Origin of the sequence: Mannheimia kashgarensis (genome assembly GCF_041807705.1) — a bacterium.
GTDB lineage: Bacteria > Pseudomonadota > Gammaproteobacteria > Enterobacterales > Pasteurellaceae > Mannheimia.
Window position 1 is genome coordinate 1 of the sequence record NZ_JBGTYY010000002.1, and the last position, 53820, is coordinate 53820.

The 53820-nt window shown below is 41.8% G+C and carries 70 protein-coding genes, 1 tRNA gene and 3 pseudogenes (1 of these 74 only partly in view); 46 read left to right on the forward strand and 28 right to left on the reverse strand.

Annotated elements, in window-relative coordinates; genetic code table 11:
- From ACERCF_RS01135 to ACERCF_RS01150, 4 genes and pseudogenes are all read right to left on the reverse strand, one after another.
- Positions 1-82, reverse strand: a pseudogene (locus ACERCF_RS01135) (IS1595 family transposase); the annotation flags it as partial.
- Between the two features lie 104 nt (positions 83-186).
- On the reverse strand, positions 187-729 hold the full coding sequence (locus tag ACERCF_RS01140; protein ID WP_373624320.1) for an integrase arm-type DNA-binding domain-containing protein: 543 nt from the start codon (positions 727-729) through the stop codon (positions 187-189).
- 628 nt (positions 730-1357) lie between these two features.
- Positions 1358-2398, reverse strand: coding sequence for a phage portal protein (locus ACERCF_RS01145; protein ID WP_373624321.1), 1041 nt, complete (start codon positions 2396-2398; stop codon positions 1358-1360).
- Between the two features lie 8 nt (positions 2399-2406).
- Entirely contained in the window at positions 2407-4209 is a 1803-nt protein-coding gene (locus ACERCF_RS01150) for a terminase ATPase subunit family protein (RefSeq protein WP_373624457.1), read from the reverse strand.
- A gap of 149 nt (positions 4210-4358) precedes the next feature.
- On the opposite strand from ACERCF_RS01150, the gene ACERCF_RS01155 reads away from it, so the two are divergent.
- From ACERCF_RS01155 to ACERCF_RS01210, 12 genes are all read left to right on the forward strand, one after another.
- Positions 4359-5192, forward strand: a complete 834-nt coding sequence (locus tag ACERCF_RS01155) for a GPO family capsid scaffolding protein (protein ID WP_373624322.1) — start codon at positions 4359-4361, stop codon at positions 5190-5192.
- Between the two features lie 14 nt (positions 5193-5206).
- Positions 5207-6235, forward strand: coding sequence for a phage major capsid protein, P2 family (locus ACERCF_RS01160; protein WP_159630074.1), 1029 nt, complete (start codon positions 5207-5209; stop codon positions 6233-6235).
- A 9-nt stretch (positions 6236-6244) separates the two neighbouring features.
- Positions 6245-6916: a phage terminase small subunit gene (locus ACERCF_RS01165; protein WP_373624323.1), complete on the forward strand. Its 672-nt coding sequence runs from the start codon at positions 6245-6247 to the stop codon at positions 6914-6916.
- Positions 6917-7027: 111 nt separating this feature from the next.
- Positions 7028-7543 (forward strand): head completion/stabilization protein, encoded by a 516-nt coding sequence (locus tag ACERCF_RS01170; protein ID WP_006248195.1) that lies wholly within the window; start codon positions 7028-7030, stop codon positions 7541-7543.
- A complete protein-coding gene (locus tag ACERCF_RS01175; RefSeq protein ID WP_006250771.1) occupies positions 7540-7752 on the forward strand; it encodes a tail protein X in 213 nt (70 codons plus the stop codon). Before ACERCF_RS01170 ends, ACERCF_RS01175 begins: the two co-directional genes overlap by 4 nt.
- 24 nt (positions 7753-7776) lie before the next feature.
- A complete protein-coding gene (locus tag ACERCF_RS01180; RefSeq protein ID WP_373624324.1) occupies positions 7777-7986 on the forward strand; it encodes an HP1 family phage holin in 210 nt (69 codons plus the stop codon).
- The gene (locus ACERCF_RS01185; protein WP_373624325.1) at positions 7979-8515 is read left to right on the forward strand and encodes a lysozyme; all 537 of its coding nucleotides are present in this window, start codon (positions 7979-7981) and stop codon (positions 8513-8515) included. Before ACERCF_RS01180 ends, ACERCF_RS01185 begins: the two co-directional genes overlap by 8 nt.
- Positions 8512-8967: a hypothetical protein gene (locus ACERCF_RS01190; protein ID WP_373624326.1), complete on the forward strand. Its 456-nt coding sequence runs from the start codon at positions 8512-8514 to the stop codon at positions 8965-8967. Before ACERCF_RS01185 ends, ACERCF_RS01190 begins: the two co-directional genes overlap by 4 nt.
- Positions 8861-9091, forward strand: a complete 231-nt coding sequence (gene lysC / locus ACERCF_RS01195) for an Rz1-like lysis system protein LysC (RefSeq protein ID WP_373624327.1) — start codon at positions 8861-8863, stop codon at positions 9089-9091. Before ACERCF_RS01190 ends, lysC begins: the two co-directional genes overlap by 107 nt.
- A 24-nt stretch (positions 9092-9115) precedes the next feature.
- Positions 9116-9337, forward strand: a complete 222-nt coding sequence (locus ACERCF_RS01200) for a TraR/DksA family transcriptional regulator (protein WP_006248194.1) — start codon at positions 9116-9118, stop codon at positions 9335-9337.
- Positions 9334-9819 carry a phage tail protein gene (locus ACERCF_RS01205; RefSeq protein ID WP_373624328.1) on the forward strand — a complete coding sequence of 162 codons (486 nt, stop codon included), beginning with the start codon at positions 9334-9336 and terminating at the stop codon, positions 9817-9819. Before ACERCF_RS01200 ends, ACERCF_RS01205 begins: the two co-directional genes overlap by 4 nt.
- Positions 9812-10276 (forward strand): phage virion morphogenesis protein, encoded by a 465-nt coding sequence (locus ACERCF_RS01210; protein ID WP_373624329.1) that lies wholly within the window; start codon positions 9812-9814, stop codon positions 10274-10276. The genes ACERCF_RS01205 and ACERCF_RS01210 overlap by 8 nt, the downstream gene beginning before the upstream one ends.
- 27 nt (positions 10277-10303) lie before the next feature.
- Here the strand turns inward: ACERCF_RS01210 and ACERCF_RS01215 are convergent, their stop codons facing one another.
- A complete protein-coding gene (locus tag ACERCF_RS01215; protein ID WP_373624330.1) occupies positions 10304-10651 on the reverse strand; it encodes a hypothetical protein in 348 nt (115 codons plus the stop codon).
- A 41-nt stretch (positions 10652-10692) separates the two neighbouring features.
- Here ACERCF_RS01215 and ACERCF_RS01220 point away from each other — a divergent pair, with 41 nt between their 5' ends.
- From ACERCF_RS01220 to ACERCF_RS01300, 17 genes and pseudogenes are all read left to right on the forward strand, one after another.
- On the forward strand, positions 10693-14244 hold the full coding sequence (locus ACERCF_RS01220) for a phage tail tape measure protein (RefSeq protein WP_373624331.1): 3552 nt from the start codon (positions 10693-10695) through the stop codon (positions 14242-14244).
- A gap of 64 nt (positions 14245-14308) precedes the next feature.
- The gene (locus ACERCF_RS01225; RefSeq protein ID WP_373624332.1) at positions 14309-14488 is read left to right on the forward strand and encodes a hypothetical protein; all 180 of its coding nucleotides are present in this window, start codon (positions 14309-14311) and stop codon (positions 14486-14488) included.
- Entirely contained in the window at positions 14481-14762 is a 282-nt protein-coding gene (locus ACERCF_RS01230) for a type II toxin-antitoxin system RelE/ParE family toxin (protein ID WP_373624333.1), read from the forward strand. The genes ACERCF_RS01225 and ACERCF_RS01230 overlap by 8 nt, the downstream gene beginning before the upstream one ends.
- 128 nt (positions 14763-14890) lie before the next feature.
- Positions 14891-15460, forward strand: coding sequence for a phage baseplate assembly protein V (locus tag ACERCF_RS01235; RefSeq protein WP_373624334.1), 570 nt, complete (start codon positions 14891-14893; stop codon positions 15458-15460).
- Complete coding sequence (locus ACERCF_RS01240; RefSeq protein WP_373624335.1) at positions 15460-15795, forward strand: GPW/gp25 family protein; 336 nt, start codon at positions 15460-15462, stop codon at positions 15793-15795. Before ACERCF_RS01235 ends, ACERCF_RS01240 begins: the two co-directional genes overlap by 1 nt.
- Positions 15792-16705: pseudogene (locus tag ACERCF_RS01245) on the forward strand (baseplate assembly protein). The gene ACERCF_RS01240 and the pseudogene ACERCF_RS01245 overlap by 4 nt, the downstream one beginning before the upstream one ends.
- The gene (locus ACERCF_RS01250) at positions 16695-17231 is read left to right on the forward strand and encodes a phage tail protein I (RefSeq protein ID WP_373624336.1); all 537 of its coding nucleotides are present in this window, start codon (positions 16695-16697) and stop codon (positions 17229-17231) included. The pseudogene ACERCF_RS01245 and the gene ACERCF_RS01250 overlap by 11 nt, the downstream one beginning before the upstream one ends.
- An 8-nt stretch (positions 17232-17239) precedes the next feature.
- On the forward strand, positions 17240-19225 hold the full coding sequence (locus tag ACERCF_RS01255; RefSeq protein ID WP_373624337.1) for a phage tail-collar fiber domain-containing protein: 1986 nt from the start codon (positions 17240-17242) through the stop codon (positions 19223-19225).
- Complete coding sequence (locus ACERCF_RS01260) at positions 19216-19857, forward strand: DUF4376 domain-containing protein (RefSeq protein WP_373624338.1); 642 nt, start codon at positions 19216-19218, stop codon at positions 19855-19857. Before ACERCF_RS01255 ends, ACERCF_RS01260 begins: the two co-directional genes overlap by 10 nt.
- A complete protein-coding gene (locus tag ACERCF_RS01265) occupies positions 19841-20113 on the forward strand; it encodes a hypothetical protein (RefSeq protein WP_159630102.1) in 273 nt (90 codons plus the stop codon). The genes ACERCF_RS01260 and ACERCF_RS01265 overlap by 17 nt, the downstream gene beginning before the upstream one ends.
- Positions 20114-20214: 101 nt before the next feature.
- Entirely contained in the window at positions 20215-21396 is a 1182-nt protein-coding gene (locus ACERCF_RS01270; RefSeq protein ID WP_373624339.1) for a phage tail sheath protein, read from the forward strand.
- A gap of 9 nt (positions 21397-21405) precedes the next feature.
- Positions 21406-21912, forward strand: coding sequence for a phage major tail tube protein (locus ACERCF_RS01275; RefSeq protein WP_373624340.1), 507 nt, complete (start codon positions 21406-21408; stop codon positions 21910-21912).
- A gap of 91 nt (positions 21913-22003) precedes the next feature.
- The gene (locus ACERCF_RS01280; protein WP_373624341.1) at positions 22004-22318 is read left to right on the forward strand and encodes a phage tail assembly protein; all 315 of its coding nucleotides are present in this window, start codon (positions 22004-22006) and stop codon (positions 22316-22318) included.
- 32 nt (positions 22319-22350) lie between these two features.
- On the forward strand, positions 22351-22458 hold the full coding sequence (locus ACERCF_RS01285; RefSeq protein ID WP_373624458.1) for a GpE family phage tail protein: 108 nt from the start codon (positions 22351-22353) through the stop codon (positions 22456-22458).
- 62 nt (positions 22459-22520) lie between these two features.
- Positions 22521-22685 carry a hypothetical protein gene (locus ACERCF_RS01290; RefSeq protein ID WP_209026007.1) on the forward strand — a complete coding sequence of 55 codons (165 nt, stop codon included), beginning with the start codon at positions 22521-22523 and terminating at the stop codon, positions 22683-22685.
- Positions 22685-23122: a phage tail protein gene (locus ACERCF_RS01295; protein WP_373624342.1), complete on the forward strand. Its 438-nt coding sequence runs from the start codon at positions 22685-22687 to the stop codon at positions 23120-23122. The genes ACERCF_RS01290 and ACERCF_RS01295 overlap by 1 nt, the downstream gene beginning before the upstream one ends.
- Positions 23122-24363, forward strand: coding sequence for a phage late control D family protein (locus ACERCF_RS01300; RefSeq protein ID WP_373624343.1), 1242 nt, complete (start codon positions 23122-23124; stop codon positions 24361-24363). The genes ACERCF_RS01295 and ACERCF_RS01300 overlap by 1 nt, the downstream gene beginning before the upstream one ends.
- Positions 24364-24585: 222 nt before the next feature.
- Here the strand turns inward: ACERCF_RS01300 and ACERCF_RS01305 are convergent, their stop codons facing one another.
- From ACERCF_RS01305 to ACERCF_RS01340, 8 genes are all read right to left on the reverse strand, one after another.
- Positions 24586-24921, reverse strand: a complete 336-nt coding sequence (locus ACERCF_RS01305; protein ID WP_373624344.1) for a hypothetical protein — start codon at positions 24919-24921, stop codon at positions 24586-24588.
- A gap of 172 nt (positions 24922-25093) precedes the next feature.
- Positions 25094-25771 carry a hypothetical protein gene (locus ACERCF_RS01310; RefSeq protein ID WP_373624345.1) on the reverse strand — a complete coding sequence of 226 codons (678 nt, stop codon included), beginning with the start codon at positions 25769-25771 and terminating at the stop codon, positions 25094-25096.
- Positions 25761-26213: a hypothetical protein gene (locus tag ACERCF_RS01315; protein ID WP_373624346.1), complete on the reverse strand. Its 453-nt coding sequence runs from the start codon at positions 26211-26213 to the stop codon at positions 25761-25763. Before ACERCF_RS01315 ends, ACERCF_RS01310 begins: the two co-directional genes overlap by 11 nt.
- A gap of 55 nt (positions 26214-26268) precedes the next feature.
- Entirely contained in the window at positions 26269-26553 is a 285-nt protein-coding gene (locus ACERCF_RS01320; RefSeq protein ID WP_373624347.1) for an excalibur calcium-binding domain-containing protein, read from the reverse strand.
- Between the two features lie 10 nt (positions 26554-26563).
- Complete coding sequence (locus ACERCF_RS01325) at positions 26564-26950, reverse strand: hypothetical protein (protein ID WP_373624348.1); 387 nt, start codon at positions 26948-26950, stop codon at positions 26564-26566.
- Between the two features lie 9 nt (positions 26951-26959).
- The gene (locus ACERCF_RS01330) at positions 26960-27331 is read right to left on the reverse strand and encodes a hypothetical protein (RefSeq protein ID WP_373624349.1); all 372 of its coding nucleotides are present in this window, start codon (positions 27329-27331) and stop codon (positions 26960-26962) included.
- Positions 27328-27702: a hypothetical protein gene (locus ACERCF_RS01335; protein WP_373624350.1), complete on the reverse strand. Its 375-nt coding sequence runs from the start codon at positions 27700-27702 to the stop codon at positions 27328-27330. The genes ACERCF_RS01330 and ACERCF_RS01335 overlap by 4 nt, the downstream gene beginning before the upstream one ends.
- The gene (locus ACERCF_RS01340; RefSeq protein WP_373624351.1) at positions 27699-28118 is read right to left on the reverse strand and encodes a helix-turn-helix domain-containing protein; all 420 of its coding nucleotides are present in this window, start codon (positions 28116-28118) and stop codon (positions 27699-27701) included. Before ACERCF_RS01340 ends, ACERCF_RS01335 begins: the two co-directional genes overlap by 4 nt.
- A 148-nt stretch (positions 28119-28266) precedes the next feature.
- Between ACERCF_RS01340 and ACERCF_RS01345 the strand changes: the two genes are divergently transcribed.
- Positions 28267-28434 (forward strand): hypothetical protein, encoded by a 168-nt coding sequence (locus tag ACERCF_RS01345; RefSeq protein ID WP_161969099.1) that lies wholly within the window; start codon positions 28267-28269, stop codon positions 28432-28434.
- 12 nt (positions 28435-28446) lie between these two features.
- Positions 28447-28992: a hypothetical protein gene (locus ACERCF_RS01350; RefSeq protein WP_373624352.1), complete on the forward strand. Its 546-nt coding sequence runs from the start codon at positions 28447-28449 to the stop codon at positions 28990-28992.
- A gap of 155 nt (positions 28993-29147) precedes the next feature.
- On the opposite strand, the gene ACERCF_RS01355 is transcribed toward ACERCF_RS01350, so the two are convergent.
- Positions 29148-29387, reverse strand: a complete 240-nt coding sequence (locus ACERCF_RS01355; RefSeq protein WP_081107930.1) for a hypothetical protein — start codon at positions 29385-29387, stop codon at positions 29148-29150.
- A gap of 291 nt (positions 29388-29678) precedes the next feature.
- Positions 29679-30065, reverse strand: a complete 387-nt coding sequence (locus ACERCF_RS01360; RefSeq protein ID WP_373624353.1) for a hypothetical protein — start codon at positions 30063-30065, stop codon at positions 29679-29681.
- A gap of 54 nt (positions 30066-30119) precedes the next feature.
- On the opposite strand from ACERCF_RS01360, the gene ACERCF_RS01365 reads away from it, so the two are divergent.
- The 11 genes and pseudogenes from ACERCF_RS01365 to ACERCF_RS01415 all read left to right on the forward strand — a co-directional run bounded on the left by ACERCF_RS01365 (position 30120) and on the right by ACERCF_RS01415 (position 36285).
- Positions 30120-30404, forward strand: a complete 285-nt coding sequence (locus ACERCF_RS01365) for a hypothetical protein (RefSeq protein WP_373624354.1) — start codon at positions 30120-30122, stop codon at positions 30402-30404.
- Positions 30405-30619: 215 nt separating this feature from the next.
- Positions 30620-30892, forward strand: a complete 273-nt coding sequence (locus ACERCF_RS01370) for a hypothetical protein (protein WP_006248166.1) — start codon at positions 30620-30622, stop codon at positions 30890-30892.
- Positions 30893-30974: 82 nt separating this feature from the next.
- On the forward strand, positions 30975-31316 hold the full coding sequence (locus ACERCF_RS01375; protein WP_373624355.1) for a hypothetical protein: 342 nt from the start codon (positions 30975-30977) through the stop codon (positions 31314-31316).
- An 8-nt stretch (positions 31317-31324) separates the two neighbouring features.
- Positions 31325-31618 carry a hypothetical protein gene (locus tag ACERCF_RS01380; RefSeq protein WP_006250963.1) on the forward strand — a complete coding sequence of 98 codons (294 nt, stop codon included), beginning with the start codon at positions 31325-31327 and terminating at the stop codon, positions 31616-31618.
- A 9-nt stretch (positions 31619-31627) separates the two neighbouring features.
- Positions 31628-31753, forward strand: a complete 126-nt coding sequence (locus ACERCF_RS01385; protein ID WP_334256046.1) for a hypothetical protein — start codon at positions 31628-31630, stop codon at positions 31751-31753.
- Between the two features lie 34 nt (positions 31754-31787).
- Positions 31788-31934, forward strand: coding sequence for a hypothetical protein (locus tag ACERCF_RS01390; RefSeq protein ID WP_373624356.1), 147 nt, complete (start codon positions 31788-31790; stop codon positions 31932-31934).
- Between the two features lie 4 nt (positions 31935-31938).
- Complete coding sequence (locus ACERCF_RS01395) at positions 31939-34191, forward strand: replication endonuclease (protein WP_373624357.1); 2253 nt, start codon at positions 31939-31941, stop codon at positions 34189-34191.
- A gap of 13 nt (positions 34192-34204) precedes the next feature.
- On the forward strand, positions 34205-34555 hold the full coding sequence (locus ACERCF_RS01400; RefSeq protein WP_373624358.1) for a hypothetical protein: 351 nt from the start codon (positions 34205-34207) through the stop codon (positions 34553-34555).
- The gene (locus tag ACERCF_RS01405; protein WP_373624359.1) at positions 34548-34808 is read left to right on the forward strand and encodes a DUF6378 domain-containing protein; all 261 of its coding nucleotides are present in this window, start codon (positions 34548-34550) and stop codon (positions 34806-34808) included. Before ACERCF_RS01400 ends, ACERCF_RS01405 begins: the two co-directional genes overlap by 8 nt.
- The gene (locus ACERCF_RS01410) at positions 34808-35107 is read left to right on the forward strand and encodes a hypothetical protein (protein ID WP_373624360.1); all 300 of its coding nucleotides are present in this window, start codon (positions 34808-34810) and stop codon (positions 35105-35107) included. Before ACERCF_RS01405 ends, ACERCF_RS01410 begins: the two co-directional genes overlap by 1 nt.
- A 73-nt stretch (positions 35108-35180) precedes the next feature.
- Positions 35181-36285: pseudogene (locus ACERCF_RS01415) on the forward strand (DNA cytosine methyltransferase).
- 47 nt (positions 36286-36332) lie between these two features.
- On the opposite strand, the gene ACERCF_RS01420 reads toward ACERCF_RS01415, so the two are convergent.
- From ACERCF_RS01420 to seqA, 9 genes are all read right to left on the reverse strand, one after another.
- Positions 36333-37331, reverse strand: coding sequence for a tyrosine-type recombinase/integrase (locus tag ACERCF_RS01420; protein ID WP_373624361.1), 999 nt, complete (start codon positions 37329-37331; stop codon positions 36333-36335).
- Positions 37332-37568: 237 nt separating this feature from the next.
- Positions 37569-37654, reverse strand: a tRNA-Leu gene (locus tag ACERCF_RS01425).
- Between the two features lie 19 nt (positions 37655-37673).
- The gene (gene secG / locus ACERCF_RS01430) at positions 37674-38000 is read right to left on the reverse strand and encodes a preprotein translocase subunit SecG (protein ID WP_373624362.1); all 327 of its coding nucleotides are present in this window, start codon (positions 37998-38000) and stop codon (positions 37674-37676) included.
- 107 nt (positions 38001-38107) lie between these two features.
- A complete protein-coding gene (locus ACERCF_RS01435) occupies positions 38108-40027 on the reverse strand; it encodes a DNA topoisomerase III (RefSeq protein ID WP_373624363.1) in 1920 nt (639 codons plus the stop codon).
- A gap of 63 nt (positions 40028-40090) precedes the next feature.
- The gene (mepA, locus tag ACERCF_RS01440; protein WP_373624364.1) at positions 40091-40918 is read right to left on the reverse strand and encodes a penicillin-insensitive murein endopeptidase; all 828 of its coding nucleotides are present in this window, start codon (positions 40916-40918) and stop codon (positions 40091-40093) included.
- Positions 40919-41003: 85 nt separating this feature from the next.
- The gene (gene aroC, locus ACERCF_RS01445; protein ID WP_373624365.1) at positions 41004-42086 is read right to left on the reverse strand and encodes a chorismate synthase; all 1083 of its coding nucleotides are present in this window, start codon (positions 42084-42086) and stop codon (positions 41004-41006) included.
- Positions 42087-42088: 2 nt separating this feature from the next.
- Positions 42089-45472 carry a mechanosensitive channel MscK gene (gene mscK / locus ACERCF_RS01450; RefSeq protein WP_373624366.1) on the reverse strand — a complete coding sequence of 1128 codons (3384 nt, stop codon included), beginning with the start codon at positions 45470-45472 and terminating at the stop codon, positions 42089-42091.
- Complete coding sequence (menE, locus tag ACERCF_RS01455) at positions 45465-46895, reverse strand: o-succinylbenzoate--CoA ligase (protein WP_373624459.1); 1431 nt, start codon at positions 46893-46895, stop codon at positions 45465-45467. Before menE ends, mscK begins: the two co-directional genes overlap by 8 nt.
- A 29-nt stretch (positions 46896-46924) precedes the next feature.
- Positions 46925-47494, reverse strand: coding sequence for a replication initiation negative regulator SeqA (gene seqA / locus ACERCF_RS01460; RefSeq protein WP_373611406.1), 570 nt, complete (start codon positions 47492-47494; stop codon positions 46925-46927).
- Positions 47495-47612: 118 nt separating this feature from the next.
- Here seqA and ACERCF_RS01465 point away from each other — a divergent pair, with 118 nt between their 5' ends.
- The 4 genes from ACERCF_RS01465 (at position 47613) to ACERCF_RS01480 (ending at position 50878) form a co-directional block, all read left to right on the forward strand.
- Positions 47613-48395, forward strand: a complete 783-nt coding sequence (locus tag ACERCF_RS01465; RefSeq protein WP_373624367.1) for an alpha/beta fold hydrolase — start codon at positions 47613-47615, stop codon at positions 48393-48395.
- 3 nt (positions 48396-48398) lie between these two features.
- Positions 48399-49127 carry a carboxy-S-adenosyl-L-methionine synthase CmoA gene (cmoA, locus tag ACERCF_RS01470; RefSeq protein WP_373624368.1) on the forward strand — a complete coding sequence of 243 codons (729 nt, stop codon included), beginning with the start codon at positions 48399-48401 and terminating at the stop codon, positions 49125-49127.
- A gap of 127 nt (positions 49128-49254) precedes the next feature.
- Positions 49255-50271 (forward strand): HTH-type transcriptional repressor PurR, encoded by a 1017-nt coding sequence (purR, locus tag ACERCF_RS01475; protein WP_373611409.1) that lies wholly within the window; start codon positions 49255-49257, stop codon positions 50269-50271.
- Between the two features lies 1 nt (position 50272).
- Positions 50273-50878 (forward strand): DedA family protein, encoded by a 606-nt coding sequence (locus ACERCF_RS01480; RefSeq protein WP_373624369.1) that lies wholly within the window; start codon positions 50273-50275, stop codon positions 50876-50878.
- 408 nt (positions 50879-51286) lie between these two features.
- On the opposite strand, the gene ACERCF_RS01485 is transcribed toward ACERCF_RS01480, so the two are convergent.
- The 4 genes in view from ACERCF_RS01485 to ACERCF_RS01500 are tightly spaced (at most 30 nt apart) and all read right to left on the reverse strand, a layout consistent with a single transcriptional unit that may run on beyond the window.
- On the reverse strand, positions 51287-53083 hold the full coding sequence (locus ACERCF_RS01485; protein WP_373624370.1) for a DNA primase family protein: 1797 nt from the start codon (positions 53081-53083) through the stop codon (positions 51287-51289).
- Positions 53070-53489: a hypothetical protein gene (locus tag ACERCF_RS01490; protein WP_373624371.1), complete on the reverse strand. Its 420-nt coding sequence runs from the start codon at positions 53487-53489 to the stop codon at positions 53070-53072. Before ACERCF_RS01490 ends, ACERCF_RS01485 begins: the two co-directional genes overlap by 14 nt.
- Positions 53482-53637 (reverse strand): hypothetical protein, encoded by a 156-nt coding sequence (locus tag ACERCF_RS01495; RefSeq protein WP_373624372.1) that lies wholly within the window; start codon positions 53635-53637, stop codon positions 53482-53484. The genes ACERCF_RS01490 and ACERCF_RS01495 overlap by 8 nt, the downstream gene beginning before the upstream one ends.
- A 30-nt stretch (positions 53638-53667) precedes the next feature.
- Positions 53668-53820: the 3' portion of a host cell division inhibitor Icd-like protein gene (locus tag ACERCF_RS01500; protein WP_373624373.1), read on the reverse strand. It continues 444 nt past the right edge of the window; 153 of the gene's 597 nt are visible here — the last part of the coding sequence; the start codon falls outside the window, past its right edge — the gene reads right to left on this strand; it ends in the stop codon at positions 53668-53670.

Sequence of the window (53820 nt, forward strand, 5' to 3'; positions counted from 1 at the left end):
TTCTAGCGGTCACTTCAGCAACAAAAAATTCAAGAAGCTTTTTCTGCAAAGATTTCTTTAATTTACAATGGGTTATCTTCATTTTTGTAGTATAGCAGTGATGCTAATCTACTACAGCCCCAAAGTTTTTAATGGCTAATCGGCAGTTATGGCTTTCTATAATGCCTTGCGTAATGGCGTGATCCATTACAGCAGGTACAAGCTGATGAAGTTTTTTAATGTGTTGCTTCTATCTGCTACTTTGGCATAAATATCAACAAGGGCTTTTACTTTGATTTCTTCAACGTGTTTATCGCCAATATAGGGGAATATATGATTTTCTAGCCTTATCCAATTCTTTTCACGGGTAAGCGGATTTTTCGCTTTCTCTTTGTAAATGCCATTGAAATAGCTTTCGGCAACATTGCGGAAGGTGTCGTTTACTCGATTTTCGGCTTCTTGTTGAATTCTCTCTTGCTCTTTCTGTGGATCTATCCCTTTTGCTAATAAAGCACGGTATTCATCACGAATAGCACGAGCTTCCGCAAGTGAAATATCAGGGAATAAACCAAGTGAAATTTTAGTCCTTTTCTTTGTAATGGGGCGTACATAATTAAACCGCCAACTTTTAGAGCCGCTAGGCAAAATCAATAAAAATAGGTTATCGCCATCTGATAAGGAATATTCTTTATCTTTCGGCTTTGCGTTTTTTATTTGGGTAGGGGTTAGTGGTTTGATAACTTTAGCCATAATTTTGTAACCATAAAAAGAGACTCGATGTAACCATTATAAATCGTGGTTACAATTTTGGTTGCAATAATTTTCGATTAGAAGCGTTTAGTTGCGTTTAGCTAAGATAACAAAAAAGCCTGTAAATGTTGATTTTACAGGCTTTCTAAGGTTTTTTAGTTTAGCTTCGTTGAGCTAAATTTAGTTGAATGGTGCTCTGGGCGTGTGGCATAAGTTTAATAAAAACAAATAATTAAGTTGGCTGTTGTGCAGTATGGGTGCAATTTCCGAAAGTTATAAAAATCTAACTTGTCGTATAAAAAAATGAGTAATCTTGCATTAATTTGCGTAAAAAGATCGAGTTTTTAAGATCGCTTTGCGGTTATATGGGGCTTGTAAGGATCGCCTTTTTGCATTTGCGTATAAATCGACAAATTAAGTGTGCGGGCGAGGCGAGGGATAGACCGCACGGGCTGGGAGGTGGAGAAAGCATTGAAAAATAAAGGAAAAATTATTTTTTAAGTGTCTTTTATTTGCTCTTTTGATATAATAAATTGCCGAGATATATAACCTAATCAGGCAATTTTTGCTTTATAAATTAAAAAAAGCCCCAATCTAGGGGCTATATTTGAGCTTGTAAGGATCTGTTTTATTGTGTCCGCTGTAATAACTTTGACGGCTTAAATTTGATGACTTCTTGACCTAACCAGTGATTAAACTCTTTCAATCGCTCTTGCAACGGCTCGATCTCGGTGATAAAAAACACCTCTGCCGCATCAGCCACGTTGCCAAAACCGCCGGTGTTATTTGGGATAATCCCCATCAGTTGAGGTGGGACACGGTGAGCAGCTAACACATCATCTCGGCTCACGTTCTTGATATTAAAAAACTCATCTTTGGCTGATACATCAGCAATCGGAATAATCTGTATCCCATCTTTCTTGCCGTTTGGTGCGTGGACGAACAAGTTTTTAAAATTCCCCACCCCTTTTGACTGCTTGAGCTGCTGGCGAATATTATCAATATCTTCTTGTTTTTGAGCAGCATCAGTCATATAAAACACAAAGCCGGCGTGAGCTCCATTTAAAAAATACTTACGGCGAAACAGAGTAGCACTCTCATTTAACCAAGCGGATTGCAACGCCGAAAGATATTGTGGCAAGCCGTAAATATCTTGATTAATATCAGGCTCAAGCAAGTGATAGATTGAGCCTTTGGCAAATTCGTGTTCTTGGTGATCGAATCGTTGTGGCACATAGTAAAATTGACCAGCCTCTACACCCTTTCGCACATATTTTGCCAAAGGTGATTCGATTCGCTGTACCTGCCCAAGGCGATTTCGCACCACCTCAAAATAGGCGTTGCCAAATACTAAATAATCTTTAACAAACGATGACAAATCACGGCGTGATAAATAACGGCTATCAACCTCGCAAGTGGAAAGCAAAATATTTGCTTTGGTGATGATCGCACTTTCGTGGTGTGTTGATGACCTTAACGATTTCGCCAAGCCATCAAAGCTCATCGGTGGGTTATACCATTTCTCATACATCGCCGAACACTCCAAATAATTGAGAATATCCGCACGGTCTAACATAGGGATTGGGTCACCAAAACTGAAAATTTCGGTTTGTGCTTGCGGTTGTAAGCGGTCATTTTGGGTTAAATTTTTGCGCAATTGTTTTTTCATTTTTTGTCCTAATCATCTAAAAAATCTACTGTGCCTGTCGTTTCTTCCAGTTTCCCATCAAACGGCTCATTAATAAATACTTGCAGACACGCCCAAGCAAGGTCGGCGTGGCTTGCCTCTTCCGAACGGTCTGCGACGTAAGTTACTTGTCGTCCACTATTGGTAAGTTGTTTTTTGATAGCCATAAAACTTGAGGCGACTTCAACACCGTGTAAATCATCGTATTCAAAACGTCCTTTACTGATAATATCCAAGCCTTTCAGCACCATTTTTGACTTCAACTCTACGTTATAAGTTAGAGCAATAGCATCTGGGCGTTCTTTTTTCACAATTTCATAAACGCCAACGCCAAGCCCAGTAGTATCAATCGCCAGTCTGGTCACGTTATATTTTGCACAAATAGCAATAATTTCTGCCGCTTGTTCGGCAAAATCAGCCCCTTTAAAAGTGCGATATTCCAACAAACGAAACTTGCCACCATCGACTTTAGGCGGAGCAATCACTACCAATGCCGAGCGGTCGCCGGTATAAGATGGATCGTATCCCACCCATACCTCTTTATTGCCAAAAGGTCGCATATAACCTTCTGTGAAAATATAATCTTTCCAAATTTCCATTGTATCTACTTGGCAACGTTGCATCATAGAAATCTTGAAAACAGATTGGTTATCATCAATAAACTCACACATAAAGAGCTGCTCAAACTCATCGGGTGAGTTCTCAAGTTTTAATTGCTCAATATCAAACAGGTTACAGCCACCTGCCTCGGCATCGTAGATATTTACAATTTGTCGCCATTGCCCGTCTCCGCATTTTTTGCCGTTTTTCAAATTAGCGTGAGAAATATCAATTTCCACCTGTTCCGCTTTCGGACGTTTGCGGTTAAACAGCTTGCCCGACCAAAGCAGATAGGCGGAATGAGTAATTGATGAAGGGGTAGAAAAATAAGTAATCCGATACTTCTTTTGGCTCGCCATACCCGCAGCCACTTTGCGGATTTCCTCAAAGCGGTTTACCCAAAAGATTTCATCAAAATAGAGATTGCCGTGGTAAGACTGAGCCGTTTTCGAGTTCGTCCCCAAGAAAATTAGTTGAGCCCCGTTCGGCAGGGTAATGGTTTCGCCTTTTAAATCCACATCGGCGACACGTTTTGCATAATCAACAATATAGGCACGGAACTGCAATGCCTGTTTTTTCGAGGCGGAAATAAAGATTTGATTTCGCCCTGTTACCAACGCATCCACTAAGGCTTCGTGTGCAAAATAATAAGTCGCTCCAATCTGGCGACTTTTCAGAATATTACGAACACGATGTTCCTTGCCGGCTTTGTGCCACACTTTTTGATAGTTGAACATTCCACCTAAAAAGCCATTAATCAGTAATTCCGCTTGCTCTTCAGAAATAGCGTTTTGTTCAGGCTTTTTGCGGTCGCCTTTATTACGGTTTTTAATATTTGGGTTGAGGTCGGATTCATTACCTCCGCCGTTAGAATATTTTTTGATTCGTGCTGTACTTTCCAACAACCGACGTAAAGCATCCATTTCTTTGTAGTCGTTATTGTTTTTGCTCTCTTTCATAATCAGCAAATTCAGCCGTGATTCCAGTGTGGCTTCCACACGTCCAACCGGGCTGATTTCGTCCCACTTCTCCCGACTTTTCCAGCTGGCAATCGTAGAGATGGGAATATTTAGCTGACGAGAAATTTCGGTCACGGTGTAGCCAGCCCAATACTTTGATTGAGCCTGTCTTTTATCGTGAATTGGGTTAGAGGCTAAAACCTCATATTCGGTGATGCTATCTTCATTTTTCATAGGTGCGATTATCAAAAATCCACCTTGTTTAAGCATTTGCTTAAGGCTGTGAAACCCGATTTAACACGCACCACACATTGAAACCTCCGGCACAAAACAAGATCATAAATCCGATTTTTATCCCTCCCCTTTAGAGCAAGGAAAAACAGATGACAACAAAATCAAAATGGTTTGTGGTAGCGACTGAAGGAGCAACTACAGACGGTCGCAAAATTAATCGTGAATGGCTCACGCAAATTGCCAAAAACTACGACCCAAAAAATAACTATGGCGCTCGTATTAACCTTGAGCATTTCCGCTGGCGTTGGTTTGAGAAAGATGACCCGCATTCTTACAGCTATGGCGATGTGTTAGCGGTTAAAACAGAAGAACGTGAAGACGGCAAATTACAGTTACTGGCAGAAATCGCCCCAACCGAAGCCTTAGTGAAGTTAGTCAAAGACAAGCAAAAGGTTTACACCTCGGTTGAAATCGATCTTGATTTTTCTGACACCGGCGAGGCGTATTTAGTCGGATTAGCGGTGACTGATACACCGGCAAGCCTTGGCACGGAATACCTTACCTTTTGTGCTGGTGCAACCCACAACCCACTGGCAGACCGCAAGCAGAAGCCAGAAAACCTAGTGAGTGAAGCGGTAGAGGCAAATTTAAAGTTTACTACCGAGCCTGAAAAATTCCCATCGTGGTTAGAGTCATTTAAGGCAATGTTTACCAAAGCCAAAACCGACAATGACGGTAAATTTACCGAGCACGAAAGGGCGATGGAGCTGTTAGCCGAGCAGTTTAGCAATTTGCAGACCGAAAATAACCGCTTGCAAACGGAGTTTGAAACGGTGAAAGGTGACTTTTCTAAAATGAAAAAACAAGCGGTGGAATTTGCTCAAAAATTTGCAGAATTGGAAAAGCAAGACAACCAACATTACACGCCACGCCCGAAAGCTACAGGTAGCAAGGTAGGCAGCGAACAACAAACCGATTTCTAATTTGAGGAGAGAAAATGAAAGCATTGACCCTTGAAAAATACAATGATTACCTTGCACGCCAAGCGGAATTGAACAATTTGCCATTCAACGTGTTAAAAGATGGCGATAAATTTGCGGTTACGCCGAGCGTACAGCAGAAACTCTTTGAAAAAGTGCGTGAAAGTTCTGATTTCCTGAAATCAATCACTTTCTATTTCCCAGAGGAACAGCAAGGCGAAACTATCGGCTTAGATTCTTCTCATACCATTGCCAGCACCACCGATACCAGCGGTGAGGGCGAACGCAAAACTACTGCGATTGCGAAATTGACTAAGCAGACCTACCACTGCCAGCAAGTCAATTTTGACACCCATATCACTTACTCGCAGTTGGATATGTGGGCAAAATTCCCAGATTTTCAAAAACGTGTTGCAGCCGTTGGGGTAAAACAGCGTAAGCGTGATTTGATTATGATCGGCTTTAACGGCACAAGCCGTGCAGCAACCAGTGATCGCAACAGCAATCCGTTATTGCAAGATGTTGCAAAAGGCTGGTTACAAAAAATCCGTGAAGATGCGGCAGAACGTGTGATGAACGGTGAAAGCACCGGAAATCAGGTGTTGGTCGGCAAAGGTCAAGAATATGCCAACCTTGATGCGGCAGTAATGGACGCTACCGAAGAGCTGATTGACGAATGGCATCGTGACGACACCGATTTAGTCGTGATTGTCGGTCGCAAATTGCTTGCGGATAAATACTTCCCGATTGTGAACAAAGACAACGCCCCAACCGAACAGCTTGCCGCAGATATTGTGATTTCGCAAAAACGTATCGGTGGCTTAAAAGCGGTGCGTGTGCCGTTCTTCCCAGCGAATGCGATTTTAATCACTAAGCTGGAAAATTTAGCCATCTATGTGCAAGAGGGGACAACCCGCAAGCACATTGAAAACGTGCCGAAAAAAGACCGTATTGAAACCTACGAATCAGAAAATATCGACTACATCGTAGAAGATTACGGCTGTGCGGCATTAATCGAAAACATCACCCTCAAAGATAAAGAGTAAGGTGGCTCTATGCGAATGAGTCCAGCTCGGGCTCATTTTTTGCGGAAAACCGCAGAAAGTGAGTCTGCAACCCTAAACCGAGAAAACCTTGAAGGCTTACAAGGCTATGACTTAGTCCTAGCCCAACTTAAAGCCCATCAACGCCAATTAAAGCAAATCCAGTCGATTGAGCGAAAGATTGAGTTTAAGCGTAATAACTTTGAGCAATACCGCCCTTGGATTGAAGGCACTCTCGCCAAAGGCTCAGGCGTGCAAGATACTGTGATTAGCACAATGTTGATTTGGGCGATTGATATTGGCGATTACCCAACCGCCCTTGCCATTGCTCAATATGTGTTAATGCACGATTTGGCAATGCCCGAGCAGTTTGAACGTACACCGGCAACCGCCTTGGTTGAAGAGCTTGCAGAGGCGGCAAAGAAAGCCCGAGACCAAAAACAGCCGTTTGAGGCAGCCGTGCTGAAACAGGCAAACGACCTCACCGCCGAATTTGATATGCCCGACCCAGTGCGAGCCAAATTATTGCGTGAGCTAGGCGAGCTAATCCAAGAGGCAGAACCACAAACTGCCCTTGAACACTATCAACGAGCAATCGCTCTCGACCCTCAATGCGGAGCAAAAGGCTTGCGGGACAAGTTAGAAAAGCAACTTGCCAAACAAGCAGAAGAAACGAATGAGTAGGCGAAAGCCGAAATAGAGCGTATCCACGCCAGCCAAGGGGCGGATTTTAAAGGGTGATTTATTCCTTTTGCACCCTTTTAAAATCCCCACCCCTTACCTTACGGAAACCTTATGGAACAACGCAATCACGTTATTAGTATCCCGAAAGTGAATGGCTATGAATCCAGCAAAAATGCGATCAAGCCAACCGCAGAATCTGATGAAACCATCACTAACAACGGCTTTTTTCCGAATATCGAGCTATTGGAGGTGCGAAATGCAATGCGGATTGACGGCACGGTCATTAATGAGCGGCTAAAACAAGCGGTGATTGAGGCAATGGCAACAGTCAATGCAGACTTAAAAGCCTATCGCCTAAATGCAGAGCAAGCACAAAAAGCCAACTTGCAAGCCTGTGATGATGAGCAAATCAACGGCGAAAGTGTGTTGGTTTATAAATATAAACGAGCGGTCTATTGCCTTGCAGTTGCAAATCTTTACGAACGCTACCGCAGTTATGACAGCACCAAAGACGGCCACGACAAAGCCGAAGAGCTAGAAAGTACCGCTGGTGATTTAAAGAGGGATTACCACTTTGCCGTGCGGGATATTTTGGGCGAAAACCGAATGATTAGTGAATTAATATGAACACCTTGATTGCACGCCAAGACGACACCTTAGATGAGCTGATCTTTCGGCACTACGGGCAAACGGCAGGCTTAGTCGAGCAAGCCTTAGAATATAACCCCGAACTGGCTCATTTGCCACGTTTGCCGATTGGCACTGTAGTTACAATGCCGGATATTGAGAGCCGTTTTGCAACGGTGGCGAAATCCAGCGTGCAACTTTGGGATTAAACAGGAATTAAACACGGAATGGATATGCAGAAAACGGAACAAGCCACAATTTTAGTTGCAATTTTTAATTTCTTTAACAGTTTAACGCTCTCAGACTGGGGCGTGATTGTGAGTATTTTAGTCACACTCTTAACCTTATTTCTGAATTGGTCTTATAAAGCGAAAGAACATAGGCTCAAAGAGCGTGAATTTGAGTTAAGACTACAACAAAGCAGAGGAAAATCGAATGAGTAAAAGTGTAAAAATTGGCGTATTTGTCTGCTCCGTTGCAGCTATTATCGGCACGCTAACACAATATTACGGCTCGGAAATCCGCACCAGCGAAACAGGCTTAGCCATTATCGGCAATATAGAGGGTTGCAGACGTGACCCATACAAATGCCCGTCTGATGTGTTAACAGTAGGGATTGGCTCAACCGAGGCAGGCGGTCAGAAAATTGATGTTAATCACAAATACACCGATAAAGAGATTGCCGAGCGTTGGAAGAACGATATTCAAGTTGCTGAAAAATGCGTAAACCTGTACGGCAACGGCAGAAGTATGCCACAAGGAGCGTTTGAGGCGATGACTTCCATCACTTTTAATGTTGGCTGTGGCACGATGAAAAAATCAACCCTATTCAGACTTGCTAACAAAGGCTATAAGCCGGAAATGTGCGAACAGTTCAGCCGTTGGGTCTATGCAGGCGGTCAGAAACTGCGAGGCTTAGAAATTCGCCGAGCAAAAGAAAAAGCCCTGTGCCTCGGGCTGGAGGTTAAATGATTGCCAAACTCTGCCAAATGACCAATAAACACTTTAGCCCTTTAATGATTGTGCTGGTGCTAGTTGGCGTGTTAGCCAATTTTGTGCAGTTTCGCCAAAACGAAAGCCTGAAAGCGGACTTGCAGGCACGCACCACGCAAAACCAGCTTATTCAAGCGGATAACCGCAATTTAGCCAATCAGCTCGAAAACAGCCAAATCCAGCTTGAGGCGTATCGAAAACAGGTGGACGACCTCAATCAAAAAGTGTTAGCCAAAATGAAGCAAGCGGAGCAACGAAGTAATGAAATCCTTAACGAACTGGAAAAGCATAAAAAGTGGGCTGATTCTGCCGTGCCTCCTAGCGTTGGCAAGCTGCTCAACCAACGAAAGCGTACGGTATCACACCCTCAAATCGAACCCGATAATCTGTCCGAAAAGGCTGGAGTGCCAAACACCGGCAACCGAAATTAACACCAACGGCGATCTTGTCAAAGCACTAGACAAAAGCCTCAACACCCTTGAGGTGTGCCAAGTCATCATCGAATCGTTAGAACACTGCATCGAGCAATATAACAAAATCAACCAAGGCGAGTAATCGCCTTTTTTAATAAGGACGACTATGTCAGACCAAATCGACCGAGCCAACGAATTAGCCGAAAAAGCCCGAGAGGCGGCACTTGCAAAAATTTTGCAAAATCAGACCGCTTGCACTAGCCTTTTTGAGTGTGAGGACTGTGGCGAGCCAATCCCCGAAAAACGCCGAGAAATGGTTATTGGCTGCACCCGTTGCATTGAATGCCAAACCATTTACGAACATAAGCAAAAAGGCTACCGCAGATGATTAAACCTGAACGCTTGCGAGCCTTGCTCACACAAACCATTGATATATTCCAAGCTAACCCCGAAAAGCTGATTTTGCAATATGACAAAGGCAAAATTAAAAGCAAAGGGAGCCAAAGCCATTCGTTTGAATACCACTACGATTTAGAGCTAATCGTGGTGGATTTTCCGTATCACCCCGACGTGTTGTTTGTGCCGGTGCTAAATTTTGTGCGAAATGAACAATGGGAGCTACTGCAAAACCCGGAACTACAAGACAAAATCGAATTTGAAATCGACCACAACAATCACGAAAGCTACGATATTTATATCCGCATTCCGCTCACGGAACGGGTGATCGTAAAAGAGCAAGACGGACACCTAACCGCAACCCACGCTGATGAACCGAACCTTGCCGATGTTTCGCCATTTACCCGTTTAACCGAATATGAGGTTTACCTCAAAGACGAGCTGATTTATCAGTGGACAGAGCCAAATGAGTGAAGCGATTGAACAAGTAAAAACCGCCTTTGACCACTTGCTAAATAATATCAGCAAACCTCGCAGACGGTTGATGTATCAACAAATCGGGCGAGAGTTAGCACGCTCGCAACGCAGACGGATTAAAGCACAACAAAACCCCGACGGCTCGGCATACGAACCACGCAAAAAGCCGAAGAAAGGGGTAAAAAGCAAAATTAAATCGGGCAAGATGTTTGACAAAATCACCCAGCCACGCTTTATGCGGCTACGCCTCGAAAGCGAGGGTGTCAGCCTAGGCTATGAAGGTGGTGATGCGGTCATTGCCCGAATCCACCAACAAGGCTTAATCGGACGAGTGCGGAAAGATTGGGATTTAAAAGTGAAATATGCCAGCCGTGAATTGCTGGGCTTTACCGATGAAGACAGGCAGATGGTTGAGGATTATGTGATCAGAGCGTTAAGTGGTTCAGAGTATTAAAAAAGCGGTCAAATTTGACTGCTTAGATTAATTTGCTTTAAACCAATTTGGTTTAACTGAATAAATAATTGATGATGCGATTAATGTTAGGACAATACTTAAAAATAAAATAAGTAATTTATCTTCAACATAAAAGTGTAATGCAAAACAGAATAAACTAATTAATAGTAAGTGAATGACGCCAAGTAATTTAGATTGAGTATATAACCAGCTTTTATTCTTATTTTCTTGAATGTGTTTGACTAAATGAGCCAATAATACAAATGGAGATAAAAGCACGCCAATGATTAATGCAAATAAGGGTAAGAGCGTTTCAAATACGATAAAAGCTGCTCCAGCAAGAATAAGCAAAGGAATTAAATCAACAATCCACATTTTCACGCCTCCATTAAAAAATTACATATTAAGGACATAATATGAGCCAAAATCTTAAAATTCAAGTAGTTTTATCAGCGATTGATAAATTAACTGCACCTTTCAAAAATGCCTCAAAAGCTGTTGAAAAAGCCTCATTTGCATTTAAAGAAAATCGTACGCATTTAAATACATTACAACGAGAATATAACCGCAATGAATCACAAATTAAGAAATATGCTTCCACCTTAAATCCTCTAAAAGCCAAATTATCTGAAAATAATTCAGCACTTGCTAAAGCCTATTCAGAAGTTAGAAGAATGGAGCAAGCGATGAAATCAATGAATACCCCAACTCAAGCATTTATTCAGAAATTAGCCAGTGCTAAGCAAAATGTAGCTAGATTGAAAGTTGAACAAGGTAAAACAGTTACTAAATTAAAAGAAACAAGAGCAGAATTTGCTAGAAATGGATTTGAAGCCTCTAAAATGGCAGAAAGACAAAGTGCGTTACGCCGTAGTATGCGTGAGGCAAATAGCGAGATTGATAGACAAAAGCAGAAACTCGCCCAGCTTAATCAAAAACAGGCAGCAAATGCAAAATATAGAGAAAAAATTGATAACGTAAGATCTCAAGCAGAACAATTTGCGAATATTGGTGGACGAGCTACAGCAGCTTACTCTAGCTTAAAAGAGAAAGTATCTGTGCCAGTAGCTGAATTTGCTAAAGCTGAAACTGCTGCAACTAATTTAAAAGTTGCATTGATGGGGAAAGATGGGGAAGTTTCTCCCGAATTTGAAAAAATTAACCAATTAGCAACCAATTTAGGGAATAGATTACCGGGTACAACGGCAGATTTTCAAAACTTAATGACAATGCTTGTTAGACAAGGTATGTCAGCTGAAACGATTTTAGGTGGTACGGGGGAGGCTGCTGCTTATTTATCGGTTCAGTTAGGAATGATGCCAGAGCAAGCCGCCGAGTTCGCAGCTAAAATGCAAGATGCCACACGTTCAACTGAAGCCGATATGATGAGCTTAATGGACGTTATTCAAAAAGGTTATTATGCCGGTGTCGATCCGACTAATATGCTTGGAGCCTATAAAAATTTAGGTGCGGCAATGGATACTGTCAAAATGAAAGGCATTGAAGGTGCTAGAGCATTTGCTCCTTTTGTTGCAATGTTCGACCAAGCGGGAATGCAAGGTTCGAATCAGGGTAACGCAATGCGAAAAATTTTGAAAAGTGCTATTGATTGGTCACCTAACTCAAAGGACGCAAAAAAACTTAGACAAGTGTTGGGGAAAGATTATGAAAAAATAGTAATGGATTTTACCGATGGGAAGGGTGAATTTGGTGGGTTTGATAAATTCTTTGCTCAAATTGAAAAATTAAAAACACTTGATACTCAATCAAGAAGTAAAGCCATTGAAGCAATGTTTGGTAATGATGCCGAAGTGAATATGGTTATTTCCACATTATTAGAAAAAGGCAAAGCAGGCTATGATGAATTTGCTCGCAAATTGGAAGAACAAGCAAGTCTTAAACAGAGAGTAGAGGCACAATTAGCCACACTTACTAACATTTGGGACGCAACAAGCGGTACATTTACGAACTTAATGGCTGGTATCGGAGCTGCAATCGCTCCACAGTTAAAAGAATTAGCTGAAAAATTTGGAGAAATAACAGAAAAAGTGCTTGAATGGGTTAATGCAAATCCCGAACTGACAACAACAATAATGAAAATAGTGGTGGGGGTTACAGCTCTTATTGGCGTAACAGGCATTTTGTCGTCTGCGTTTAGCTTTTTACTTTTTCCGATCGTTAGATTAGGTTTGGGGTTAAATCATCACATTATTAAGCCGTTAGGTGGAGTAAGAACAATTTTGTCTAAAGTTGGTTTGAATTTTCTAGGCTTGGCTAAGGTTATTCTATCGTTATTTAATCCACTAAATTGGTTTAAAGGTATTTGGCTTGTTATTCGTACAGTTGGAGTGGCAGCAATTAGCGGTATTACCGCTCTATTTAGCCCTTTAGGATTGGCAATATCAGGCATTGTTATTGCTGCAGGATTAATTGTGCAAAACTGGCAATCAGTCAAAGCCTTTTTTGCAGGCTTTTTTGAGGGTTTTAGTGTGGCAGCTGAACCAATCAAACAAGCATTTGCCCCAATTAGTCCGTTATTTGATGCTATTGCAAATGCAGTCTCAGGCGTATTGAACTGGATTAAGCAGTTATTAACACCAACTCAAGAAACAGCCTCAAGCCTAGAAACAGCGACGAGTTGGGGTAAAAAATTCGGCGAATGGACGGCAGCAGCGTTGAATTTGGCTCTTACTCCATTAACAGCGTTGATTGATGGCGTAAGTTGGTTAATTAATAATATCAGTAATATTTCATTTGACGGTGTAAAAAATAAGTTAATTGATATTGGTAGCGGTATAGCGGATAAAGCTGGAACATTATGGGATAAAACTAAGGCTTGGTGGAATAATGAGCCTCAACCTAAAAATGCAACATCAAGTGTCGCTGGTATGGTGGCTGGAATTACTCAAAATTTACCAAAAGGCAAGTTTTCTTCAGGCGGCTACACTGGCAATGGTGGCAAATACGAGCCTGCCGGTATTGTACATAAAGGCGAGTATGTAATGACCAAAGAGGCAACTGCACGCTTGGGTGTGGCAAATCTTAATCGGTTAAATTATGGCAAAGTCGCAGGGCTAACCGCTCTTAATACTGCAGCAGCGACAAATATGGCGAATGTGGTTGATCATTTGCCTAAGCCTAAAACAACCACTGCAGGAAATGTAGCAAATATGGTAGCAAATTTACCTAAACCAAAACTTGAGCAAAAATGGATTGGTGGCTTGGTTGGTAACGGTAAAGGAAGAGGTTTTGCTACAGGTGGCTACACCGGCAACGGTGGCAAATACGAGCCTGCCGGTATTGTACATAAAGGCGAGTATGTAATGACCAAAGAGGCAACTGCACGCTTGGGTGTGGCAAATCTTAATCGGTTAAATTATGGCAAAGTCGCAGGGCTAACCGCTCTTAATACTGCAGCAGCGACAAATATGGCGAATGTGGTTGATCATTTGCCTAAGCCTAAAACAACCACCGCAGGAAATGTGGTAAATATGGTAGCAAATTTACCTAAACCAAAACTTGAGCAAAAATGGATTGGTGGCTTGGTTGGTAACGGTAAAGGAAGAGGTTTTGCTACAGGCGGCTACACCGGCAACGGGGGCAAATATGAGCCTGCAGGGATTGTACACCGTGGCGAATATGTAATGACCAAAGAGGCAACTGCACGCTTGGGTGTGGCAAATCTTAACCGGTTAAATTATGGCAAAGTTGCTGGGCTAACTGCACTTGCGTCAAGTGTTGCGTTTGCTCAACCAATGCCTGCGGTCAAAATCGACAGCAGACCACCGCTGACGGCAAGCCAACCAAGCCCAACAGTTGCACCGGTGTCGCAAAATATACACATCACCATTAACGCCACTAGCGGGCAAGACCCACAAGCAATCGCCCGACTGGTTACAGCAGAGCTGGATAGACGAGAACGCCAAGCACAAGCAAGAGCAAGATCGTCTTTGAGAGACAGAAGCTAATTTGACAAAGTAGAATGAAAAGCGGACAATGCTCTAAATTGTCCGTTTTTTATAGGAGCAAATGATGTTTAAAGAAAAAGGATATGATGAGTTTTTAGCAGAAAAAATCCGTATTGGTAGAGAACAAGCCAAAGCAGGGCAAGGTGTTTCTCTTGAAGTTGCTAAACAACGCACTAAAGAGAAATTGGAGCGTAAAATTCAAGAAATGGAATTGAGCCGAAATAGAGATGTGATTTATGGCTAATCTTATTTTAACCGCCCAAGCAGAAAATGATATTGATGAAATCATTGATAATGTGGTGGAATTTACAGGCTATGAGCAAAGTGGTATTAGGCTCCACGCTGATATTTTTAAGAAATTAAGTCTGCTTGAATTTATGCCTTCAATCGGGATTACTCGTGATGATGGTACACGAGAAACCTTTGTGCGAAACTATCGCATTGTGTATGAAATTATTGAGGAAGATGTTTTCATTATTACCATTATTCACACTCGCAGACTTTACCCACGCCCATAATCAGTAAGCGACCTAACCGGTCGCTTTTTCTTTGCCTGTTAAACCCCATTTCACACCTTGCACTTATACCCAAAGCCTTTCGCCTTTTGCAAAATATCCTCATTTTTTAACCGCTTGTAATTGTAAAAATGAGTGAACCCAACCAAACCGATCTACTTCGCCGCTTAGATAATCTGATTCGACTTGGCACGATTGCTGAGGTGGATTTAGCCAAAGCAAAGGCACGGGTAAATTCAGGCGGAATCACAACCGATTTTTTACCGTGGATAATCTTTCGGGCAGGCACATCACAAACTTGGTCAGCTCCAACCGTGGGCGAGCAATGTGTAGTGTTAAGTGTGAGTGGTGAATTTACCACTGGTGTGATTTTACCTGCAATTTATACCCAAAATGCCCCGAGCCAGTCTGACGATGAGCATATATTTCATTTTTCAGATGGTGCAGAAATCAGCTACAACACCGCAAGCGGTCAATTAAGCGTAAAAAATTGCAAAGTGGTGATAGTCCAAGCAAGTGAGAAAATTGAGCTCCAAACGCCCCTAGTGAAAGCCACGCAAAATGTTGAAGTCGGCGGTAATTTATCGGTGCAAGGAACAGTTACCGCACAAGGTGATGTGTTAGGTGGTGGAATTAGCTTGCAATTGCACCACCATATCGAACAAGGTGATGGCAGACCAACCAGCGGAGCGAAAGCATAATGAACCGAGAAACAGGCGAACAGCTTGAAGATGAAGTAGAGCATATTAAGCAATCTATCAAAGATATTTTGTTGACCGCAAAAGGTAGTCGGGTAATGCGGCGAACCTATGGCAGTAATCTCTACAAGCTAATTGATAAACCGATTGCCGCAAGTCTGATTATGCAACTCTCCGCTGCGTGCGTGATGGCGTTGCAACAATGGGAGCCACGCATAGCGATCACCCGATTTAAAGTTGAATTTGCCGAAGATAACCAAAGTAAGCTGATTTGCACCTTAGATTTTACCCTTAAGCACCGAAAAATCAGTATTAAAGGAATGCGTTTTACACTATGAGCGAAATTGTCGATTTATCCAAACTCGCCGCCCCGAAGGTGCTGGAAGAATTGGATTATGAAACCTTATTAGCAGAGCGGAAAGCTAAGTTTTTATCCCTCTACCCAGAAAGCGAACGAGCGGTAATGGCTGCACGGTTAGCGTTGGAGTCTGAGCCTATCACAAAGTTACTAGAGGAGAATTGCTATCTGCAATTAATGGAACGCCAACGCATTAACAGTGCAGCACAGGCTACAATGTTAGCCTATGCCACCGGCACGGATTTAGATGTGATTGGGGGGAATTACAATGTAGCTCGCAAAGTGATACAAGCTGAAGACCTCACCGCACGCCCACCGAAGCAGGAAATTTTAGAGCAGGACGAAGATTTCAGGCTGCGAATCCAATTAGCCTTTGAGGGGATGTCGGTGGCTGGGCCTCGCAATGCTTATATTTTTCACGCATTATCGGCTCACGAAAAGTTGCAGATGTTTCGGTTAGCTCACCGACACCGGCAAGCGTATTAGTAACGGTAATGAGCAGTGATAATAACGGAATCCCGAGTGTGGATATTTTACAAGCGGTTAGAAATCAGCTGAATGATGAAGATATTCGCCCCATCGGTGATCGTGTCACAGTACAGGCTTGCACCAATACCAACTATCAAATCAGGGCGAAACTGCACCTTTATCGTGGCCCGGAAATTGAACCGATTAAACAAGCGGCAGCCGAGAAAATCGGGCAATATGTAAAAGAAAAAAGACGGCTGGGCAGAGATATTTCTCTCTCCGGTATTTATTCAGCCTTACACCTTGAGGGTGTGCAAAGGGTAGAACTGTTACAACCCACAGCAGATATTGTATTAAGCAGCACTCAAGCAGGGCTTTGCACCAATATCACGATTGAGACGGTAATCAGTAATGACTACTAAAAATCTACTACCAAGTAGCTCAAGCCAACTGGAAAAACGAGCGGCAGAATGTTTGCGTGCAGCAGTACAAAACCCGATTTTTATTGCCGATTTAATTAATCCGAAAAAATGCCCGGCTAACTTGCTCCCATATTTGGCTTGGGCGTTGTCGGTGGATAAATGGGACGAAAACTGGAGCGAAGAAGTCAAACGGTTAAGCATTGAACACTCTTTTTTGATCCACAAGCAAAAAGGCACAATCACCGCAATTAAAAGAGTAATTGAACCAATAGGGTATTTAATTGATTTAAAAGAATGGTTTAACACCAGCGGAATGCAAGCGGGTGAATTTAGCCTCACAGTAGAAGTGCCGGAAATCGGGTTAAATGAAGAAACCTATAACGAACTTGTTAGGTTGGTGGATGATGCGAAACCTGTCTCTCGCCACTTAAAACAGTTGGCAATCGCTATTTCACCAACTGGCAAACTGAATTTTTTTATCGGTCAATATAGTGCCGATGTGATTACAATTTACCCACAACAATGAGGCAAATAATGGCTCAATTCCATTCTGTTTTAACAAATTATGGTGTGACTGCTTTTGCAAAAGCAATCAGCACCAAACAACCATTGAATATCCTCAAAATGGCAGTAGGAGATGGCAATGGGCGAGCAGTCACGCCTGACTCCTCACGCACGGCATTGGTGCGAGAGGTTTATCGTGCCAATATCAACTCGATTAAGCTGGACGTGCGAAATAATAAACAAGTTATTTTTGAATTGACTATCCCCGAAGATGTTGGCGGCTTCTATATCCGTGAAATGGGCATTTTCGACAATAACGAAAAATTAGTAGCGATAGCCAATACTCCTGAAAGTTATAAGCCACGGCTAACTGAAGGCTCTGGGAAAGTGCAAGTGCTAAGAATGATCTTGCTGGTGAGCTCAAGCGATAGTGTTAACCTCACGGTGGATAATTCGCTGATTTGGGCAAAACGCTCTGAACTTACGCCAAAAGATTTAGATGAGAATAGTCAATCAATCATCGAAGAAAACGGGCATTCGCACCGCTTGCCGATTGCCACACTCCTCAAAAAAGGCATAACTAAGCTCTTTTCTGGCTTAGACTCCGATGCTGAAGATATGGCTGCGACCCCGAAAGCAATTAAAGCTCTTAAGAGTTTGATTGATGCCATTACCCGCAATCTAGGCAATTACATCCCCAACAGCAAAAAATCTAATACTGTAAACAGTAACAGTGCGGATACGGTGGCGACGAGTTTAGCAGTCAAAACCGCCTACGACAAAGGTGTCGAGGCAAAAAATAAAGCAGACGAGGCACTCGGGGTGGCCAATACTAAACAATCCCCAGCTACGACGCTTGCAGGTTATGGTATCACGGACTTTGTAGTGCAATCTGCAACAGGCGATCTCAATACCTATCGCACGGATGAGATTTACAGCTTTAACTCACGCGGCACAACCACCAATGCCCCACCAAATAAAACAGGGCATCTCATTGTCATAACAGGTGGACCAGGTAATGAGCGTTGGTGTAGACAGATATTTAGGACGCACTACACAGGAGAGCATTATGAGCGTTGGCAAACCAGCGGCAGTGATGACAACTGGTCTGATTGGCAACGTACCGATATAACGCTTAATAATACGCTTACCAGCACCGCAACCGACCAAGCCTTAACTGCGGCACAAGGTAAAGTACTTAAGGACCTTATCGACGCCGTGCAAGGTATCGCTAATAGTAATGCAGGTGCGGGTCATCTACACGTCATTGCTGAAATCACAGGCTTACAACAAGCACTAAATGGCAAGGCAGATAGTAACCATCGCCACGGTATTAGCGAGATAACAGGACTACAAAGTGCATTAAACGGCAAGGCAAATAGTAGCCATAATCACGGTATTAGCGAGATAACAGGACTACAAAGTACATTAAACGGCAAGGCAAATAGTAGCCATAATCACAGTATTAGCGAGATAACAGGACTACAAAATGCATTAAACGGCAAAGCAGATAGTAACCATCGCCACGGTATTAGCGATATTACAGGCTTGCAAAATGCCCTAAATGGCAAGGCAGATAGTAACCATCGCCACGGTATTAGCGATATTACCGACCTGCAAGCTGCATTAAACGGCAAGGCAAATAATGCCACCACCCTTGCAGGTTATGGCATTACTGATGGCGTAAGGCAAGATGAGTTTGTCTATCAAAAAATTGGCAATTTTGAGATAAGCAAATATCCCGATGGCAGGATGATACAAACTTATGTGTATGAGCAATATGACATCATCCCAGAGCGGTCAAGGCTACAAAATTTTCGGTGGGCGGTCGCATTTGCCGAACGTCCTCTTGTGATGGCTCAAGTGACCACATCGATGAATGAGGGGCACGATGCAGGGGTTAACATTACCAGTGGTAGTAATAATACCCAAGTCTATTATCACCTGTATGAGCATGGTAGTCATAATCAAGGACAATGCCGCATACAATTTTTTGGAGTTGGCAAATGGAAATAATGAGAGTGTATTACAAAAACGGTGGATTTTACCAAATCGACGACGATGATGAGCTACCTGCAAATGCCGTAGCACTCAGCACAGAGGCACACCTTGCTCTACTCACAGGGCAAGCAGAGGGGCAGCAAATCGTAGAGGGCAAAGATGGCTTACCGAGGTTAGCAGAGCCCAGCCCGAGCGATTACCATACTTGGGACGGCGAGACTTGGGTCATTACCCCCGAGCAACAAGCGGTCAAAAAAGACGCAGAAATTGCAAAAATAAGAGAGGCAATCAACGCCTTACGAGACCGCAAGATTAACGGAGGCGTATATGTTGAGCCACTCGACAAATGGCTGGATACCGACGCCACCGCAGAGCGTAATTTACTCAGTGCCAAAAGTAGTTTTGACCTGTTTGGCGATGCGGTGGGCGAGATTGCTTGGACGTGTGCAGACAACTCAATATTAATGCTCAACAAAGCCAAGTTAATAGTGATTTGGCAAGCGTTGATGGCTGCAAAAACAGGCAACCACGCCAACGCATTACGCCACAAAACAGCGGTTGAGCAAGCAGAAAATCCGTTAGAGTATGACTATTCCGACGGCTGGACAAAGACGTATGAGGAGTATCTCAATGAGCAAAATCAATAAAATTAAATTATGGGGCTACCACGTTTTAATCGCCATCGACCAACTCTTCAACGCCTTAACAGGCGGAGCAGCGGATGAAACTTTTTCGAGCCGTTGCTATCGTGGAGCGGTAAAAGCTAAACAGCCGAAAAAGCGTTGGCGTTTTTGGTATGCGTTTGTGAATGGATTGTTTTTTGACAAAAACCATTGCAAACTCGCCTATTTGAGTGAGTTACATCGCAAGCAGTATCCGCCAGAGTTTACCGAAATCATTTAATCCTGTTAAACCCCATTTCACAGCCCGAACCGCTCGCAACTCGAGCGGTTATTTTTTAAAGTCTCACCTGTTATTTAACCCTTCCCAACACAAGGATAACTATGTCAATTTTAGATACCTATCTACACGGCGTTGAGGTGGTTGAGGTCAATGCAGGTGGTGTCACCATTTCCACCGCTGCAACCTCTGTCATTGGGGTGGTCTGCACCGGAGACCAAGCCGATGCGGAAATATTTCCACTTAACACGCCAGTTTTAATTACTAACCCCTTAAATTACCTTGAAAAAGCAGGGGCAGCAGGCACATTACGCCGCACGTTAAATTCAATCGGTTCAATCGTTAAAACACCAACTGTGGTTGTGCGTGTGGAAGAATCGGAAGATGAAGATACCTTAACGGCGAACATTGTCGGCACACAAGAAGGCGGTAAATTTACCGGTATTAAGGCGTTATTAACCGCACAATCGACTGTCTTTGTTAAGCCGAAATTGCTTTGTGTGCCACAGCACGATAATCAAGCCGTTGCGACCGAACTATTAAGCGTGGCTAAAAAGCTGAATGCCTTTGCCTTTATTTCCGACAACGGGGCAACCACCAAGGAACAAGCCTATGCTTATCGCCAAAACTTCTCACAGCGTGAAGGAATGATGATTTTCGGCGATTGGCAATCGTTCAACACCGATAAAAAAGCCTACGATGTTGATTATGCCGTAGCCCGTGCGTGTGCAACGCAGGCTTGGATTGACAAGAATATCGGCTGGCATAAAAACATTTCAAACGTTGAAGTAGATGGTGTAACAGGCATTACCAAGCCTGTTGAGTTTGATATTAACGAAAGTTCAACCGAGGCAAACTACCTCAACGAAAAAGGCATTACCATTTGCTTAAACAATAACGGTTTCCGCTATTGGGGTTCACGCACTCTTGCCACCGATACCCGCTGGGCGTTTCAGCAGTCGGTGCGAACAGCTCAAATCATTAAAGAGACCATCGGTGCAGGCTTAACTTGGGCGGTGGATATGCCACTCACACCGTTGCGTGTGAAAACAATGCTTGAGGCGATTAACAACAAGCTACGCTCTTGGGCATCGGGTGATGACCCTCGCATTTTAGGTGCAAGAGTCTGGGTAGCTGAAGAGATCACCGCAGATATTATCAAATCGGGTAAATTCATCATTAAATACGATTACCACTGGATTCCGTCCCTCGAAAGCCTAGGCTTAGAGCAACGTGTAAACGATGAATATGTGGTGGATTTAGTCAATACACTTAAAGCGTTATAGGGGTAAACAATGGGATTACCGGCAAAACTTAAGAATTTTAATTTTTCGGTGGACGGCACAAGCTATTTGGGCGAAACCACTGAAGTGACACAGCCGAAACTGGCTATGAAACTTGAAGACTACCGTGCAGGCGGAATGATTGCTCCTGTGGGTGTCAATATGGGTTTAGAAAAACTGGAGCTTGAATTTAAAACGGGCGGACACGAAGACGATTTAATCAAGTTATTCGGTGGGACAATTAGTGGTAATGCGTTCCGTTTCAACGGTGCATACCAACACGATGATGACGATTCAGTTGATGCGGTGGAATTAGTCTGTCGTGGTCGTATCGTGGAAATTGACGAAGGCTCAAGTAAAGCAGGTGATGATACCGAGCACACCTACAAAGCCTCGCTAACCTATTACAAAAAAACGGTGAATGGTGTCGATATTATCGAAATCGACCCCCTCAACCAAATTTACATTGTCGATGGCAAAGACCGCTTAGCGGAAATTCGCAAGGCAATGGGGCTTTAACTTTACGCAATCGCCCGTCTCTGACGGGTGATAATTTTAACTTAAGCCACTCGTGAGACACGAGCGGCAGCAATAATGAAAGGATTAAACAATGACAAAAGCAACATTAAAACAAGGCATTTTGCGTGGTGAAAAACGTATTACCGAGATTGAGGTGCGTAAACCATTAACCAAACAACTGCGTGGCACAAATCTTACCTCATTAATGCAGTTAAGCGTTGATGAGTGGTGTATTGTGTTGCCTCGAATTACCACGCCAAAATTAGACAAAGCCGATTTTGCCACAATGTCGGCAGCGGATTTGCTCAAACTCTCCGGCAAAGCCCTAGACTTAATGAGCGAAGACTTTGATGAGGCAGACGAAGAGGACAGCGAAGAACAGGGAAAGGGCGAGATTTTAGCCTAATTCCGAAATTTGTTGATGACGCTATTGCTGATATTGCTACCGTGTTTCATTGGACACCCAACGCCTTTGATGAAATGACGATTGTCGAACTCGGGCAATGGCGAGAAAAAGCCCGCTTACGAAGTGGGATGGAAAGTTAAAACAAGCGGTCGTGTTTCGCAAAAAATTTGCAAAATTCGACCGTTTGCAATAAGGGGTTAAAATGAAATCTAGCTTAGTTGCTTTCAGTTTGATTGCATTAATGATTATTTCTGTTTGTGGTATGGCTACATTCTTGATGTATCACAACATTTCCGGTTGGGGGTGGTTCATTTTTATTGCATTTGTTTGTTCACAATACAATATTAAATCAAGTGGTGATGATTAATGCTCCAACAATTCGCAATGATGTCTCTAGGCTATTTTGTGTTTATGCGATCGACAATCCCTTACCAAGACACCAGCCGAGAGATGAACTGGTCGCACGTTCAAAATGATGTAGTTGGGTCAATGCCAAAAAACCAATTTATTGGCAAGGCTGGGGAGACAATGGAGATTTCAGCCGAGCTACGCCCTGAAATTACCGGGGGCAAAATGTCAATCCTTGCCCTTGAGATGATGGCAGAGCAAGGCTCGGCTTATCCGTTGATTAGTGGTTCAGCTTTTATGGTGCTAGGCTGGTTTGTGATTGAGCGAATCAGCGTGCAGGAAACCACCTTTTTTGCAGACGGCACTCCTCGAGCGATTAGCTTTTCGATGTCGCTTAAACGGGTTGATGATAGTCTGCTCGCCAATATTATTGATGAGGTCGCAGGGTTTATTTAATGGATTTTTTAACAGAGCTAACCAATCATAACCACCGCACACCGGCTGTTTCGGTGACGGTTCGCCCAAAGCCAAGCAAAGATAATGAGGGCGAAAAAGCCAAAGATATTTCCACCCTGATCACGCACCGCTTAATTCAACTCACCTTAACCGACAACCGAGGCTTTGAGGCAGACCAGTTGGATTTAGAGCTGGACGACGCCGATGGTTTACTTGCTTTGCCAAGTCGAGGAGCGGTTCTATCGGTGGGGTTAGGCTGGCAAAACAGCCCCCTGACCTACAAGGGCGAATACACGGTGGACGAGCTAACCCACGACGGCCCGCCAGATAAAGTGACGATTCGGGCAAGAAGTGCTGACTTGCGAGGTACGCTGATCAATCGCCACGAGCGGAGCTTTCACCGCACCACCATTGGTAAAATTGTGAAACAGATCGCCGAAGAGAACAAACTCAAGCCGATAGTGGGCAAAGAATTTGAAAATGAAGAGGTGAAACACATTGACCAAACCAATGAAAGCTCTATTAATCTCTTGCAACGCCTCGCAGAACAATTTGACGCCATTGCTACCGTGAAAAACGGCAATTTGATTTTCATTAAAGCTGGAAACGCTACAACCGCAAGCGGTAAACCGTTACCCCTGTTTCGCATTACCCGCAGTTCGGGGGATTCCCATAGCTTTTCGATTGCCGAAGGGGATAACTACAAAGCGGTTAAAGCCTATTGGCACAACACGCAAACCGGCAAGCGAGGCGAGGTGACGTGGGACGAAAACAGCCAAGTGAAAAAAGTCACCAAGCCCACAATGCGGAAAAAGACCAAAGTCAAACGAGGGAAAGACGGCAAGCCGATAAAAGGCAAAGACGGCAAAAGCATTAAAGAAACCGTATTTGTACAAGGCAAAGGCAGAAAGGTCAACCAAGTGGTGCAAAGCAAGCCGATTGAGAGCGACAGCGAAAAAATAAAAACCTTACGCCATACCTATGCCACCGAGCAATCAGCCACTGAAGCCTGTAAACGAGCCTTTAGTAAATTAGCCCGAGGCGTTGCCACCTTTAGCCTTACCCTTGCTGAGGGCAATGCGGAATTAATCCCCGAGCTACCAGTGCAGGTAACAGGCTTTAAGGCGGAGATTGATAGCAACGAGTGGATAATTTCACAGGTTACGCACAGTTTAAGCAAAAGCGGTGGGTTTACCACTGCGTTAGAAATGGAGTTAAAGCCGAAAGAGGAGAAAGAGTAATGACGCAAAATGTTCCCTACGGAAACCCAAACAACCTTTATGACGACAACCAAAAATGGGAAGGCAGAATGAGCGTGAAAAAAGGTAAGGTTCACATCTACCTCAAGCACGATATTCGCCAACCGTTTTATGTGTTACACGGTGCTTGCCGTGGATATTTTGAATGCACTGGAATGATTGAGGACTGGTATATTTACAGCCCTGTTGAATGGGAACCGCTTGCTAACCTATGCCAAGAAATTTCTTCAAACCAGCGGCAACTATGGATTTCAGGGCTTCTTCAGGTAGAACCTTCAAAACCGTGTGAAGAGAAGATTTATCGGATTGCAGTGCATTTAGTACATCTAAGAGGGTGGAGTATTCCAAGCCTTTAAGTTCAGCAGTTAAACCGCCCTCTTCTAATAAATCATAGCCTTTACTATCTAGCAAATAATCGCCATTTACAAATCGGATAATGGCGTTATTTTTTAGCCTTTCTAATTCAATCTTTAAGCGTTTTTCCACCGTTCTATCTTTGGGTTTATAAATCAGTTGATGTTTATCATCACCTTTAAGCATTAAAACAGATTTATCATTCTCAATAATTGCCCAATAAATCTAAATCTGATCATCACTTAATCCGTGAGGGTAGTGATTAAGCAAGGTTAAAATATTGGATTGAAATAAATTCATTGGATTACCCTAAAACCGAAAGAGGAGCAAGAATAAAGCCCACAAAAGTGGGCTTCGATTATTTTTTAGCGGTCGATTGTTTTTCTTGTAACAAAGAGCGGATTTCAGCTAATTGTTTTGAGACATCTTCGTGGTTTGCTTTCATTTCTTTACGAACTTCAGCAATTTCTACCTTGTTGCTTTCAATATTTGCTCGCAGATCGTTTTCTGTTTTTATTAGCAAAGTGTACATCGCTCCACAAATAATAACAGATGCTGCAATAAAACTTTTCCATAATGAAATTTTTAAGTTGTTTAGCTTATTATCAACATCTAAAGCATCAAATTTTGAATTAATTCTACTTTCTAAGCTATTTAAACCAGTTGTGAGTTCATTTCTTAATTCATTTCTTAATTCAAGTAAATCTGTTTTCTTGGCAAGATGCTCACTCGCTTGAGATTTCAAAACAGCGGTATCTTGTAACAATGTCTCTAATTTTGCTTCGTGTCGAGTGGCAGTTTCAGATAATTGCTGAACTTTCACTTTTTGCTCCGCAAAACTATCACGACAATGTGAATCTAGTGATGATAATTGTGATGAATATTGCATATCGTTACCCGGTTGTTGATTAAGTTGCACTGTGGGCATAATACGACTCTTTACCAAAAAATCAATAAATTCTTGAGGAACGTCTGTTGTGCGTTGCGAGGATAAGTTATCCGAATTTATAAGCAGTTCTTGCGTATTATTTGGCATCTTGCTCCTCCGACTCTTGCTTTAAAAACTCCACGATTTTATCTCGATCGATTAATAATGTGTTGCCACAATTATCACAAGTAAGCACTAGATATTCTCGTGAGTGGATTTGTTTAAATGTATCAAAAATTTCAGGTGTTTTGAGCATCATTGATACAGGGAAGCCCGTATTATTTTCTTTATCTTTATGAATTTCTTCCTGTTCAGCTAAATAAACCGGTAAAGGCTTAATCAATTTGGGTTGTAGAGCCAATCGGTATTTAATCTCATCTCCCCCCATTGCTTGTGGGAAAAAAGGAGATGAATCAATAAATGAAAATTTATTATGCTGACATAGATGACAAGAAAGAAACTCTTGCCCTTTATAGATATTTTTTGCTTTGAAATAACGGGCTAAATCATCCGCAGTTATATTATCAAATGAATTTTTAGTATTGCTCATAAATCACCCTATTTGTCTATCTCCTAAACCTTTCTAATATGCCCTTGCATGAATACTACTTTGCAGGAGTTTTTGAATTTGTAGCTGAATTCGATTTCTTCGACTTGTCCGACTTCTTGCCTTGTTCTTTTTTCTCGGATTTGCCTTTCTTGCCACAAACATTTTCGCAAGGTATGCCGTCGTTATCCCTGTCTAAGCGATCTGCATCGCATTTTTCTAAATAGAACTTTGCTTGCTCGCAAGATTGCATTTCTTTGCAGTAAGGGATAGGGTCATTGCAGCTATAAGCCAAAACTACAGGTGAAATAAAAAACAAAGTAGAGAAGAGTAATTTTTGCATTATGAATACCTTAACGTTTAACCCATCGCTTAACACTTTCCAGCATATAAGCCACTTTATAAACCCATTTATACTTCCCGTCTTGCAGATTTTTACTATAAACAAAAGCAACCTCTTTCAACGGCTGGCTAAATTTATAAATCTGTTCAAGTTGCTGGTCTGAAAGGTCGATAAATTTAAAGTCACCCTTAATTTGGAAGCGTTCTCTGGTGTAGTTGCACAGTAAAATGTGCAGTTCGTAGCAATGGTGGCGATAATAAAGAATGTCTTTCAACATTTTAGAACGATAAGCCTGTTTCTGCTTTTCGGTTTTGGCATCAAGATAAACATTGTTTGCTTTAATGCCATTGACTTCATTCACATTAGCGTGGAAGTGTTGATTGTTTGTATCCCCCATCGACTACCTCTAAGAAAAAAGATATTTTGCAGCAGCTAAAGATAAGCTAACAAGGGCAATTGCAGTTGCAATAATCCATTTTGTTTGGGCTTGAATATCTTTTTGGAAATCTGTTCTTAAGTTGGCAATATCGGTCTTCACATTGGCAACATCGGTTTTTAACTCAAGTTGGAGTTCTGCTTGTATTTTTTGAATGGTTTTTAACTCACCTTTAATTTCACTCAAATCTTTTTTGATATATTCATTATCAACTTCTAAACGAGTAAGGCGTTTTTCAATTTCAGTCATTGGATGTTCCCCTATTCTAGTTGTGGCTACCCTTTGGGATAAACCAACATCATTATTAGCTGAATCAATTAATTTTAAATTTGACTTACTCATTTTACATCATTTCCATTTAATTTTTCTTGCATTATTCTGTGATATTCTTTTTGTACAAAACGGGCATCAAACGTCCGCATAAAACCACAATGATTACAACGAATAAGAAAAACAGGATGGGCACCAAAACGAATATCAGTCACTTTTCCTTCTTGAGAAACAACTGTTTCAACTAAGCCAAGCCCTGCATTATTATCTGCATTCGTGTCAAACGTCACACGACCTGTTGCTTCATCTTCAATCTTAGCCCGCTTAGGCAAACCAACAGCAGAATAAATCACATCATCTCTTTGGCAACAAGGGCAGGTATCTGGCACTTCTTTTTCAATCAAATAGGTTTGAAAATCCTCTACTGAAAAAATCTCATTCATTTCTTAATCCCCGTCACTTCTCGCACATTAGAGTGGAACACTTGATTATTATTTTTGCCTTCTCCTGAAGCGATTTGACTCACACCCCCGTTTTGGGCGGTCGGGTTACCACTTGCAAGATTCCCCAAAAATAACACCGCTTGCATTTTCTGCGAATCGTCCAAATCCGCAAAGGCGGTTAAAAGCATACGTTCTGATGTATCGAGTTTTTTCTCTTTGCTTTCGCCTGTTATGAGCCAGTTCAAGTCGCAGTTATATTTTTCTGCAAAGTCAGCCACATACGCTAGAGAAATAGCTGTTCCCCTTTTCCAATTAGCCACAGCAGTTTTGCCAATTCCGAAGATTTTAGCTAATTCCTGATCTTCTCTTACGTTTGCAAGAGTTTTCATTCTGTCAATGATGTCAAGGTTGTTCATAAAATCACCAAATAAAATATAAAATGCAAAATAATGATTTACAGTTCATTTAAATACAACTAAAATCACAACCATACAGAAGCAAAACGAAGCAATCAAAAGCAACGTGAAGCACTCATCACAATACCACAAAACGAGGGAAAACAAAATGGAAAACCAAGCAGAAAAACCAACTGAAATTCAAATCGCCGTACGCCTAAAAGGTGAGTTGGCGGACAAAGTAAAAGCAATAGCAGAAGCCGAGGACCGTTCATTTGCGTACATTGCCACACGCTTGATTAAAGAAGCATTAGAAAATGTTGAGTTAGTGGATTAAGGAGGCAGAAAAATGAGTGATTTTGTAAAAGCAATCCCCTATTTTGCGGAATTTGCGAAAAGGGAAGGACCGGAAGCCTTAGCCAATTTTTTTGAGTTTATTGCGGCTAATTCGGTGGAGGAAGCAGAGGAGCCTGTTACTGTAAATGAGTATGGCTGGATTGTGCCAAAACAAGAGGAATCAAGCGAAGTTTGTTCTGCTTCCTCCGAATTAAATGGTCTTAGCGAAAAAATCTCGCCCATTCCTCTGGTACAGACTTCGGAATCTTTATCCGAAGCCGAGAAGCTGTGGGTGGAGCAGACTTTTGATAGAGTGTGTAAAGTGATGTCGCCAGAGGATAGTGTCCGTCTTCGAGCAATACTGATAACCACGATGACAATTCTTTCTCAAACACCTTTCTTGTATCGCCAAAGTTGCCAACTAGCAGCTTTAGTGTTTCAGTGGCGGCTTCTATTGCGTCCTCTACCCGAGGATTCTTTTGAAGTGAAACAGCATAAGCGAGCCCTATTAGAAGAATATGAGCGTGTGAGTCTGGAACCTTCGAGAACATTCCTCTAAGCAAATCAAGCGGCTCAGAGATTGAGTGTAGTTCATTCATAAATAGTCCTTTTTGAGTGAGTGGAAATCGGATTATAGAAAGTGAGGAGTAAAAATGGAACAGCAAAGTAAAAGCCCTGCGATAGAGCTTACAGGGCTTAGAAAATGGCAAGAAGCTATTGCACGTTATGTGGCGTTGAAAGCTGTCCAATGGTTGTTCCGAGTTCATCAAATTTCGCCAGTGCCGAACGAAGTGTTTGTAATGCCTGCGGTGAGAAATGGAGTTGCAACTTCGCCCCAGTCGGCACACCGGAAACGAACTGATAACAAGCCAGCGTTAGTTCTCCTGTATTAGTGTTGAGCGAAATATCAAGAGGTTCGTCAATATTAAATGGGATAGTGATGGGTTCAGACATAATGGTTTCCTTTTTGAGTGATTGGAAATCAGATTATAAAAAGTGAGGTGTAAAAATGGAACAGCAAAGTAAAAGCCAACTGACAACTATTCAGAAGATAGAGTTGTTAGCACTTAGAGCGGGAATGGTTGCCTATTTGAAGAAGGAATTACAGAAATGAGTGAGTACACGAAAACGGTAATTTTCGCTTTTCATCTACTCACCTCAATTTGGTTAGTAATGATGGCGACAACCTTTCGAGAAGTGGTTACTGTTTTGGTAGGTGGTCTGGCAAGCCGTTTGTTATTGTGGTTATGGCTTTTCCCCGAGGAGTTTCGGAAAAATAACCGCACCAATAGCAAAGAAGAGGAGCTTTAACCCAAGGTATTGCTTAATGGCTTTTGTTTCATCCATCGCAAAATTAAAGCCAAGTTGATGTAGTTCTGTTTGAGAAAAACTACCAAGGGCAATGCCGGCAATACACAAAGTTAGCAGATAGCCTTTGAATGATGAAGAGTAAACTTGAGTGATATGCGTTTTAGCATAGCGGTAAATAAGCCAAAAAACGCCGATAAGTGAAAATAGCAAGGTTGCTTGCCATTCAAATGTGAGTTTAGGTGTGAGGGCATAGCGTTGGTAAAGACAAGCACAGGCTGCCACAACTATAGCACTGATAAAGTCAATAAAAGCAGATTTCATACGGTTTCCTTTTTGAGTGATAGGAAATCAGATTATAAAAAGTGAGGTGGAAAAATGGAACAGCAAAATAAAAACCCTGAACAGGCAGGGCTAGCGAGTGGGAAATTTACTGTAAGACGTAATCAAGACGGTAAATGGCGTTTAGATTTGACCTTGTTGGATTTTGGTATTAGTTCGCCAGAAACGACTCAAGCTCGTTGCAAATTGCTTCAAGAGCTTCAGCTTGCTCTTCTTCAAGGTCAAGGTCATTTAAATACTGTCGGCGTGAACGTTCGAAAAGCCGGTCCAGTCGTTTGCGTTGGTAGTCTGTTAAACGACCTTTTAAATCATCAAGAATAATGTTTTTGGCGTGGAGTTGATGGCGTAGGTTTTCAACTTCAACGGTGAGTTCAATAATTTCATTTTCAGTGTTCATACTATTTCCTTTTGGAGGGTTAAACAATATCTAAAACATAACCAAAATTCAACCGCTTGTCTATGGGGATAGATAAGCCGAAACAACAGTAAAAACGCAAAGAATGTTAATTAGCCTTGGGGAAGGCGTAGGGGAAATAATGAATTTAGACCACACCTGTACAAATTGCAAAAGTAAAAATTTACGGGTTCGTACATCTGAAAAAATCGGTTTGCTGACTATTCAGGCTGTTACTTATTGTAATAACTGCGGCACAGAGCAACTTGTGCAAAGTCAAATTATCCGTGTTCGCACACCAATTTATAAAGAGCGACCGGAAGCAATGCGTATTAATAAATGCTTGATGGAAGCCGATTTAAACACGCCGGATTTGTTCGATGGCGTTGTGGCAGACCAACCTAAGCAAGACTAATCCCAGTTTTTAACCAATCGTCAAAATAAGCCTTATTTGCATAGGGCGAGATTTTTGCACCCTAAATTCAGGAGATTGAACAATGAGTAAGCAATTACATTATCGACACAAATCACGTTGGAACAGGCTTAACCGCCTTAAGAAGATGAATAAACGCCGCCTTAATTTATTTCTGCAAGAAAAGCGGGTGGCGAATTTAGAAAGCCGGTTAGCCGATGAAGTAGAGCTGGCAAAGCTGAACAGTGAGCAGATTGGCTATTTACTGTATTTACTGCAAGCATTGGAGTTAAAAGTGAATCGGTTGATTCGCCAAAATGAAAAGCTGAAAGCCCGTGTAATTAAGCTGGAGAACGCCAAACAGACCCAAAAACAAGGTTTGTTTGCAATGTTTAAAAAGGTGTTGGGTAGTAAAGGGAATCCTTAGGGGTTGGTATGAGTTTGGTGGCAATGTTTCAAAAGCAGAAAGTGAGTAATAGCAAAAAGGCGTTTAGTTGCGATCACTTCGGCTTGATGTGGAATCAGGCAAGTGAGGAGCATAAGCGGTTGTTATTGCGTGCTGCCTTTTTGCAAGAAAACCCTGAACCGAAACCGTGGGGAGCTTATAGCAGAGAAGAAAAAAGCACCTTGCATTCATTCGGGCTGTGGTTTGAAGAATTTGCCGATTTCCAACGAGTAATGAAGAACGATTCCAAATTGCGTGAAAAACGCATTAATGCACCTGATTAGGAGGGAAATATGAGCCGTAACCGTGAATTGTGTGAGTTTTTTCACAAACTGTGGTGCAAAACGGGCAACCGATATGCTTATCGCCAATATCAAGCTTTTTCGGCACGTTATCAGCAGGAGTGTTTGAATGGTTAGGCAATTATTAAGGACTTGCTCCGGTAAGCTTGAAATGAACGCTGAATATGGTTGTTTTTGTGTGTATCGACTGGTTCGGAATGTGGACGGTGAAGTGATTAAGAGGGTGTTGGTTATCAACACTGCAGAATTTAAAAAGGCAATAGCCAAGATGATTGAGCAGGCAAAACATAAAGGGTAAGCAAATGAGTGGTTGGAACTACGAGGCAAGAGCAGCAGAGGTTGATGCGGAACGTGCAGCAACCTGTGCTGCTTTTTTGCAAAATGCCAGCCAAAAACAACCGCTTGTTAAGCCGAGCTTAAATGATGTGACGGCAAGCCAAACGCAATTAGAGCTTTTTGATTTAGTTGGCCGTAGCAGTTATGACTATGTGGAGGCGTTATTACGCCGTTTGCCGACTAAACGCCAGCGTGAGCATTTTCGAAAGCTCTATTTGCGTGAGTATCGTTCGGTTGAAGATGATGGCTCGATTGCATTTAGCGTAGGTAATAAGCAACGCACGCACGCTAACCATTTTTTGCGTGAGTTGTTGGAAAAACGCTTAGGTAAGGTGTTTGTTCAATATCAGTACGATCTTGAGTGGCTTTCAATGTCGATGGCAGATAAGTGGCAGTGGACGTTGGAACAAAGTGTGAAATACCGTGAGCAGATTGAAGTTTCTGATGTGGTGGTGCGTGAGCGTGAAGATGACCCGGTGAAACAGAAATTGCCGTTTTATTTGATGACCGAGGGCAAATTAAAAACGGTTGCCGAGCATCTTCGCTCTATTTTTTCTAAATTGCAGACCGATTTTTTCACAGAGCGTGCCAATAGTGGCGAGTATTTTAGTGATGCAGAGTGTAACGAGTTGCTTGTTACGCTCTATCGCCGTATTGGTTCGCTGTGTGAAACGATTGGGGTTTCACTTAACTATTGGGCAACTTTTTCATTCCGTGATGGTGATGAGGATTTTAAGCCGAATTTGAAATCGATTGAAACCGCCTTAAACCAAGCTGCTTGCGAAAAGTGGTGGATGAAACAGTTGCAGAAAGCCCAAAAGCAGATGGTGGAGCATTTGGCGATTGCTTGCGGTGAGGTGCGTAAGGGCGTTGCCGCTTATATTTCCGAACACGGGTTTACCGCTTGGCAAGCTCAACGCAAAAAGAATTTCGATTTTTTACGCAGCCAAATTTTGATTAATGTCGATAACGAGGAAGAGCAAGCCGAGTTGTTGGATATGTACTTGAAATCCAGTGCGAATCCATCTATTCGCCATCAAGAGATGATGGCTTGCTTGAACGGCATTGAGGTGTGGGCGAATGAAAACGACCATCAAGCCTTATTCCTAACATTGACCGCCCCGAGTGCTTACCACGCTCAACATAGCGAAGGTGGGCAGAATAAAAAATGGAACGGCTCAAGCCCGAAACAGACTCAAGCCTATTTGAATAAGGTTTGGGGGCAATACCGTGCGTTATTGAAAAAACGCTCAATCGGCTTTTACGGAATGCGAGTAGCTGAACCACACCACGACGGCACACCACACTGGCATTTGTTGATGTATGTGGCGAAAGAACACGTTGAAGAAGTGAGCCGTTTGTTTAAGCAAAAAGCCCTAGAAGTGGACGGTGACGAGCCAGGTGCGAAGCAACACCGCTGCAAGATTGATTTGTGCGATCCGGAAAAAGGCTCGGCTACGGCGTATATCGTGAAATACATCTCCAAGAACTTAGGTGGCTTGGGCGATGTGGGCTACATTTCAGACGAGGTTGAGGGCTTAGGCTTTAAAGACAATGCCGGTCGTGTGCGTGCTTGGGCATCAATGTGGGGTATTAGACAATTCCAATTCTACGGTGTTTCCAGCGTGGGTGTGTGGCGTGAGCTACGCCGTTTAACCGCAGGGCAGATTGCTGACCCTGCTTTAGAAGAATTACGCCTAGGGGCTGACTTAGGCGATTACGCTTTTTATTTAGACAAACAAGGCGGAGGCGGTGCAACCCGTGATTTGTGGTGTGCCAAATTAGCCTATGAAACAACAGAGGAGAACAAATATGGTGTAGTAGGTAAACGTATTATCGGAGTTAAGAGCGGGAAAGAGGAAGTAAAAAGCCGCTTGAAACGCTGGCAGATTGTGCCGAAGAAAACTGTTAAAACGGTTGAGCGGAGCGAAACCCAAAACACGGAGCGTAGCTCCGCTTGGACTTGTGTCAGTAACTGTAACCCTAGTAATAGCAAGGGTTCAGGCAGTGGCACAAGAGTAAAATTAGCAAATTATTTCGCCGAAAATGTCGAAAGAGTCGAACGATTTAGGCAAGCTCTCAAAATGCGTGGAGTTGTTGAAAGTTTGTTCAATGAATATCACATTTTTAGCCTGCTAAACGGTGGCGAAGTCAAAATTTATGGCAAAGATTACATTACCTTTGATGGTAATGAGGTGCAGATTGGGCGGAAGAATTAGGAGATTAGAGAAAATGGCTAAGTTTATTCATTTAACAGCAGTTTGTTATTCAAAATTAGATAATGGGAAAGTGTATGCGGAGGAGCATAACATCATTTTAAGCCTTGATTTTATTAATGGGTTTACTGACTGGGTATTAGATGATGACGATTTCAATTTAGAGGGAATTTCTAAAGAAAAATACAAATTAGATGGTGCTAGGGTGTTTCTTACTCCAGAAGGTATTCAATTTTTTAATACCACTTTTTTTGCTTTATCAGTACGTAATGGGCAAATTGGGGACGGTAGTGTTATGGTAACAGAAAACTTAAGTGATATTAAGAAACAGCTAGGGTTATTCGTTGAGGAGGTGGAAAATGACTAACCAAATCCAACGAACCTTAAACGAGCGTGGCAAAAATTACGGCAGTTTTGATGATGTTGCCGCAATGAGCCAACAATTAAAAGCGATGTTGCTTGATAGCAACACCCATTTAGAGCCACATCAAAGAGAGGCTGGCGAGATGATTTGTGTGAAATTGACACGCATTTTTGCAGGCAAGAATCCAAGTTATGAGGATAACTGGCGAGATATTGCCGGTTATGCGGTGCTGGGTGGCAGATTGGAGGGGGAGTAATGCAACAAGAACAAGTAGTACAAGAGGTCACAAATGAGCAAGTTTTTGCAAAATTGTGTGAGGTAGAGCAGCTTTTAAAAGTGAAAGGTGTGAATGAACATAGCCGTGAATTGTGGGATTTGGGCGATGTGGCAGCATATTTCGGCTACACTAAAGGACACACCAGCCGAAGTGTGGTATCTAGTCCACATTTTCCGAAACCGATTGCCCTTGATGGCTTACGAGGCAAGGGCAGAGGGGCGAAGAAGTGGGTGTCCGGTGAAGTGGTGCAGTTTTGTTTGAGATGGAAAGTTAAGTAGTATGAAAAAATTTACCTACGGTTCTATCTGCTCAGGCATTGAGGCAGCAAGCGTAGCGTGGCACGATATAGGTATGCCGTTATGGTTTAGCGAGATCGAGCCGTTCCCGTGTGCTGTGTTAGCCTATCGCTTCCCTGATGTGCCAAATTTGGGCGATATGACCGCCCTACCCGAAAAAATCCTTAACCGTGAAATTTCTGCTCCTGATGTGTTGGTTGGTGGCACGCCTTGTCAAGCTTTCTCGGTAGCGGGCAAACGGGAGAGTTTAGACGATGAAAGAGGAAATTTAACCATTGTTTTAATCCACATTTTAGAGGCAATCGATTATGTCAGAAATCAAGACGGACAACCGCCCTGCGTGCTTGTTTGGGAAAACGTGCCCGGTGTGCTATCCACCAAGGACAACGCATTCGGACACTTTTTGGCTGGACTGGTTCAAGAGCGTGAGCCATTACAACCAGCAGGGGGAAAATGGACAAACGCTGGTTATGTGCATTCAAAACGAACTGTCTGCTGGCGAGTTCTCGATGCTCAATACTTCGGTGTCGCCCAACGCCGTAAAAGAGTGTTCCTTGTGGCAAGTGCTGGAAAGCAGCGAAGTATCGCCCAAATACTCATTGAGCGAAAAGGCGTGCGAGGGGATTTTGCACCGAGCCGAGAAACGGGGAAAAGTGTTGCCGGATTTATTGAAAGTAGCTTTGGAGCGTATCGCCAATCCGAACAAGCTGGAACTATTAGAGCTTCAGGGGGGGGCGTTGAGCGGTGGGAGTGAAACGCTGATTGTTCACGGCACTCAAGACCGGATAATCAGTAATGATAAAGCTCATTGCTTAGGTCGGAATAACCGACAAGAAAATGTTCTTTTTGAAATAAAAGGCGAAGAGGCAGTGCGTATTAGCGATGTGCAGGATAAAACGCCAACCCTAAAAGCAAGAATGGGGACGGGTGGAAATAATATTCCGTGCATTGTAAAGCCGCCGTTTACAATTCGCAAGCTGACACCAAGAGAATGTGAGAGATTACAAGGGTTTCCTGATGATTGGACGAAAATCCCCTACCGAAACAAATCCGCCGATGAATGCCCCAATAGCCCACGCTATAAAGCAATTGGAAATTCAATGGCAGTCCCTTGTATGCGATGGATAGGGGATAGAATAAATCAATATATTAGTTCTTAATCAATATAAGCCGATAAATTTTACTATTTATCTTATCGGCTTTTGTCTTACTGCAACTTGCTTACAAGCTCTGATATATCGGGGTTATAGTAGGTATTTTGCAAAATACTTAAATCTCTATGCCCTGATACTTTGGCAAGCTCCATTACCGTGAGATATTTAGACAGGCGAGTGAGTGCCTCTCGCCGTGTGTCGTGAAAATGCAGATCGGCGTTGTGGAGGTTTGCCCTTTTCTTTAACTCTCTAAAGGTGCTTTCCAAACTTTGAGTTTTTACCTGAAAAACAGTTGGGTCATTTTCATTCTTAAAAAAGAACAAGTGCTGAATAATTTTCATCGCTTTTGATGATAAAGGTACTGTTCTTGGGTGTCCGTTTTTGGTTTTAGGTAAGAATGCCGTTCTTTTTTCAAAATTTACATTCTCCCAAGTGAGCGTTGCAATTTCTCCTGCTCGCATTGCGGTTTCTATAGCAAATAAAAACATTGCTCCGACACGGTTTTGTATCGTGATTGGTTGATAACGTTCATCATATCCTGAAACAAATACGATTCTTTCAATCTCCTCATCAGAATATCTCCGTGTTCTAGGTGGTGGAGTTTTTGGTTTCTCAAGCGTTAATAGCGGGTTTGTTTTTAGATAATCCCACTCAATAGCTTTACTCAAAACAGCAGATAAAGAGGTACGTTCACGCATAACGGAGTTAGGTTGTACTTCTTGCAATCTCTGGTTTTGCCATTTTTTAAAATGCTCTTTGCTTAAATCGGGTAGTAGTATGTCACCTAAGAAAGAGCGACTTACCCGTAAGAGACGATAGCGTTCTTCTCTTGCTCCGCCTTTCAAGATTGTTTCCTCTTTGAGGTATTTATCAATGAGGTCTGAAAAAGTAATTGATGGGATAGTGTTATACTCTCCGGCATCAATTTGGCTTTCGAGCCATTGAGACCATTTGACAGCCTCATTTCGTGTTAAGAAAGTTTTGCTTTTAGTTACGCCTTTTTTACGAACTTGAGCTCTCCATTTTTTACCATTTTTAATAATTGTTGCCATAGTGTGCATTCCTTTTGATTTGTGCATTTTTGTGTGCAATGTGTGTGCAAAGGAATGTTAATAGAGATCATAAACGATCAACAAATACCCAATTTTCATATTAAATTGGGTAACTTGGGGAGAGATTTTTCACATTTGGGGTATAGTGAAAAAATTGTAAGGGATTGTTTTATTTGAGGTTTTTTATATTTTATTTGTAGTAAAAGCAGATTTTGGGGAAATCTGCTTTTAAAGTATTGGTGCTCTGGGCGAGACTTGAACTCGCACGGGCCACGCCCACCACCCCCTCAAGATGGCGTGTCTACCAATTCCACCACCAGAGCTTTTATTTTTTATTTGCGATTATTGAGGGATATCGCTATTTTCTGTTTTTACAGGTTCTACTTGTTTTTGTTCAACACCACTTAAGTCTTCAAATTGGCTTGTTGGTGCTTTCGTATGTGAACTTAAGTTGCCAATTACTAAGCTAATTGCGAAGAAGATTGTTGCTAATAAAGCGGTTGTTCTTGATAAGAAGTTTGCTGAACCAGCTGAACCAAAAACAGTTGCTGAAGCACCAGCCCCGAAAGAAGCACCTGCATCAGCACCTTTACCTTGTTGCATTAGTACAAATGCAATTAATAAAATTGCAACAACAAGATAAACAATGGTTAGTACGTTAATTAACATTATTTATTCTCTATTTATTTTCTTTATGCTAAATTTGCAATGGCGTGAATAATATAGAATTTACGCCCATTTGACAAGAGGCAAACGCTGATTTTTAAACGCTTGATTTAATTTTCAGCAGTTAGTGCTTTCTTTTTCGCATATTGCCGCTTAGGCTTAGTTGCAAGCGGTGTGATTTTCGCTAAATTTTGCAAAACTTGGCGGTTTGGGCTTTGTAATAAATGAGGTAGCTGCTGATTTAGCTCAAGCATAAATTGCTGATAACTTGCCTCTTTTTTACTGATTTGATTGAGCTGCATTTCCCAATGAGCTGTCATATCAGGTTGTGTTGCAGAATCGGGCAAGGCGTGAATGAGTGTTCTGCCTGCTTCGGTACTATGAATGTTTTTACCCTTGCGGATTAAGAAGCCTCGCTTAAACAGTAATTCGATAATGCCTGCACGGGTCGCTTCTGTGCCTAAGCCATCGGTTTCTCTTAACACTTTTTTCAATTCTTTATCTTGTACAAAACGGGCAATGCCTGTCATTGCAGAAAGTAGGCTACGATCGGTAAAATGACGAGGTGGCTGCGTTTTTTTACTCATAATTTCGCCATTCTCGCAATGTAAAACTTGCCCTTTTTTTACGATAGGGAGTAGCGGTTCTGCATCATCAAAATTATCTTCTTTACCCAGTAAGGCTTTCCAACCAGCAACTGCTAAGTTGCGAGCTTGTGCGGTAAATTTTCCGCCTGCAATTTTAAGATCAATTTTACTTTTGCGATATTCTGCATCAGGGCAGAATTGCATTAAATATTGACGAGCGATAAGCTGATAAATTCGCTTTTCATTTTCAGTCAAATGCACAGTGCCTCGTCTGGCTGTTGGAATAATAGCGTGGTGGGCTTCCACCTCTTTATCATTCCAGCAACGATTTCGGTGGTTAGGATCAACCACCTCAGGCTTTTCTTGATACTCAGGCAGATGATGGGCGATAGCGGCCATCACTTTAAATCTGTAGTTAAAATGCTCGGTAGGTAAGTAGCGATTATCAGAACGAGGGTAGGTAATCAGTTTGTGCGTTTCATAGAGTTTTTGGCAAATATCGAGTACCGCTTGTGCGGAAAGTCCATATTTCCCAGCTGCTTCCATCTGTAAAACAGAAAGCGAGTAGGGAAGTGGAGCAGTTTCCTTTTCAATTTTATCTTGATAGTCGGTTACATTTGCAGGTTGATTGGTAATGCGTTTTACCACATTTTCTGCCAGTGGACGAGATAAAACTCGACCATCTTCATCTTGATAATCTTCACAGGCCTTACTTGGTTGCCATTGGGCTTTAAATTTTTCTTGCGTTTCAGGCACAAGAATATGAGCGAATACTTCAAAATAATCTTTTGGAATAAAGTTTTCGATCTCCAGATCTCGGCGAACGATTAAGCCAAGCACAGGGGTTTGAACTCGCCCAACAGACAGCACGCCTTTGTAGCCAGCCCAACGCCCTTGTAGGGTGTAGGCTCTTGTCATATTAATGCCGTAAAGCCAATCGGCTCTAGCTCGAGCAAGGGCAGAGGTTGCAAGCGGTATAAAATCACTATTTTTTTGCAATTTTTCAATCGCACGGTTTACCGCAGTTGGATTGAGATCGCTAACCAAACAACGCTGAATTTGACTTTTACGTTCAGGCGATAAGTTGAGATAACCAAACACTTCATCAACTAAAAGTTGTCCTTCACGATCAGGGTCGCCTGCGTTTACTAAAATATCCGCTTTTTTGATCAGCCTTTCGACCACTTTAAATTGCTTTAGGGTTTCTTTTTTAGGAATGAGTTTCCATTGCTCAGGCACAATAGGGAGGTGTTCCATTCGCCACATTTTAAAGCGTTCGTCATAGGCATCAGGCTCGGCTTGCTCTAATAGATGACCGATACACCAAGTTACAGTGTCGTGTTCTCCACATTGAATAAAGCCATCACCTCTGGTATGAGGTTTGGGTAGTACATCAGCAATGGCTCGGGCGAGACTTGGTTTTTCAGCTACAAATAAACGCATAATGGTAAATTTTTGAAGAAATTTAACCGCTTGTAAAAGCGGCTAAATGAATATTTTCGTAAATTAATTCAAACCGTATTCGGATAAAATCATCTGGCATTGAACTGGCGGTGTTGGTAATACTTTTGCTCTAGGTGTACCTGTATCCGTCTTAGGCTCGAACCAAGAGTAAAGTTCTTCACCACAACCATCGCCTGCTGGAACTGGGGATTGATTCTCACAATTTGCCGCATCAGCAGGGCAGGTTAAGCGAACGTGGAAGTGTGAATCGTGTCCATACCAAGGGCGGATTTTACGCAACCAGCCGCGATCAGTGCCTGCGGTCTGGCAGAGTTTCACTTTAATCGCAGGGTTTACGAAAATGCGATCAACACGATGATCCTTAGCAGCAATTTTAATTAAGTTGGTATGGTGCTGATTCCATAAATTGTCATCAACTCGTTGTGTATTACGATTAACCATAATGGTCGCAAGCCCAGCAGGATTGCGAGCGGTGGCATCGTCCATTGGACCAAATCTCAGCCAAATATCGGCATCAAGCCCTGTTTGGTGAGAGGCATGTCCTGAAGCAAAGCGTCCGCCTGCAGGCATACCCATATCGCCGATTAAAATAGTTGGGATTCCAGCTTCTTTGGTTTTTTTACCTAAATTAGTAAGATAATCGAGCAGCTGTGGGTGACCATAGTAGCGGTTACGAGCTGAGCGAATGACTTGGTAACCATCGCCTTTTAACGCTAATGGCTCTGCTCCGATAATACAGCCGTTGCTATATCCACCAATAGATTGGGCTTTACCTGGCACGGGAGTTTTGATTTTTTCCCACTGTGTTGCGGAGCTAGCTGCGCTAGTAAGCACAAGGCTTGAGATAAAAAGAGTGTTTAATAATTTCATTTTTTCAATCTATAGGGGCGGAATATTTTTCGCCTTTATTTGAATATCCTAGAGCAAATAATTATTTGCCCCTACGAATAAAATTTTAGCGGCATTGTGCCTTAAATCTTAAGAGGTGATCTAACAACACAATCGCCATCATTGCTTCTGCAATCGGCACGGCACGAATACCAACACAAGGGTCGTGTCTACCTTTGGTAATAACTTCAACAGGCTCGTTATTTTTGTTCACGCTTTTTCCCGGAATGGTAATGCTTGATGTCGGTTTGAGAGCAATATTCGCAATAATCGGCTGACCAGAGCTGATTCCGCCTAAAATACCGCCTGCGTGATTAGACAGAAAACCTTCCGGTGTCATTTCATCACGGTGTTCGCTACCACGTTGTTCAACAACGGTAAAACCATCCCCAATTTCAACTGCTTTTACTGCGTTAATAGACATTAATGCGTGGGCGAGATCAGCATCTAATCGGTCGAACACTGGTTCGCCTAAGCCAACAGGCACATTTTCTGCAATTACAGTCAGTTTTGCACCAATCGAATCGCCTTCTTTTTTCAGTTCACGAATTAACGCATCAAAACCTTCAATCGCCACAGGATCAGGGCAGAAGAATGGATTACTATTGACTGCTTGCCAGTCAATTTGTTCAATATTTTCAACGGTTTTTCGATCAATTTTGACTTTGCCAATTTGAGAAAGATAGCCTCTAACCTCAATGCCAAATTGCTCACGCAAATATTTTTTTGCAATAGCACCAGCCGCAACACGCATTGCGGTTTCACGAGCAGAGGAACGACCACCACCACGATAATCACGAATGCCATATTTTTGTTGGTAAGTGTAATCAGCGTGCCCTGGTCTAAATTTTTCTGCAATATCGCCATAATCTTGTGAGCGTTGGTCGCCATTTTTAATGATTAAGCCGATACTTGTACCCGTTGTTTTACCTTCAAATACCCCTGATAAAATTTGCACTTCATCATCTTCACGGCGAGGGGTGGTGTAGCGTGAAGTACCGGGTTTACGGCGGTCTAGATCAGGCTGTAAATCAGCTTCGCTTAATTCCATATTAGGTGGAACACCATCTACAATACAGCCTAATGCAATACCGTGAGATTCGCCAAAAGTGGTTACTTTAAATAATTGTCCAATGCTGTTGCCTGCCATCTTTAATCCTTTTCTTTTGTTGTTATGTTATTTGGTAGTTCAAAATCAAAGCGTTTTGAGCCTACTTTAATTTCATCTTGTGTATCGTTGTTTTTGATATACACATCTAATTGGTTAAACGCAATATCAATATTATGCTCATTAAAGAGCTGATGGATATGGGTATTAAGTGCATCAATCGTTGGATTACGATCAGATAAATCATTCACATAAGCTCTTAATTCGTGATCCAATGTACTTGCACCGAATGTGAGGAAGTAAGCTCTTGGTTGAGGATCTTTCAATACTTTCGGATTTTCTTCCGCTACTTGTAGTAACAAGCGTTTAACTAACTCCACATCAGACCCGTAAGCAACGCCAACTTGAACAATAATACGGGTTGCTGTGCTACTTAACGCCCAGTTTACTAAGCGTTCAGTTACGAATGCTTTGTTTGGTACGATAACTTCTTTACCATCAAAATCAACGAGGGTTGTTGCACGAATACGAATTTTTGAGACTGTGCCACTATATGTGCCAATGGTAATAGTATCGCCAATACGCATTGGGCGTTCAAATAAGATGATAATACCTGAAACGAAGTTTGCAAAGATCTCTTGCATACCGAAACCCAAACCAACGGAAAGTGCGGTGAGTAGCCATTGGAGCTTACTCCAAGACATTCCTAATGTGCCGAAGGCAAAGATCGCACCCAATGCAATAATCATATAGGTAAGAAGAGTAGTAATTGTGTATGGTGTGCCTTGAGATAGTTTAACGTGTGAGAAAATCAAGGCTTCTAACAGACCACTCAAGTTACGAATTAATACCACCATTACTACAATAATGAGAATAGCGGTCAGTAAATTCAGCAATGTGATAGACTCCATCACAATGCCAGTTTCGGTAGTTACACTTTGCTGCCATAAGGTTACACCATCTAGGTAGAGAGCAACTGTAATTAAGTCCGACCATACCCAGTAGAGTAGAATAAATAAACCTATCCAAAGCACGAAATCGGTTAATTTCAGCATCTGGTTTTTTACTTCACTAACGGCAATAGAATCCTCTTTTAGCTCGAAAGGAATTTCAACACCATCAGGGTTTTCATTATTTTGTTCTGCTTTAGCACGAGCTTTAGCTTCTGCCGCTTCTCTTTTCTCCTGTAAACGACGGTAAGCAAGACGACGAGCAGAAATAGAGAAAGCACGATAGAGAATATTACGGACAATAATCCAAGTAATAATAGCAAAATAAGAAGCAATTAAATGCTCAATAATCACTAACGCCGTGTAGTAATAGCCCAATACAATCAGGATAATGAGAACCACAGGGGCAATCAGTAAGACTAATTTCACGATTGTTAGCAGAACACTTTTCGATTCTTTAGTCTGCTCGTGCGTTACATTTTCATAAGTTGAAATAGCTTGTCTAAAGGCTGGAGCAATCATCCAGATCATTAAAATCAAGACGAAAATAGTCATTGTTTGCCCAAGTACATCGTAAGCAACACCTGTCTCTAAATTAGTAAAAATAGAAGTGTTGAGCAATAACGCGATGAGCCAAACTGAGCGTCTTAAAATATTACGGAAAATTTCATTACTTTTTTGTGGCATATTAAAGTGGATATGCCCGATACCGTGTGGGCGTAGCATCGCCACTAAAAAGGCAAAATACAGCCAATAAGCTGCCATTTTTAGTCCCCAAGCCCAAACTTCTTGAGGACTCTCTAAAGAAATATAAGTAATGGCAATGAAACTTGCTAAGAAGATAAAAGTACTTGGTAAGCACAGCACCACAGTCCAAAAAATAGCAAGTGGTGTATTCCATTGACTATCTGTTGCAACAATTTTTAATCGGTTATTGATATGGTGGAGTTTTTGTTTAATCTTATCTTTTTGACGATTAATAAAGGCGGCAAGCAATAATAAAATAGTCACTAAAATCCCTGCTGGCACAATATTATCACTCCAGTTGGAGAAATTGAGTTTTTTACCAATATCAAGAATTTGATAGTGAGCGATATCAATAAATTTACTGAACCATTCTAAGTCCATCGGACTATTACTTTTTACCCAGAAACTTTGTTGCTGAAGCTTTTGTTGCAAAGTATCGCTAATGGTTTGAACCTGCTGTTGGTTTAATTCAATATTAATCAATAAATTAAGCTGACTATTCAAAGATTTAATCATTTCAGACAAGGTGGCTGAACGCTCTTGCAAAATCGTTGTTAGTTGTGATTTTTCTTCAGCAGTAAAGGTAGTTTTCCTATCTTTTTCTAATTTAGTAATATAAGCATTGATATTTGAGAAAGAATCTCTTAGCTCTGTCATATCAAAAACACGCACACGCAAATCGGTAATTTGTTTAGAAATGCCCGAAATCATCTCATCTTGCGGTAATGATTGTTTTTGCTTATTGATAATACGAGAAAGCACCAACGTACCTTGTAATGAGCTAATTTGCTCTTCAATATTACGTTGAGTTTGTTGAAGATTATCAAGCACGCTTTTAATACGTAAATTATCTTGCGATAACTGTGTCATATCTTTGGTTTGCTCAAGCAATTCCTGTGTTATTTTAGTGTTTAAATCCAATTCACCTAAAATAACAGGATTAGTCGTTGCATTATTTTGCTGATTTTGAACTGCTTGTGCTTGCTCTAATTTATTTTTTGATTCCTCTACGATCTGATTGTTGATTGCCGTTTGTAAGTTAGCAATTTCAGCCTGTAGATTTTGCTGTTCTTGTCTTTTTTCCTCTAGTTGGGAAGAATACACCGCAGCTAAGCTATCACTGCCATTTAGTAATGTTTGGTTATAAGTATTTTTTAACTCAATCAGTTCCAGTTCTGTTTCTAGCTTAGAACGAAGTTCGCTTTGAATATTGGCAGCAGAAAGCTGGGTATTAATTTCCTGCTTACGTTTTACCATTTCAGTTAATGCAGCTTGAGCTTTATCCGGTGCAGTATTTTGAGCAACCAAATTATTATTGATTAGGCTTAAATCGTGTTGTACCGTTTCTAGCTTAGCTTGTGCTGCGGTAAGTTCTTTTTGTAAATCGGTGGTTGTTTTTTTTGCCAAATCTTCCACGCTTGGGACAACAATCTCTTTTAATTTTTCAAGATTACTTTGGCTGGTAGCTAAGGCTTTTTGAGCCTCTTGAATAGATTTATTCAAAGCTTCATTATCTACCTTTTGTTTCTCAATTTGAGAGAGAAACGACAGAGTATCCTCAAGTGTTTGCACTAAGGCTTTATTGTTTGCATCCGCTTGATCTAATTTTTTAGCACTATCAAGCTGGCTCTGAACGGCTTTTTGAAGTGGAACTTCAGCTAAGACAGAGCTATTTGCAGCAAATATAAGTCCTAAGCTGAGAAAAATGGTTTTTAGTATTGGTTTAAACATAGATTTCCTTTATTTTTTTATTCTGTATATCTTGTTGTAATTGCTTGCGTGAAATTTTGATTGCCCCTTGCGCTTGATATTGTTCAATATCTAATAAGTAATAGGCAATAGGCTGTTTAAATTTTTCTAACTTGTCAGACAACCAAATTTTTAATTTATTAACTTCTTGTTCTAAATTAGGTTGTTTGAGTTGTATAACGGCTATTGGTCGCTGCCCAAATTCGCTATCATCATTGGGCAGGACGAACACTTGTTCCACAAGGTTGGAACGAAAAATGATCTGTTCGATCTCCTCCGGCTGAATGTTTTCGCCGCCCGAAATAAACATATTATCCAATCGCCCTTTTATTACAAGCTGTTTTTTACTGTTCCATTCGCCCCTGTCTTTGGTGGCAAACCAGCCCTGTTCGTTTACAAGCGGTCGAATTTGCTGATTATTTTGCAAATTGCCTTTTTGCCAATAACCTAAAGCAAGTGGTTTGCCTTTTACCCAAACTTCGCCATTTTCAAGTTTGACTTCTCGATGATTTAAAGGATAACCCACATTATCCAATTCATTTTCTACTGCACAAACGGTAGAAGCCATTTCTGTCATACCATAACCACAAAAGGTGGTAATACCTTGCTGTTGGGCTTGAGCCACAAGTTCTGCAGGGATAGCTGTGCCACCTAATAAGCATTTTTGCTTCATTGGGTAATTTAACTGAGTTAAATAACGTTGTAATTGTGTTGGCACAAGTGATGCGTGGCTGACTTGTTTGAGCAACGTAAAGAAGGCATCTTTGCTTTCATTTACATAAAGCGTTGCCCCTTTGAGCAACCAACGCCACACAATGCCTTGCCCTGAAACGTGGAATAAGGGCAAACTCAATAGCCAAGCGTGCGTTTTTTCAAATTCCATCAATTCACATACACCTTCGGCACTATATAAATGAGCAGAAATTGAATGTACAGCCGCTTTAGGCATACCTGTTGAGCCAGAAGTTAGGGTTAGTGTTGCTGCTTGCTCAAAATCAAGACTTGGTAATGGGTTACAAGCGGTTATTTTTGCTGAAAAATTTGCAAATATTTCATCAGTAATAAACACATCAACGCCTGTTTCTTCTAAGATAGCTTGTTGTTGTGCTTGAGTTTGTGCAGGGTTGAGCATTAAGATTTTTGCTCCTAGTGATAACGTGGCACAATAAGCCAGTAATCCACAAAAACGATTACTGCCACAATAAGCTACTAAGCATTCAGAAGTAACGTTTTGAGTTTTTAAAACAGAACAAACTTGTTGAAGCAAATATTGACATTCCGCCCAATTCAATTGAGCTGGAAGATGAGGGAAATAATCGGTTTCCCCATTTTCTCGTATAATGGCAATATCTTGGGCTGTGTTTTCAGCCCAAAATTGAGTGGGAAATAGGGGAGAATGAAGCAGCATAGATGTATAGATGTATACTAAGGGCTTTATACAAAAAGAGCTTGAATACGCTCAATCAGTTTAGCAGGCACTTGCATAGATTCCATCACGCCTTTTAAAATAAGCCCTTTACGAGCTGTGTTATTATTGGTAATCACCCAAAATGGTGAATCAGGAATCTGTTTAGCTTTTACACCGCTGCCTGTTGCTAAAATTTCTTCTTCGCTTTTTGAAAAATAGATACGTTCGTTACCCCGCACTTTTTCTGTAGCTTTAGCGAACGCAGTAGGATTAGAACGGTAGAGAGCGGCTAATAGCATAATAAAACGCACAACATTTTTATTTTCATTCATAAAATGCTCTGAATTTAAAATGTCTTCCAACTTAGCAACGGTTTTCTCCGCATTGGATTCATCTTTCTTGGTTGCCGCACGAGAAGGTGTTTTAACCAACTCTTTTAATTCGTTGATCATATGCTCTTGCACTAACACAAAAGGCTGAGGCGATTGCGGTAATCTGAGTAAACGACGCAAAATATCTGATGCCGTTTCACCAATAGATTGTGTACGACTGGCAATATATTGATATAATTCATCATCAATTTCGATTTTTTTCATCGGGATCCTCATTCTTTTTGAACATAATATAGCATTAATTATGTGTGCTATTATACGCATTTCTAAGCGTTTTTATAGAGGATCTTGATTGAAAAATTATGCTAAAAACGACATTTATATGACAAAAAAATCAGTTTTAAATTTTCTTTACCAGCCAGCCGTAAATAACCCAAACGCCCAAACAATGGTGCTCTTGCACGGATTATTTGGCGATATGAATAATTTAGGCATTATCGCCAAGTCATTTGCCGAAGATTATGCCGTGTTGAGGGTGGATCTTAGAAATCACGGTGGATCTTTCCACTCTCCCGAGATGGATTATGCGTTGATTGCTCAAGATTTAAAAGAGCTGTTTATTGAACAAAATATCCAAAATGCCATTATTGTAGGGCATTCTATGGGCGGAAAAAGTGCAATGGCATTAGCCAATCTTGCTCCAGAATTGGTGGATAAATTAATTGTGATTGATATTGCCCCTGTAACCTATACGCAAAACCGCCATAAGCAGATTATTGCAGGCTTATTTGCAGTAAAAGCAGAGAAGCCTCAAACTCGCCAACAGGCAAAAGTGGTAATGGCAGAGTATATTCCCGATGAAGGGGTTCAGCAATTTATGTTGAAATCCTTTGATGCACAAAGCGAGCAATCCTTCCGCTTTAATTTAACTGCATTAGCGCAAAATTATCAAAATTTAATGGATTGGAATGAGGTGTTTGTTGATAAACCAACACTGTTTATTAAAGGTGCGTTGTCGGATTATATTCTGGCAGAACATACGGAAACCATATTGAAACAATTTCCGCAAGCCAAATCCTTTATTGTTGCCAATGCGGATCATTGGGTTCACGCTGCAAAACCAGAAGCGGTTGTACGAGCTATTAACAAATTTTTAGAGAAATAGAAAATGCAAAGAGATACGTTATTTTCCGCACCGATTGAAAAATTGGGTGATTTTACTTTTGATGAATCGGTGGCAGAAGTTTTTCCAGATATGATCCAACGCTCTGTACCGGGCTATTCTAATATTATTACTGCCATTGGAATGTTGGCGGAACGCTTTGTAACAGATAATTCAACGGTTTATGATTTAGGCTGTTCAAGAGGAGCGGGGATTTTATCTATTCGCCGAAATATAAAAGCTCAAAATGTACAAATCATTGGAGTGGATAATTCACAGCCAATGGTAGAGCGTTGTAAAACGCACTTAAGTGCTTACCATTCGGATATTCCTGTTGAAATTCTACTCGATGATATTCGCCAAATTGAAATTAATAATGCCTCAATGGTGGTACTTAATTTCACGTTACAATTTCTGCCGAGAGAAGATCGTCTGGCTCTGTTACAAAAAATTTATCAAGGATTAAATTCAAAGGGGATTTTGGTGCTATCTGAGAAATTCACTTTTGAAAGCGAGGCGATGAATGAGCTATTGATTGATCTTCACCACACATTCAAACGAGCAAATGGCTATAGCGAATTAGAAGTCAGCCAAAAGCGTAATGCGTTAGAAAATGTAATGCGAACCGATAGTATCGAAACGCACAAATCACGCTTGAAACAGGCGGGCTTTGAGCAAATCGAATTATGGTTTCAATGTTTTAATTTCGGCTCAATGATTGCAATTAAATCTTAACAAGCGGTGATTTTTTATAAAAGTTTTGCAACTTAAAGGAAAATAAAAACAGCGTGCTCTTTTTTATTTACAACAAAGCTGAGAATAATCAGTTATAATGATCCGATAATTATTTGGAGGTAAATGTATGGCAACGATAAAAGATGTCGCCAAACAGGCTGGAGTCTCAACCACAACGGTTTCACACGTTATCAATAAAACCCGCTTTGTGGCGGAAGACACTACCAAAGCTGTTTGGGAGGCAATTAAAACATTAAATTATTCTCCTAGTGCGGTGGCTCGCAGTTTAAAAATTAATACGACTAAATCGATTGGTATGATTATCACCACTAGCGAATCGCCATTTTTTGCAGAAATTGTGTTGGCAGTGGAGGAATTTTGCTACAGCAAAGGTTACTCACTGTTTTTGTGTAATACACAAAATAAGTCAGAAAAGATTCAAAACCACTTAGATATGCTCATCAAAAAAAGAGTGGATGGTATTTTAGTAATGTGTTCGGAATATACAGCTAATTCATTCGATATTTTTGCAAATACACACCTCCCGATGGTAATTATGGACTGGGGCAGAAGTGATGAACGTTACGATGTGATTTTAGATCACGGCTTTGATGGTGGTTATTTGGCGACTCAACATCTCATTGAAAATGGGCATAAAAACATTGCGGTCATTACAGGAAATTTAGAGAAAGAACTTGCCCGCAGGCGTTTTGAAGGGGTGAAAAAAGCATTATCCGATGTTGACTTATCTATCCGTAATGAATGGATTCAAGAGGGAGATTTTGAGCCTGAGGGTGGCTATGAATGTATGAATAACCTGCTTAAAAATAGAGATCTACCGACAGCAGTATTTTGCTTTAATGATGTGATGGCATTAGGGGCAATTTCTGCTATTACGGAGAAAGGCTTAAATGTGCCGCAAGATATTTCTGTGATCGGGTATGATAATGTACATAGCTCACGCTTTTATGCACCGCCACTCACTACAATACACCAATCAAAATCACGTTTGGGGGCTGCTGCTTTAGAGCTATTACTAGAGCGTATAGAGAATAACGAAAAAGCGAAAGAGCCTAAAGTTTTAGAGTTTTTCCCAGAATTAGTAAAACGCAAATCAGTAAGAAATTTAACAATTAAGGAGTAATATGGAAACGTTAATTGAATTTTTTAGTAGCTATGGATACTGGGCAGTATTTTTGGTTTTACTTGCCTGTGGATTTGGTTTACCTATTCCAGAAGATATCACCTTAGTTTCGGGTGGTGTAATTTCAGGGCTAGGTTATACCAACGTGCATTGGATGTTGGTTGTGAGTATGCTTGGTGTACTTATTGGCGATAGCACAATGTACTGGCTAGGTAGAATCTATGGCGAAAAAATTCTACAGTTTCCACTTATCCGAAAAATTGCCACGCCTGAACGCTTTGCTATGGTGCAAGAGCGTTTTGAAACACAAGGCTGGAAATTACTCTTTATGGCTCGATTCTTACCGGGTTTACGTGCGGTAGTCTATCTAGTATCAGGTATTACTCGAAAAGTGAGCTTCGTAAAGTTCTTACTTGTTGATTTCTTTGCTGCGATTATTTCTGTACCAATTTGGGTCTATTTGGGCGATTATGGTGCATCTAACTTAGGCTGGTTAAAAGAACAGGTTAGTAATGGTCAGCACGCTATTTTTGCTATTCTAGGCATTGTTATTTTATTTTTCGGTTGGAAATGGTATAAAAAGAAAAAAGCAAAATCAGCGGAATAAATAGAGATGAAAATGACAAAAGGCTATCAACGTTGATAGCCTTTTGCTTTGGAACTAGCTGGACTAGAATTTTTATCATAACCAGTTGATTTCAAAAGATATTTTTTATTTATTTCTTTACCTGTGTTCCTAAAATAAAAAATCAATTCGGTGCGGGATATATTTAGGAAAGTATCATAACCCCTCTACCAACATTTCACAAATTTTCCGCAAAAAAACTCTCAAAAAAAACTTTTTTAAAACTATCTCACTTTTCTCTATTCACACTTTTTGTATGTAACCCTTTGATTTTTATTTGTTTTTTGTAAGTGCTTAAACACTTGTGAAGTGATAGGTTTCCCACTTTTTGATGCTGCTTGTATGATTTTTGCGCATAAGAAAGCCTAGCGGGTGGGCTAGGCTGTTGGTTTAGTCGTTCCATTCGTTTAAAGAATGGACGATATTGATGTAATAAATGTTGGTTACGTTGATGCCGTCCTTTATTCTCGTTCGTAAGGGCTGTTTGCTCCCTCGTTCTTTTAGTGCGTATTCAAATGCCTGTCTAAATCGGTTGCGTTGTAGTGGGTTGGGAATGCCCATTCGCTCGCAGTAATATAAGTAGGCAGAATGTAATGCCGTGCGGTGTGCATCCGGTCGTCGGCTACTTCCAAGGGTTAAGCCGTTGATGATTTCCCGTGCTTCGAAGTGTTTGGCAAATTGGAGAATGTGATCGTTCTCTTCTTTGACTTCGAGAGCTTCTTCACTGTGCTTTTGTGCTTCAAGCAGTTGCTTCGCCACGATTGGATCGGGAAATGCGTCTAGCAGTAAGCGCACAATTCCACCGGCTTCTTGTTCCAGTTTTTGCGGTAACTCAAAGTCTTTTTCTTCTTCACGCACCACTTTGTTAAATTGGAAGATAACACGCCGCCGTGAGGTGCCGCCTTTTTGCTCTTTGAAGATGATCGGGCTGTTGCCGGTAATCAAGAACACGGCTTTCACGGTGTCTTGGAATGCACCACGGTAGAGCGGGCGAAAGCTGATACTATCCCCGCCGGTGATTGATCGTAGAATGCCGCCGTCGCTGATATAACTCTCTTGGTCGGGCGAATAGCACAGGGTTTTATCAATCAGACCGCAGCGCATTGTCGGGTTCTCTAAATCCTTTAAGCTGATCGAAGCCGTGTTATCATCACCACCCGCCAAAATTCGGGCTAGGTGGTTGAATACGCTTTTACCCGTACCACCTGCGCCGGTAATTTCAAGAAAGAGCTGCCATTCGTGGCGGTTGGTCAATATCATATATAACGCCGCCAGAATGCGCTGTTTTTTCTCGTCGTTGCTGTCGCTTACCCAATTCAGCCATTTGTCAAAGTTGGGAGTGGCGGTTTGGGTAGAGTAGTAATCGATATTGATGAACGACGTTAAAAAATGCCGTTCATCGTGCGGCATAAAGTCGCCAGTCTGTTTATGAAGTACGCCGTTAGCAAAGGCGAGTAAATGCGGATCGGCTTTGCTCATTGGTTCGCTTTCATATTTCAGCAGTTCAAGCAGATTTTTAATGTTGTTCGCACTGTAACGTGAAACGCCTTTTGCCTTGAAGAAGGTCAAAAAGTTTCGCCCCATTTGGCTGTCTTCGACAATCTCCCATTTTTTGCCGGTGTAGTGGTAAATCGCTTTGCTTAGGTCGTTAATTCGCAGCGGTTTTTCATACCATTTCAAAAATTCGGCCAGTTTCTCATTGTCGCCCATTTCTTTAAATAGCGCAGTGAATTCAGCTTTGCGTTGCTCGTCGGTTTTACTGCTTTCTACCACCTGTTCCGCCAGTGTGCTGCCTTGGCGCAGTCGGGCGATGTAGTCGCTGGCATTTTCCAGCACTTGCCCGATATTGTCGTGAAATGCCACCGTGCGCGCGTCGGTCAGTTTGGCAAGGTTTAAGCAGATTGCCGTCTTGTGGTGTTCGCTTAGGTTGCCGAATTGGTAAATATCGACCACCTGCCGATTTTGTGGCGCAAGGCGTAATTGTGAAATTTCCGCCAGTTGCTTGTCACCCAGCACGATCGGCGATTGGTGGCGGTCTGCTTTAATGGTTTCGCATAGAAAAATCCATTCTTGCCCATTACCACCGCCAAAGGCTTCCCACGCTTGCGAACCGGCTAAAATCGTCAGGGCGTGTAGTGGCTCATCTTTCTGCTGTTTCAAGTGTGGTGCGTTCTTAATGTTTGCCATTACTGCCCCCTTGTGCTTGGTTTTCCAGTAGTTCCAGTGAAAATGCCATTTGTTGGCGTAACTGTTTAAATTGCTCTACCAAAAAGCACATCACTGTACTGTACAGCAGAAATTCTTGAACCTGTTTTGCTGTCGGCTCGTCTTCGTCTCGTGGTGCTTTGGGCATTTGTGCCAGTAGTACGCGCTCAAATACCGCCAATTCATCCATACACTTCTTCGCAGAATTAGGGCGCACTATGGCAATGCCGGCTAAATTCTCGCCCAGCTCGTCTAATACGACAGCACTAAACGGGAAAGGTGGTAAGTTTGTACCTTGCTCAAAGTTGCTGGATGTGATCGCGACAGATTGCTGTTCTGTTTCGTTGAAGTCGCTCCAATCAAGTAGGGCTTCTTGTTGATTACGCATTTTTGCCCCCTTCTACAAAGTCTTGGATTTGGTTCACGGTCTCGGTTAAAGATTTCGCAATCAGCTCTAAGCTGTCTTGAAATTCCCCTGCTTTGGCGTCGCTTGGACTGACCTTCTTAGTAGATTGAGCAGTGAAACGGTGTTCCATAGTGCGCCGATTTGGTCTTGTAGGATTGGTTTAGGCATAGCGCACCTCCTTAGCGTTTAAGGTGTGGGCGTTGAATGCGCTATCAGGTAGGCGGCCGAGTGGGATAAGCACATAATCACGGGCAATCAGGGCGCGTGCCTGTGTTTCGTTATTGGCAAGGACGCGGATTTGTTCCGCTTTGGT

Bases quoted from the DNA above. Each gene is read 5' to 3' on its own strand.
- ACERCF_RS01265 (WP_159630102.1), top strand. From the start codon at position 19,841: ATGAGCAAAATCAATAAAATTAAATTATGGGGCTACCACGTTTTAATC.
- ACERCF_RS01315 (WP_373624346.1), bottom strand. From the start codon at position 26,213: ATGAGCAATACTAAAAATTCATTTGATAATATAACTGCGGATGATTTA.
- ACERCF_RS01145 (WP_373624321.1), bottom strand. From the start codon at position 2,398: ATGAAAAAACAATTGCGCAAAAATTTAACCCAAAATGACCGCTTACAA.
- ACERCF_RS01290 (WP_209026007.1), top strand. From the start codon at position 22,521: ATGAAATCTAGCTTAGTTGCTTTCAGTTTGATTGCATTAATGATTATT.
- ACERCF_RS01210 (WP_373624329.1), top strand. From the start codon at position 9,812: ATGAGTGAAGCGATTGAACAAGTAAAAACCGCCTTTGACCACTTGCTA.
- ACERCF_RS01465 (WP_373624367.1), top strand. From the start codon at position 47,613: ATGACAAAAAAATCAGTTTTAAATTTTCTTTACCAGCCAGCCGTAAAT.
- ACERCF_RS01420 (WP_373624361.1), bottom strand. From the start codon at position 37,331: ATGGCAACAATTATTAAAAATGGTAAAAAATGGAGAGCTCAAGTTCGT.
- ACERCF_RS01330 (WP_373624349.1), bottom strand. From the start codon at position 27,331: ATGAGTAAGTCAAATTTAAAATTAATTGATTCAGCTAATAATGATGTT.
- ACERCF_RS01355 (WP_081107930.1), bottom strand. From the start codon at position 29,387: ATGTCTGAACCCATCACTATCCCATTTAATATTGACGAACCTCTTGAT.
- ACERCF_RS01205 (WP_373624328.1), top strand. From the start codon at position 9,334: ATGATTAAACCTGAACGCTTGCGAGCCTTGCTCACACAAACCATTGAT.
- ACERCF_RS01260 (WP_373624338.1), top strand. From the start codon at position 19,216: ATGGAAATAATGAGAGTGTATTACAAAAACGGTGGATTTTACCAAATC.
- ACERCF_RS01350 (WP_373624352.1), top strand. From the start codon at position 28,447: ATGAGTGATTTTGTAAAAGCAATCCCCTATTTTGCGGAATTTGCGAAA.
- ACERCF_RS01295 (WP_373624342.1), top strand. From the start codon at position 22,685: ATGCTCCAACAATTCGCAATGATGTCTCTAGGCTATTTTGTGTTTATG.
- ACERCF_RS01360 (WP_373624353.1), bottom strand. From the start codon at position 30,065: ATGAAATCTGCTTTTATTGACTTTATCAGTGCTATAGTTGTGGCAGCC.
- seqA (WP_373611406.1), bottom strand. From the start codon at position 47,494: ATGAAAAAAATCGAAATTGATGATGAATTATATCAATATATTGCCAGT.
- ACERCF_RS01345 (WP_161969099.1), top strand. From the start codon at position 28,267: ATGGAAAACCAAGCAGAAAAACCAACTGAAATTCAAATCGCCGTACGC.
- ACERCF_RS01400 (WP_373624358.1), top strand. From the start codon at position 34,205: ATGGCTAAGTTTATTCATTTAACAGCAGTTTGTTATTCAAAATTAGAT.
- ACERCF_RS01320 (WP_373624347.1), bottom strand. From the start codon at position 26,553: ATGCAAAAATTACTCTTCTCTACTTTGTTTTTTATTTCACCTGTAGTT.
- ACERCF_RS01365 (WP_373624354.1), top strand. From the start codon at position 30,120: ATGGAACAGCAAAATAAAAACCCTGAACAGGCAGGGCTAGCGAGTGGG.
- ACERCF_RS01370 (WP_006248166.1), top strand. From the start codon at position 30,620: ATGAATTTAGACCACACCTGTACAAATTGCAAAAGTAAAAATTTACGG.
- ACERCF_RS01305 (WP_373624344.1), bottom strand. From the start codon at position 24,921: ATGCTTAAAGGTGATGATAAACATCAACTGATTTATAAACCCAAAGAT.
- ACERCF_RS01155 (WP_373624322.1), top strand. From the start codon at position 4,359: ATGACAACAAAATCAAAATGGTTTGTGGTAGCGACTGAAGGAGCAACT.
- ACERCF_RS01380 (WP_006250963.1), top strand. From the start codon at position 31,325: ATGAGTTTGGTGGCAATGTTTCAAAAGCAGAAAGTGAGTAATAGCAAA.
- ACERCF_RS01250 (WP_373624336.1), top strand. From the start codon at position 16,695: ATGACTACTAAAAATCTACTACCAAGTAGCTCAAGCCAACTGGAAAAA.
- ACERCF_RS01190 (WP_373624326.1), top strand. From the start codon at position 8,512: ATGATTGCCAAACTCTGCCAAATGACCAATAAACACTTTAGCCCTTTA.
- cmoA (WP_373624368.1), top strand. From the start codon at position 48,399: ATGCAAAGAGATACGTTATTTTCCGCACCGATTGAAAAATTGGGTGAT.
- ACERCF_RS01335 (WP_373624350.1), bottom strand. From the start codon at position 27,702: ATGAATGAGATTTTTTCAGTAGAGGATTTTCAAACCTATTTGATTGAA.
- ACERCF_RS01325 (WP_373624348.1), bottom strand. From the start codon at position 26,950: ATGGGGGATACAAACAATCAACACTTCCACGCTAATGTGAATGAAGTC.
- ACERCF_RS01280 (WP_373624341.1), top strand. From the start codon at position 22,004: ATGACAAAAGCAACATTAAAACAAGGCATTTTGCGTGGTGAAAAACGT.
- ACERCF_RS01180 (WP_373624324.1), top strand. From the start codon at position 7,777: ATGCAGAAAACGGAACAAGCCACAATTTTAGTTGCAATTTTTAATTTC.
- ACERCF_RS01140 (WP_373624320.1), bottom strand. From the start codon at position 729: ATGGCTAAAGTTATCAAACCACTAACCCCTACCCAAATAAAAAACGCA.
- ACERCF_RS01220 (WP_373624331.1), top strand. From the start codon at position 10,693: ATGAGCCAAAATCTTAAAATTCAAGTAGTTTTATCAGCGATTGATAAA.
- ACERCF_RS01340 (WP_373624351.1), bottom strand. From the start codon at position 28,118: ATGAACAACCTTGACATCATTGACAGAATGAAAACTCTTGCAAACGTA.
- ACERCF_RS01175 (WP_006250771.1), top strand. From the start codon at position 7,540: ATGAACACCTTGATTGCACGCCAAGACGACACCTTAGATGAGCTGATC.
- ACERCF_RS01485 (WP_373624370.1), bottom strand. From the start codon at position 53,083: ATGGCAAACATTAAGAACGCACCACACTTGAAACAGCAGAAAGATGAG.
- ACERCF_RS01310 (WP_373624345.1), bottom strand. From the start codon at position 25,771: ATGCCAAATAATACGCAAGAACTGCTTATAAATTCGGATAACTTATCC.
- ACERCF_RS01215 (WP_373624330.1), bottom strand. From the start codon at position 10,651: ATGTGGATTGTTGATTTAATTCCTTTGCTTATTCTTGCTGGAGCAGCT.
- ACERCF_RS01410 (WP_373624360.1), top strand. From the start codon at position 34,808: ATGCAACAAGAACAAGTAGTACAAGAGGTCACAAATGAGCAAGTTTTT.
- ACERCF_RS01230 (WP_373624333.1), top strand. From the start codon at position 14,481: ATGGCTAATCTTATTTTAACCGCCCAAGCAGAAAATGATATTGATGAA.
- ACERCF_RS01490 (WP_373624371.1), bottom strand. From the start codon at position 53,489: ATGCGTAATCAACAAGAAGCCCTACTTGATTGGAGCGACTTCAACGAA.
- purR (WP_373611409.1), top strand. From the start codon at position 49,255: ATGGCAACGATAAAAGATGTCGCCAAACAGGCTGGAGTCTCAACCACA.
- ACERCF_RS01390 (WP_373624356.1), top strand. From the start codon at position 31,788: ATGAACGCTGAATATGGTTGTTTTTGTGTGTATCGACTGGTTCGGAAT.
- ACERCF_RS01275 (WP_373624340.1), top strand. From the start codon at position 21,406: ATGGGATTACCGGCAAAACTTAAGAATTTTAATTTTTCGGTGGACGGC.
- mscK (WP_373624366.1), bottom strand. From the start codon at position 45,472: ATGTTTAAACCAATACTAAAAACCATTTTTCTCAGCTTAGGACTTATA.
- ACERCF_RS01270 (WP_373624339.1), top strand. From the start codon at position 20,215: ATGTCAATTTTAGATACCTATCTACACGGCGTTGAGGTGGTTGAGGTC.
- ACERCF_RS01495 (WP_373624372.1), bottom strand. From the start codon at position 53,637: ATGGAACACCGTTTCACTGCTCAATCTACTAAGAAGGTCAGTCCAAGC.
- ACERCF_RS01235 (WP_373624334.1), top strand. From the start codon at position 14,891: ATGAGTGAACCCAACCAAACCGATCTACTTCGCCGCTTAGATAATCTG.
- ACERCF_RS01225 (WP_373624332.1), top strand. From the start codon at position 14,309: ATGTTTAAAGAAAAAGGATATGATGAGTTTTTAGCAGAAAAAATCCGT.
- ACERCF_RS01255 (WP_373624337.1), top strand. From the start codon at position 17,240: ATGGCTCAATTCCATTCTGTTTTAACAAATTATGGTGTGACTGCTTTT.
- ACERCF_RS01385 (WP_334256046.1), top strand. From the start codon at position 31,628: ATGAGCCGTAACCGTGAATTGTGTGAGTTTTTTCACAAACTGTGGTGC.
- ACERCF_RS01480 (WP_373624369.1), top strand. From the start codon at position 50,273: ATGGAAACGTTAATTGAATTTTTTAGTAGCTATGGATACTGGGCAGTA.
- ACERCF_RS01200 (WP_006248194.1), top strand. From the start codon at position 9,116: ATGTCAGACCAAATCGACCGAGCCAACGAATTAGCCGAAAAAGCCCGA.
- secG (WP_373624362.1), bottom strand. From the start codon at position 38,000: ATGTTAATTAACGTACTAACCATTGTTTATCTTGTTGTTGCAATTTTA.
- ACERCF_RS01150 (WP_373624457.1), bottom strand. From the start codon at position 4,209: ATGAAAAATGAAGATAGCATCACCGAATATGAGGTTTTAGCCTCTAAC.
- ACERCF_RS01165 (WP_373624323.1), top strand. From the start codon at position 6,245: ATGCGAATGAGTCCAGCTCGGGCTCATTTTTTGCGGAAAACCGCAGAA.
- ACERCF_RS01375 (WP_373624355.1), top strand. From the start codon at position 30,975: ATGAGTAAGCAATTACATTATCGACACAAATCACGTTGGAACAGGCTT.
- mepA (WP_373624364.1), bottom strand. From the start codon at position 40,918: ATGAAATTATTAAACACTCTTTTTATCTCAAGCCTTGTGCTTACTAGC.
- ACERCF_RS01160 (WP_159630074.1), top strand. From the start codon at position 5,207: ATGAAAGCATTGACCCTTGAAAAATACAATGATTACCTTGCACGCCAA.
- ACERCF_RS01435 (WP_373624363.1), bottom strand. From the start codon at position 40,027: ATGCGTTTATTTGTAGCTGAAAAACCAAGTCTCGCCCGAGCCATTGCT.
- ACERCF_RS01170 (WP_006248195.1), top strand. From the start codon at position 7,028: ATGGAACAACGCAATCACGTTATTAGTATCCCGAAAGTGAATGGCTAT.
- ACERCF_RS01405 (WP_373624359.1), top strand. From the start codon at position 34,548: ATGACTAACCAAATCCAACGAACCTTAAACGAGCGTGGCAAAAATTAC.
- ACERCF_RS01240 (WP_373624335.1), top strand. From the start codon at position 15,460: ATGAACCGAGAAACAGGCGAACAGCTTGAAGATGAAGTAGAGCATATT.
- ACERCF_RS01185 (WP_373624325.1), top strand. From the start codon at position 7,979: ATGAGTAAAAGTGTAAAAATTGGCGTATTTGTCTGCTCCGTTGCAGCT.
- ACERCF_RS01395 (WP_373624357.1), top strand. From the start codon at position 31,939: ATGAGTGGTTGGAACTACGAGGCAAGAGCAGCAGAGGTTGATGCGGAA.
- aroC (WP_373624365.1), bottom strand. From the start codon at position 42,086: ATGGCAGGCAACAGCATTGGACAATTATTTAAAGTAACCACTTTTGGC.
- ACERCF_RS01300 (WP_373624343.1), top strand. From the start codon at position 23,122: ATGGATTTTTTAACAGAGCTAACCAATCATAACCACCGCACACCGGCT.